Origin of the sequence: Methanoculleus sp. 10, from assembly GCF_913757945.1 — an archaeon.
GTDB lineage: Archaea > Halobacteriota > Methanomicrobia > Methanomicrobiales > Methanoculleaceae > Methanoculleus.
This window is the reverse complement of sequence record NZ_CAJYDP010000001.1, coordinates 112127-169797: the sequence shown is the minus strand read 5'-3', so window position 1 is coordinate 169797 and position 57671 is coordinate 112127. Positions and strand designations below refer to the sequence as shown.

Sequence of the window (57671 nt, the reverse complement as noted above, 5' to 3'; positions counted from 1 at the left end):
TCGCCGTGGAAGTACTCGTAGAAGAGGATGTAGTCGCGCCAGTGCGGATCCTCCTGGAACTTCGACGCCGCCCCGAAGACCGGGCGCCGGCCGTCTTCGCCGCGGAGGAAGATCCGTTCGAGCCGGTTCTTGATCTCCTCGCTCACCTCGTAGAGGTTCATCCACCTGCCGGAACCGGTGGGGCACTCGATGGTGAAACTGTTCCCGTAGAACACATACAGGTTGAGCAGGCTCCGGATGATCAGGACGTTCATCGGGAACCAGATCGGACCCCGCCAGTTCGGGTTTCCGCCGAACATATTCGAATCGGACTCCCCCGGCCGGTATTCCACCTGGAACTCCTGCCCGTCCAGGATGAAGGTGTACGGCTCCTCCGCGTGGACGCGGGAGATGGAGCGGATCCCGTAATCGCTCAGGAACTCCTTCTCATCGAGCATCCTTGAGAGGATCCGGCGCAGTTTCTCCTCGTTCACCAGGGAGAGGAGGCGGCGGCCGTGATACCCGGGCCGGCCCGGCGACGTGATGTTGGCGGTGAGGTAGGGGTGGTTGCGGGAGAACGTGCGTGCGCGTTCGAGGAAGGCGGGCAACTTTTTGGGCGCCTCCGACGGGAAGACGGTGCTCGAGCAGAGGGAGAGGAGCCCCACGAGGGTCCGGACCCTCAGGCGCGTCGCGCTCCCGTCCGGCAGGTGCAGGAGGTCGTAGAAGAACCCGTCCCACTCGTCCCACATCCCCTCCTGGTTCTCGCCCATGCGGTTCATCGCGGACGCGATCCAGAGGAAGTGCTCGTAGAACTTGATAGCGAGTTCCTCGTAGACCGGGTTGTGGACGGCAAGCGTGATCGCGATCTCGAGCATGTTCTGGCAGTAGAGCGCCATCCATGCCGTCCCGTCGGACTGCTCCAGGTAGCCCCCCGACGGGATTGTCGCGCTGCGATCGAAGACGCCGATGTTATCGAGCCCGAGGAACCCCCCTTCAAAGACGTTTCGGCCGTAGCGGTCCTTGCGGTTCACCCACCAGGTGAAGTTCATCAGGAGTTTCTGGAACACCTTCTCAAGGAACGGGATATCCTCCACGCCGAAGAGCTCATGCTCGACGTGGTAGATGAAGAGGGCCGCCCAGGCGTGTACCGGGGGGTTGACATCGCTGAAGTTCCACTCGTAGGCCGGGATCTGGCCGTTCGGGTGGAGATAGCGTTCGTGCAGGATCAGTTCCAGCTGCTGTTTGGCAAAACCCGGATCGATCAGTGTGAACGCGTCCAGGTGGAACGCGAGGTCCCAGGCTGCATACCAGGGGTACTCCCACTTGTCCGGCATCGATATGATGTCCGCGTTGTACATGTGGAACCACTGGCTGTTCCGGACGGGCCGCCGGCTGTCGAGAGCCGTACCGGACCCGTGCTGGCGGAGCCAGCGGTCCAGGTCGTAGAAGTAGTACTGCTTCGTCCAGAGCATCCCGGCGAGCGCCTGGCGCATCACGTTCGCCGCGTCCGGGCCGACCGACGGAGGGGTGATGTTGTCGTAGAATGCGTCCGCTTCCTTCCTCCGGGTACTGAACACCTCCTCAAACCGGCTCCCGAAAAGATCTCCCTCCCCCGCCTCTCCGGGCGGGTTCTCGTTCAGCCGGAGCCGTACCGTCCGGCTCTCCCCGGCGGGGACGGTCAACGTGAAGTATGCCGCAGATTTCGTCCCGGTCCGGGCGGGGTTCACCGCCGCGGTCCGGCGGGAGACGACATAGTCGTTGATGCCGTCCTTGACGAACGGCGCGGCGTTCGGGGTGCCCGATACCCGCTCTGTGTTCGTCTCGTTCCCGGTGAAGAGCAGTTCGGGGGCGCCCTCGCAGGAGAGATACCGGACGCCAAGGGCCGGGTGGGCGGCCTGAACGACGCTCGTGCCGGGAGGGCCTTCCACCTCCTTCAGGAGCGGTCTTCGGGTGCCCTTCTCGATCCACCAGGTGTTGCGGAACCAGAGTGTCGGCAGCAGGTGCAGGGAGGCCTCGTCCGGCCCCCGGTTCCATACCGTGATCCGGACCAGGATATCCTCCGGGGACGCCTTCGCGTACTCGACGAAGACGTCGAAGTAACGATCGGCGTCGAATATGCCGGTATCGATCAGTTCGTACTCCGGCTCGTCCTTGGTGCGCTTCCGGTTCGTCTCCACAAGATCGTCGTACGGGAAGGCCGCCTGCGGATACTTGTAGAGGTACTTCATGTAGGCGTGGGTCGGGGTGTTGTCCAGGTAGTAGTAGTACTCCTTCACGTCCTCGCCGTGGTTCCCCTCGGCGTTCGTAAGCCCAAAGAGCCGCTCCTTGAGGAACGGGTCGGCGCCGTTCCAGAGGCTCAAGGCAAAACAGAGGTGCTGGGAATCGTCGGAGATGCCGGCAAGCCCGTCCTCCCCCCAGAGGTAGGCGCGGGAGCGTGCGTGGTTGTGGGGGAAAGACGCCCAGGCATCACCGTCATCGCTGTAGTCCTCTCTCACCGTCCCCCATTGCCGCTCACTCAGGTAGGGGCCCCACCGGCGCCAGGGCACGTCCTGCTCGTAGACCTGCCGGAGCCGCTCTCCCTCCTCCGTCGCGGGGGTAACATCTGCGGGTGGCATGTGGGGTCAGACGGAAAGGGAGCGGATATACTTTTCGACAACCCCGCGGGGATTGCATCATCTACTGCATCGGTTCCAAACGAACAGACCCTATCTGGCCTTCGTCCCATCCCCCACAGAGCGCTCCCTCCGTCCCCCACCCGCCCGCGCTGCGCGCAGGTGGCATACCCATACACTTCACCGGCACCCCCGCCCGCCCGCGCCTCCACTCTCCCCTGCCCTCCCGGGGGCGAGGGCAGTGCGTGGGGATACCCGGTGGGAAGCCGTGCCAGGGGATGGTGCTGACGGCGGTTTCTTAGAAAAAGTGGTGAAGAGCGAGCCTGGACCCAGCTCTTCTCCGGGATCTCCGGCCATTGGACCGTGGTGGCTATCGCCATGGAGGGAGGGGACCGGAGAGAGGCAGTCAGGGCGATGTCCGGGGAAAAGCCATCCCCCAGGATGCAAACTCCCGGACAGTGTGAAAAAAATCGATACTCTCCTCCGTTGAGAGTGACGGCGATTGGGAATCGTTGCACTACCCGGTCGGCTTTCCGTCAGCGTTTCTTGGGGGCGTTGAGGCCAAGGGTGACTACCGACCCCTCGATGAGGCAGTTCCGGCGGGGTTGCCCGTACCGAGTCTGGAGCAGGGCGTTGATCGGAGCAACGGACTGGTCTTCGGTGATGCGGTTGAGGGAACCGGGTCGATCTGCGCGGTGACCGATGGAGACCGGCCGGCCCGATCTCCCTGTGGGATCCGCAGTCCATTCTGCCGGCAATGGTCTTTGAAGCCTCCGGTTGCGGCCCGGTTACCCGGACTGCCGCCCCGGCGTCATCAGGCGCGGCGGCCGGGCGCCCTTGCCGGCGTCCCGCCGGCCCTCCGGCTACCGGACGACAGAGGGCTGATCGGCGCAGTGCAACAGGAGGGCTTCCGGGGTAAGGTTCATATACCGCGGTGCGTATCGTATGGCCTGTTGGGGTTGTAAGAATTCCGGGGTGCATCCCTCTCCCGGTATTCGGGTGGAACGATGGATAGATCCGGGGTAATTGACGGGATCCGGCGGGGGGCCAGGGCAATCGCCATCGCTTTCGTCGCCTCGACCCTCATTCCCGTAGTCCTTGGCCTCCTCCTCTCCGTTCCGATCGGACGCGTCTTTTCCCTGATCATCTCCACCCTCCTTCTCCAGGCAAATGCCGCCTTCGCCGGCGTGGGGCTCGGGCTGAACCCCGTGTTCATCCTCGCCGTCATGATATCCGTGGAGCTTGGGATCGTTCTTGCCATCTACGAGATCCTGGATGCGTTCGCCGAGCAGTCGGAGAGAGTCGGGCGTTTCACGAAGAGCACGGAAGAGAAGATGAAGAGGTACCCGATCTTACATAAGTACGGCGCAGTCACCCTCATCATCCTCCCCATGCTCCCGGTGATCGGCCTCTACTCCAGCGTCGTCATCGGGTGGCTTCTGCGCTGGAACAGGATCCAGTCGATCTTCTTCGTCACGCTGGGATGGGTCCTTGTCACCGGCTTCCTCCTGCTCGTGGCTCTCGGGTTCGTCCAGCTGATATTTTGACGCATATGGTGAAGACCTCCCGGAGAGGCACAGGTCTCATCCCCCGGGCGGGGCACAGGTACCGGGGATGCCGTGCGGCAGGTTGATTTATATACTCTCTCTCCCATCACGCCGCGGCGTGGGAGCCCCGACCTCGTGTCTCCTTTCACCACACCACTTCCAGGCGGATCGTCCCTTTTGAGTACGGTCTACAGGATATGCGCATGCACCCGGTGCAGCCGGTATCCGTTGAACAACAACCGCACCGTTCACCGGAGCCTGCACGGGACCGCGGTCCATGCACTGGGCTCTCCCCCTGCAGGGAGGGCCGGCAACAGTCGAATGAGGTGAAATGGATGAATACCGTAGCACTCAGGGCGATGGCCGCCTTCATCGCCATCGTCGCCATTGTTGCAGCGGGGGCTGTTTCGGCACAGGTGTTCCCGTCGCCGCATCAGCATGCCGCCGCTGAAAAGAACACTAGCCAGCCGGAGACCGGTCAACAGGGAGGAGGGGATGGCATGTTCCCCGATAAGCAGCCGGTAGAGGGTGACACCACCGGTGGTGTCGTTACGGGCAACAACCGTTTTGCCTGCGACCTCTACCGGCACCTCGCGAACGACTCAGGGGCGGATAACCTCTTCCTCTCGCCCTACAGCATCTCCTCGGCCCTCGCGATCACCTGCGAGGGCGCCCGCGGCACGACCGCCGACGAGATCCAGGCGGTTCTCCATCTCCCGGCGAACGCTACCCTCCGGCGAGAGGAGTTTGCCCGGATCGACGCTGCCCTGAAGAGCGGGGACGCCAACTGCACGCTGCAGACGGCGAACGCACTCTGGGCGGAGAAGGCGTATCCCTTCCTCCCGGAGTACATCGCTCTCGCGGAGCGCTGGTATTCCGCGAACGCGACGAACCTTGACTTCGTGGGTGCCCCCGATGCTTCCCGGCAGACGATCAACCGGTGGGTCGAAGAGCGGACCGGAGGGAAGATCCGCGACCTCCTGCCGCCCGGTGCGGTCGGCCCGCTGACCCGGCTCGTCGTCACGAATGCGATCTACTTCAAGGGTGCCTGGGCGGACCCGTTCGATGCGAACAAGACGCGGGAAGAGGAGTTCCGGGTTGCAGAGAACGAGACCGTGACGGTCCCGATGATGCAGCGGACCGGCGAGGACGCTGTCTACCCGTATGCAGAGACCGCGGCCCTCCAGGTGCTTGAGTTGCCGTATGCGCACGAGAAGAACCGGCGAGGACTCTCGATGCTGGTCCTGCTCCCGAAGAACGGGAGCCTTGCGGCCGCCGGGGAGGTTCTCGACGCACAGAACCTCTCAACATTGCGCCGCTCGCTCGCCCGCGAGCGTGTCGACGTCTATCTCCCGAAGTTCACGCTTGAGGGCGAGTACTACCTCCGCTCGACGCTTGCGGCGATGGGGATGCCGGCGGCGTTCTCCCCCGGTGCCGACCTCTCGGGGATGGACGGCACAAAGGACCTCGTCATCAGCGACATCGTCCATAAGGCGTTTGTGGACGTGAACGAGGAGGGCACCGAGGCCTCGGCTGCGACCGGGGTCGTCGTGGCGCCGGGTGCTGCACCCCCGGATGAGGGCATCCCCGTATTCAGGGCCGACCATCCGTTCGTCTTCCTCATCCTGGACAACGATACCGGGAACATCCTCTTTATGGGACGGGTTGTACGGCCGGTAACGGCCTGACCCTCCCCCTCCTTCTCCGGAAGCGGGGAGCCCGTGCTACGGGGCGTTCCGCACCCGGATATTGTGACCGGGGCAGTCATGTACAGGTGCCCCACGTCCGCGGCGCTGGAGCGTTGATGCCGTGGATACGCTCACGATTGTCAGGACCGGATGCGCAGAGCCTGAATCCAAAAGAGGCTCCTCCGGGTAGATGCCCGGTCCCCGGGATCAGGGGAGAATGGCAAACGCTATAACGTTCCCCCGTGCATGAAACCTATGTTACTGCCTCAGGTGGCGCCTGATGAAAAAATCCGACCTTCCTACTCCAGATGGGCCTGATCCCGGGGAAGGAGGTGCTATTTTTCTTGGATGGTTAAAGAAACGTGGCGGCATGAGGAAGATGCAGGATTGTCAGCGAAAATGCAGAGAAAGCGGCTTTGAGGCGAGAGATTTTATCTCTGCGGGGTTGAAGGGGCAGAGCGGGAAGACCCCCTGCGCAAGCTGGGGGATGGGAGCGGAGCCCCTTCGTTTTGTTTCGTCGAATAGGGAGAGGGTGTTACCACCCTCCCCCCTTCCAGGAACCGTACGTGCCCCTTTCAGGGCATACGGCTCGCGCATTCCGCTACCCTGTTAAGGGCGGCAACGTCAGGAACGTTGTTCTGGTCTCGTTTCGGGGTGTTGGTTGCCTCATGCGATCCCTTCTCTCCAGGAAATACTTCCTGTCCAGATATGGGTTCGCGTCGAGTTTGGGGCATGAGTGTCTTCGGATTTTGGTGTCCGAGAACTCGCGGAGTTTGTTCTCCTCCGTCCGGAACACCCATCTTCTGGTTCCCTCTGGCTTCCAGTACCTGCGCGCAATCCATGTGCGTCCTTTGTCGGGATGTCTGCGTCTGCCCCAGCGCCACGTCACCCTCCAGATGTGATCATCCAGTTTCTTGAATGTCTCTGTGGCGACATTGTGGCGGTGGTAGTTTGTCCAGCCCCGGATGATCGGGTTGAGTGTTTTGATGAGAGCATCCTGTGTCCAGGCCTGCGCTTTCTTCATCGTCCTGCCGATCTTTTCGGTGACAGTCTCAATCGACTTCCGGGATGGCTTGATGAGCAGTTTCCCGTTATATTTCCGGAAATTATAGCCCAGAAAGTCAAATCCTTCGTCGATATGAGTGATCACCGTCTTCTCCCTCGACAGTTCAAGGCCGCGTTCAGCAAGGAATTCCTGGATGCTATCTCTGGCTTCTTCTGCGATCTCCTTTGTGGAAGCCGTGACGAGGAAGTCATCCGCGTATCGGATGAAATGGACTTTCATCCGGGGGAACCTTGCCGCAAGCCGCCCCTCGATCCCATCCAGCGTCATGTTGGCGAGGAGGGGCGAGATGATGCCTCCCTGGGGCGTGCCCTGATCTGTCGGGAAGAGTCGTTCCTCAAAGATATATCCCGCTTTGAGGAACTGGGCAAGTACCGATCGGTCCATGGGAATATGCCCCATGAGCCAATCGTGGGCGATGTTGTCGAAACAGCCCCGGATATCTCCTTCCAGGATCCATTGGGCTGAGTTCTTTTGTGCCAGGCAAGTGAATGCATATTCAGATGCATCCTGTGCCGATCGGAAGAGTCGGAACCCAAATGACCGGGTGTCAGCCGTTGTCTCCGCGATCGGCTGGAGGGCCAGAGCGTAGAGGGCCTGCATCGCGCGGTCATGCATGGTTGGAATAGAGATCGGGCGCTTCGTCGTTTTTCCCGGTTTCGGGATGTAGATACGGCGGAGCGGTTGCGCGCGGTACTGACGGTCGGTAAGACTCAGGGCTGCTCGCATCTTGTCGGCAGCGGAGGTCCAGAGCACCCCATCAACACCCGGGGTTCGTTTTCCCCTATTCTGCGTAACGATTCGTACCGCGAGAAGTTTCGCGGAGAACGAATGGGTCACGAGATACCTGAGACGTTTGACCAGATTCCATTTTCCTTCTTGCGTTGCCTTTGCAATCCGGGTCTGTAGCCTGTTGACAATGGATTCTGTTTTCTCCCAGTCAATGGTTTTCCATTGGTTGGCAAGATCCTTGTCAGTACGCTTCTCGCTCCTTGGCGTCGGTGAATGACGTACTTTCACGGGTTTACCTCCTTTCAATGCTTTGGAATACCTGTCCCCCGTGGGCGCCCTTTCAGGCTGAGGTATACACCTCTATCCCGCCGATTACGGGCGGGCGTTGGCTTTTGGGGACATCCTGTTCCGTCTCCACCATCTGTCGGCCTCACGACCTTCATACCTCGTTCGAGGGGTGGATACGGGTTACCATGTTCCGCATTATGGATACTATCGATGTTTTAGGAGCCATCTGTAGGCCGGGAACTGTTTGTTCGTTCGCTGCACCGTGAAAGTTACCAGTGCAGCCCGGTTCCTTACCATTTTGGTTCAAGCGTATCAGTCTGGTTTCGCTTGTCGCGGATTACGACCCATACGATTGGTTCAGCGTTTGCTTCTCCATGACATCGTTTCCCTGGCAGATTGACCGGCTCAGACTTCCGGTGTTCTCCACGTTGTCCCGCAAGCTTCACACAACCCCGTTACCAGGGATGCATGTTGCGGTAGGGATATCCCGAACGAATGGGATAGCATTATGCAATCCATAGTGCAGCTTCATGTCGCACACTTTCACCCCGCATGGCTCTTCTTTATGACAAAGAACAAGAGATTACTCATGTGGCAACCGACAGGAGAGGTTCTGATGCACATCACCACGAAGATCAAGATTCAGGTGACACCCGTTCAGGCCGACGTGCTCTGGCACCTCTCCGAGAAGTGCCGGTTACTCTACAACTTCGCTCTTGCCGAGCGAAACCAGAACTATCAGGAGAACAAGGATCGGCCCGATAAGCAGTACATCGGGTATGTGCAGCAAGCCAATGCCCTTCCCGACCTGAAGAAGCGGTTTCCTGAGTACCGGTGGGTCTACTCCAAAGTTCTGCAGACCACCCTCAAATCGCTGGACGACAACTTCAAGTCGTTCTTTGCCCTGCGACAGAACGGCGATGAAGATGCTAACCCCCCGGGGTTCAAGGGCAAAAACCACTTCTGCACACTGCGCTACAACCAGAGCGGGTTTGCGATCACCGACGGGCGTATCCGGTTCTCGCACTTCTACAACGACGTCCCGCTGGCGTTCGATCTGCCCGAAGGGCAGGCGTTCGTCAACGTCAAGCAGGTGGATCTCTTCTACGACGATCTGCAGGAAGCGTACTACGTCTCCATCGTCCACGAGGTTCAGCCGGAACGGGAGTACGCTGACAACGGCCTCTACCAGGCCTGGGATCTCGGGGTCACGCAGCATGTCGCAGTCAACAGCCACGGGAAGTTCCTTGAAGTCAGGAATGCCCGGCCGGACAGGTATTGGAACCCGAAGATCGATGCCGTGCAGGCCCGGAGGGACCACTGCAAGAAGAAGAGCCGGCAGTGGAAGAGACTCAACCGTGCCAAGCGGACGATGGAGCGGAAGCGGAGCAACCAGCTCAGAGACTTCCAGCACAAACTGAGCAGGAAGCTCATCGAAAACACCCGGGCCGCCACAATCCTGGTTGGCGACCTCTCCGTCAAGCAGATGCCGAAGTCGAAGCAGGCCACGCCCGGGCTCAACCGAGCCACCCAGAACGCGGGACACCTCTCACGGTTCATCGGATTGTTGACCTACAAGGCAGCCCTTGCAGGTAAGAGAGTAATAACGATCGATGAACGGTACACGACGAAGACCTGCTGTGTCTGCGGAGCGGTTCACGAGATGCCGCTCGGGAAACGCGTTATGGACTGTGCATGCGGGAACTGTATTGATCGTGACCACAACAGTGCGGTCAACATCATGGTACGGTTCCTATCACAGAATGCCCTGTGGACGGGCTACCGGCAGTTCGCCGGTAATCTGCGACAAACAGGCCCGAGGATCCCAGAGAACCTCGGACACTCGCAGGAAGCCCCCTGCGCAAGCGGGGGGTAGTTCACCAACACAACGGGACAGGAATACATTTGTTTATACCGGGCCGGTGGAGGCGATAAAGTCATTAAACTTGAGGATCTGGTATGGGCGGATCAATGGATGATACATTATGACCTCGAAGTGCCCCACCACCGACACTGGACCAGGCTGAAAAAATAGATCCTGAAACAGAAGATTTTTTTACTGTCTGTGCTACTAGTTAGTAGTGGACCATTGCACCTCATAGTTCACACCCCTTCGCGTGCTCCGCGGCAACGCGCGAGGCCGTGTCAACATCTACATGCCCTTGTTTCACGCGAAGATGTGAAGGCGTGAAAACCCTGGGGTGGCGATCCGCTTCCCGCACCAGGACCCACAAGATAAGGTGAAACGGCCCGGTAGTATTTCTGATAGCAGCACTACCTGGTGTAACTGCAAAAAGGAGGAATGTTAATGTCCGGAAAGGAACTGCCGAAACTTCCTGAAGGGTTCGAAGAATACCTGGACAAACCATATGGTGGCCTGTTCGGAAACACGGTGCTCGCTCAGGTCGTTGAGGAGATCATCGCCGATCCGACGATGGACTACAGGCCCGGATACCTTGAGGAGATGACGGGCAAAAAGCCCCCCAGCATCAGAGAGGCACTCAGGGTGCTCGTCAAACTCGGGCTGATCGAAAACATATCAAGCGACGTACAACATCCGGTCTATCGGGTCATCGTCGAGTCGAAGAAGTTCATTGCGCTCTCTCTGCTGGCATATGCCGTAATCGATGATCGGGACGGGACGGACTGCATGAATACAGCAATCCTGGACTACTATAACCAATCGCTCAGAGCAAAGGTAGAGCCGCTTGCAGTCGCGACGAACTATGCCGGCGAATGGACAATTGGAGAAGAATACTCCGAACAGGATGCAGGTTCGGGGTACGTAACCTTTGCAGCGGGGGCGTGACGATGGGGGAGGAGAAGAAGGGGAAGGATGGAGCAACCGTCATCGATCTCAGGGAGCTCTATAAATTTGAGCCGGGGGAACTGCAACCGGATATCACACACAGTTCCTACTCAAACCTTGCATACGTTCAGGTAACGCACAGAGATGTCTTCATAGACTTTCTGGAGATGCCCGGGATCCGCCGGGACAACAAGATGCGCGTAAACGGAACGCGCGTCTATATGTCGCACGCCGCCGCGCAGAAACTCGCTGAAGCATTGAGCGGGGTTCTTGAGATGGTGCACAGAGAGGAAGGCATGGAGAAGTATGTGCCCGAGAGCCTGAAGGAGACAACGCTTTCAACAAAAATTAAGCGGAAGCAGGAAGATAGGACCATATAGTTGCCGTACGCCATCGACTGAGTTTCCCCTGCAGGTGCGCAGGCGGCGAGCCTCATGGGAGTTGCCCAGGGAGCATCGCAACCTTCTACATAGCATCAGCTGCACTCACCGCAAATTCCGCTTCGGCCGCAGATATTACACCTACGGCGTCGTAGACCGGACTATGTCGTTTGTGGCGCATCCGGTCGAAGATACTGCAGTTCCTTTTGCAAATGATCCGTAGATGAGGATGCACTCGATATTCTGCAGGGAAGAGAGGTTCTCCTGGATAATCCATGCAACCCCTTCGGTCTTAAGCACCGGTTGCTGGAGGTCGTTGTAGAGGAAGAAATCATGGTTGCCCGTGAAATACTGCTGATTCTCCCGCCTTCTCCCGATGAGAAGCCCAAAGAATTCCAGGGGTGCAGGGCCGACACGATCCGGGGCAGTCGGGGAGCGGGTCGTGGACAGGATCGGGGATCGCGGTCGGACGTGGACGGGCGGGAAACCGATGACCGTGGAAACGCTCCATCACCTCACTGTTCCCCCGGCATTGAGCACATTTGAGCGGGCCGGGAGCTACCCGGCGGTTCACGCTGCCTCGACACCTGCGAGGTCGTAGACGGAGAACCCCTCCCCCGCGGAGCCGGTCGTTCTCCTCGACACCGCTCGCGATAAGGCAGGAGCGCTCGTGGGGGTGGTGGTCGGCGCGGATGCGCTCCGCTTTCTGCGAGATGATAGGTACGTCCGGTCTCGCGAACGGTACTGCCCGATCACGATCAGTACCGGGCTTCGTCCCCCGGTACGGGATCAGGGGGGCACGCTACGGCATGGGACAACCTCAGGGTTCCGGGCCACCTTTAACCTGTGAAGGTGAAAGGGGCGGCCCCGGCCGATAGGTGCGGGCCCGGGGTCAGCCCGCAACGTATCAGAACGTCCGGGTTGTTGAGGTAGATAGGGGCCTGTAGGACCCGTCAATAATGTTGGTACCGTCTATTCTCTTCATAACCTATCCAGGCTTTTCTCTTTCCTGCCTGTTCGTTTCACCTGCGGATCTCTGCAGTCACCAGAAAATTCCCGTATATCTCTCATCGCATCGGGCAGCCAACACCGGGAGAGCGCACCACGCCCGGGCGGTTTGGTCAGAAGAAATAGACATCAGTATAAGGAAGAAAATGAAAGTCTCTCTGAAGACGATGAAAGAGGAGACCCGGACGCCTGACCTGCCCGAACATGGACAAGAAGACGTAAAGACGGGATTTTTCACCCTCAGTCCGCGAGCATTCAGGATCACCCGGGCCACCGACGCGTTCTCCGGCATGCTCGGCTACCCGCCGGAAGAACTCGCGTCCCTCACCCTCGCCGACATATGGCCGGACGAGACGGAGCGGGAGCGGTTTGTCCGGTCGATCGACGGGCAGAAGGCGATCGCAGACTATCCCGCCGACCTGGTCCACCGCGGCGGTGCGTGCCTGCCCGTGACGATTGCCGCAGCCTCCTTCCCGGACACGGATATCACCTGCATCGTCTCCTCCCGCCGCCCCGATACGCAGGAGTCCCGAAAACCGGAGGAGCACCTGCAGGTCTTTGACTCCCTCGCGGATGCCGTCCTCATCCTCGACTGGGACGGCACCGCCCTGTTTGCCAATTCCGCGGCCGCAACGCTCGTCGGCGTCCCCTCGCCGGTCGAGCTCCTCGGCCGAAACCCGCTGCAGTTCGTCCATCCCGACTATGCGGAGGCCGTCGCCTCTGACCCCAAGAACGTGCGTTCCGGGCGCGACGGCTACCTCGCCCACTACCTGATGCGGGATCTGCACGGAAACGAGAAGTGGGTCGAAGGGCTCGGCACGAAGGTCCTCTTCAAAGGGCGGGAAGCAGACATCGTCGCGCTCCGCGACATCACGGGGAGGAAGAGCGTGGAGGGCGAACTCGCCCGGACCAACCAGCAGTTCCGCGACCTCTACCGCCTCGTCCGGATGATGTGCGACAACGTTCCCGATCTCATATGGGCAAAAGACATGGAGGGGCGATACCTCTTCGCGAACAAGACCCTCTGCGAGAAACTCCTCAACGCTGCCGACACCGACGAACCGGAGGGGAAGACGGATATGTTCTTTGCCGGGCGCGAACGGCAGGCCCATCCCGACAACCCTGCCTGGCATACCTTCGGCGAGATCTGCCGTGACTCCGATGCGGTCGTCATAGAGAGCGGCGAGGCGGCGCGGTTCGACGAGTTCGGGAACGTCAGGGGGGAGTTCCTCTTCCTCGACGTCGTCAAGGCCCCGTTCCGGGACGAAAACGGGCAGGTTATCGGGACGGTGGGGTGCGGCCGCGACGTGACCGAGGAGCAGCGGGTGGAAGAGCGGCTCCGGTGGAACGAGGCGCTGCTCTCCCGGATGGCCCAGGCCTCCCCCCTCGCCCATCTCGTCGTCGACAACCACACGGACGATATTCACTACTTCAACAGCAGGTTCTGCGATATGTGGGGGCTCTCACACCTGGAGGACGAGATGAGGGCGGGGAACATCCGGAACAGCGATACACTCCTCCTTTGTACCCTGCTCGTCAGGGACCCGGAGGCATTTGCCGCATCCTGCATGCCGCCCCAGGACATAGAGAACCGGTCGATCGTCGAAGACGAGATCGAGTTCTTGGACGGGCGGTGTATCAGGAGGTTCTCCACCCAGATCCGAGACGCGGACGACCGCTACCTGGGGCGGCTTCACCTCTTTGAGGATATCACGGAACGGAAGAATGCATCCGAGGCCCTCCGCCGGCACGACGCCATCATGAATGCGGTGAACTTTGCGGCGGACAGGTTCCTCAAGGAACCGGACTGGAAGGCGCAGATGCACGAGGTCCTCGAGAGGTTCGGCAGGGCAACCGACGTCAGCGGGGTGTACATCTTCGAGAACGGCATGGACCCCGCGACCGGCACCCTCGCCTGCAGCCGGCGGTGGGAGTGGCACACGGAGGGGGTTGCCGCCGGGGTCGATGATCCGGAGCTCTGGTTCATCCCGTACGAGAGGATACCCCGCTGGCATGAGGAACTCGCGGCCGGGAGGCCGATCGTCGGGCCGGTGCGGACGTTCCCCGATACCGAACGAGGCTACCTCGAACCCTGGCGGATCCAGTCCGTTGCGGTTGTTCCGATCTTCGTCCACCAGCGGTGGTGGGGCTTCATCGGGTTTGACGAGAACCGGAGGGAGCGGACCTGGTCGCCGGCGGAGATCGACGCGCTCCAGGCGGCGGCAAGCATCATCGGCTCAGCGATCCTCCGGACGATGAACGAGGAGGTCTACCGGAACCCGGTGGAGCGCTCCCCGGTGGGGGTCTACCTGCTGCAGGACAACCACCTGCGATACTTCAATACGCGGTTTGCCGAGATCTTCGGGTATTCGCGTGACGAACTTCTCGGTCCCGGCACACGCTCCGCCCTGATCGCCCCGGAATGCCTGGAAGATCTGCAGAGGCGGCAGCAGGCCCTCCTTTCCGGCGATACCGAATCGGAGCACCACGAGTTTTGCGGCGTGCACAAAGACGGGCGGATCATATTCCTCGAGAACTTTGCAACCCGCCTCCAGTTCGAGGGGCGGCCGGGGATCGTCGGCAGCCTGGTGGATGTGACCGACCGGAAACGGGCGGATGAGGCCCTGAGGAGTTCGGAGGAGCGGTTGAAGATCATCTTCGAGTACGCCCCGGATGCTTTCTGCCTCGCCGACATGAACGGGATTATCGTCGATGGAAACCAGGCGGCCGAAAAACTGCTGGGCTGCACGAAGGAGGAGTTCATCGGCAAGCACTTTGTTGACAGCGGATTCCTGCCGCCGGAAGACGAGTCAAAGGTTAAGGCGATGCACGACCACCTCGCGGCCGGCAACGCTACCGGCCCGACCGAGTTTGTCCTTGTCGGCAGGGGCGGCACCCGCATCCCCATAGAGGCAACGGGGTTTCCGGTGACGATCGACGGCCAGCAACTGGTGCTTGCGATCGGCCGCGACATTTCGGAGCGGCACCAGCTGGAGAACCTCAAAAAGAAGGCGCTCCTCCAGATCGAGGAGAACATCGAGCAGCTCGCCATCTTAAACGACTCCATCCGCAACCCCCTCACCGTCATCATCGCTCTTGCGGAGATGGGGGATACGGAGATCGACCGAAAGATCATCAGGGAGGCCTGGGAGATCGATGCGATCATCAGCCGGCTCGACCAGGGATGGCTGATCTCAGGGAAAGTGAAAGAGTTTTTAAAGAAGCATTACCCGTGAGGGGACGGTCACCGGAAAACCCTGCCCGCCATGAGCACAAGCCCGGCACCGTCGTCGCCGTGGAAGTACTCGTCGAAGAGGAGGCAATCCCGCCAGTGCGGGTTGTTCTGGAACTTCGCCACCTCCCCGAAGACCGGGCGCCGGCCGTTCCGCCACGATGAATTGCTCTCGCTCCGGGTCCTCCCGGGCGCCGTAACGGCCATATCCCGCCGGTCAGGCGCATCAGGGGTGGAGACGGAGCGCCCTGATGAAAATGAGAGCGGGGCCGGCCCGGCGCTCTTTCAGCGTGCCGGTGCCGCCATCGGCCTCTTCTGCTCCTCCGATGCCGCAGCCTCGAGCGCGTCATGAAGCGCCGAGCCGGCGAGCACGAGGGCTTCCGGCGTGACCATGCCCTGGGCGATGAGGTATGCGTTGGCATCGCGGAGCGCTTGCTTGAGCTCCTTCGCCCAGAGATGCTCGATGAGGAAGAGCGCGGCGGCGCTGTCGTTCGGGATGGTGTCCGCAATTGTGCGGACATTCTCCTCGGTCATACCGAAGGTCCGCTGGGCAGCCGCCGTGGCGCCGGCCTCTGCACCTCTCCGTGCCCCCTCCTCGCCGCCGGCTCCAAGGCCGATGAGCGCGCCGACGGCGGCGCCGAAGCGTTGCCGCTCCTCATCACTGAGCTGCGTGGCCTCCATGCCCTCGACGTTCCCGTCCACATCCTTCCAGACAAACCGGACGTCGATCAGCCTGACGACACCCGCTTCCATCGCCGATCCAAGCGCCTGCCGGATCTGGCCGTGGAAGTCCGGGTTCTTGAACCCGATGACCAGGAGCTGCATCGGCCCATACATAACTTCAGCCATTTTCCCATTCCTCCTATGACAGATGCATAGATTGTCTGCCCGCACCCGTGATCCATTGCCATCGTGCCAGAATACGAATGCAGCGACAGAGCAACTCTGCCTGCGAACGTCTCGTCTCTCTGGAAGTGCGCACACCTGAGGCGGGTCGAAATCAGGATACTCAATCAAATATAAAAAGGTAATTATAAATCAGATACCCTCAAACCTTCAAATAAGCACCGGATTCAGTGCCCCGCCTCCTCGAACCAGCCCCGCCCATAGCTCTCTTCTTCTCCCATCACGGCCCGGATCAATGCGCCATCTGGTCGATCGCCGCCGTCACGGCAAGGACGAGCGCATCGTCGTGGCCCGGCTCCACCTCCACGCCGTAGGTATCCCGGACCCGGAACCACTTCTTCGAGACCTCGGCAACCCGCTCCCGCCGCCCGGCCTCGATCCGGTACTCGTGGTCGAGGATGTTCCCCTGAACCTCCCAGTCCTCCTGCCCGGGGATGCTGACCGTCCACCGGTCCCGGAGCGGCGCGATCAGCGCCTTCTTGATCGTCGCCGCCGTGCCGCCTTCGCCCCCCTCGATCTCCATCGTATCCTTGATCCGGAGCATCCGCTCCTGGATCGTGTAGAGGTCCTTCCCCTCCTTGCTCTGGATGATCAGGGTGTTCCTCACCCGGAGCGCTTTTCCGTCCACCTTGAACGCCCGCTCTCCCGCCGCGTCCTCGATCCAGTAGTCGTCCCCGATGGAGACGAGTTTCTCGCGCATCTTATACCGGTGTGTCCCGCCGGCCTCTTCGCGCCCCTTAAGGCCGCCTTCAGTTCTTCTTCGCATCATGGTTCTCATCTCCCCTGCCGATACCCGCAAGGTCGCTCTTCACGTTTTCTGCTGCAAACCAACTCTCGCGGCGCCCACTACCCCGTGCAGTTCAGGTCTGCGTAAAGGTTCCGCTGTTCGTCCCGGACGGCCTGCACATACGGGCGGATTGTCTGGATGGCCTCCGGGACGGTCGCATCGTCGGGGAGGTCCTGCACGGCCCGGTCGAGGTCTTCATACGCCGCGTTGAGCCTGTCGAGCCGGATGTTGGCGACCTCTGCTGCGGAATCCCTGACCTTCTCCATGGCCGACTTGACCTGGTCCCGCCCATCCCGGATATCTCCGACAGAAGATCTCAGGGTGGTGTTCTCCATATTCTCAAGCGCTGCTCCGAGCTCTCCGAGGTCCTGGCAGAGCTGCGCCTCCGCCTCCTTTTCAGACGGCTGGACGCATCCGGCACCGGCACAGGCCAGGATGAGGACCAGCGCAACGAACAGTATCCCCGTTTTCTTCATACCCATCTCCAGGGCAGAGTGGCTGCCCTGTGCCGGGTGATAACAGGAATTATATATAATTATCCCGATGCATTGCGGCGAACCAGGTATCACGCAACGGCGCCCCCGCACGCCCCCATACGGGAGAAAATAGTAGCAGGATACGCTTCTTTACGGGCAAAGAGGGGAGAGGTCGTGCCTGCAGGCCGGGGTCACCGATCCGGCCCCCCTCTCCGGTCACCCCGGCAGCCGGAACGCAAATATGATGGCCGCGATGCCGCCGACGATGGCGAGCCCCGCAAGCAGCAGCACCAGGCCGACAGCGGCGACGAACGGGTTTACGATCAGGATCAGGCCGAAGATGATGCTCAGGATGCCGAGGACCCCGGTCCCCCACCCGGCACCGGAGAACCCCTGCGCCATATAGACAGCCCCGATGATAAGCCCCTCCACGCCGATGACGATGGCAAAGACGGTCGGGATGAGAACGGCGCTGTAGAGCGGATAGGCGAGCACGAGGATTCCTGCAACGACGCCGAGGATACCGACCAGCAGTTTCCAGCCCCGGCCGGTTTTATCCGTAAAGAGGCCGATGAACGCGACGATACCGTTGAATAACCAGTATAGGCCGAGGAACGTGACGAGGAGCGTCAGCGTCGGGATGGGGTAGATGAAGAAGAGAACGCCAAAGATGACCGCGATAACGCCGAGCAGCAGCACGAGCCAGCGTGACGGGGCCAGAGCAGAGCCGGACTCATAGGTGCCGGCACCGAACTGCGTGTTAACCATAACAACACCATGCGGAGGGATCACTGCCACCATATATACGTATCTCCACCATCCCGGAACACCGGCTCCGCCGGGAACGAACCGATGCGGGGGAGATGTGAGTCGCGAACCGTGCGTCCACGGTCCGCGGCACCTCCCGGGCAGGCCGTAACCACCTTCACTACCGGGCAGCAGGCCTCTCTACCGGTTGGGGGGCGGAACCCTCCTTCCTGTAGACGAGCTTGCGGGCTTCTTCCCCGAGTACCTGTTCGGGGGTCATATACCCGAACAACTGGATGATCCGGGCGACGAGCCCCGTCCACCCGGTCTGGTGGCTGGCGCCGATCCCGGCCCCGTTGTCGCCGTGGAAGTACTCGTAGAAGAGGAGGTAGTCGCGCCAGTGGGGGTCGTCCTGGAACTTTTGGGCGTAGCCGAAGACCGGGCGCCGGCCGCTCTCGTCGCGGAGGAAGACCCGGGTCAGGCGCCGTGCAATCTCCTCGCTCACCTGGTAGAGGTTCATCTGGTTTCCCGACCCTGTCGGGCATTCTACCGTAAAATCATTCCCGTAATACGCATAGAGGTTTAACAGCGCCCGGATCAGCATGACATTCATCGGGAACCATATCGGCCCTCGCCAGTTGGAGTTCCCGCCGAACATGCCTGTATCGGAATCCGCCGGCAGGTACTGCACCCGGTGCTCCTGCCCGTCCTGGTAAAAGACATAGGGGTTGTGCAGGTGTGCGCGGGAAAGGGACCGGATCCCGTAGTCGCTCAGGAATTCGTTCTCGTCCAGCATCCGTGAGAGAACCTTCTGGAGCCTCTCTTCGGTGAGCAGCGAGAGGTGGAGCCGTCCTCCGACGCCGGGCCGGCCGATGCTGGAGATGGTGGACGCCATGCGCGTATGGTACCGGTTGAACCATTGAGCCCGCTCCACGAAACCCGGCATCTGCTCGATCATCTCCCGGGTAAAGACCGTGCTTGCAGCGAGAGGCAGCAGCCCCACCAGGGACCGCACCTTGAGACGGGTTGCGCTCCCGTCGGGCAGGCGGAGGAGGTCGTAGTAGAACCCGTCCTCTTCGTCCCACATGCCCTCCTGGTTCTCACCCATGGTGTTCATCGCCGATGCGATCCAGACAAAGTGTTCGTAGAATTTGGTTGCCATCTCTTCATAGACTGGATCGTGAACGGCGAGCTCGGCGGCAATATCCAGCATGGTCTGGGCAAAGAGGGCCATCCACGCCGTCCCGTCGGCCTGCTCCAGGTAGCCTCCCGTGGGCAGAGGCGCGCTGCGGTCAAAGACCCCGATGTTGTCGAGGCCGAGGAACCCGCCCTCGAAGACGTTCTGGCCGGCGCGGTCCTTGCGGTTCACCCACCAGGTGAAGTTCATCAGCAGTTTCTGAAACATCCTCCCCAGGAACCGGGCGTCCCCCGCGCCAAGAAGTTCCTTCTCCGTGCGGTAGATGAACAGGGCGGCCCAGGCATGCACGGGAGGATTGACATCGCTGAAGTTCCATTCGTAAGCCGGGATCTGGCCGTTCGGGTGCAGGTATCGTTCGCGCAGCATCAGGTCGAGCTGATTTTTGGCAAATTCCGGGTCCACCATGGCAAGGGCAACGGTATGGAATGCCAGGTCCCATGCCGCATACCAGGGATACTCCCACTTGTCGGGCATGGATATGATGTCGGCGTTCACCATGTGGAACCAGGAGGTGTTCCGGATTGAGATCTGCCGGCCTGCGGCGGCATCTGAGCCGTGCTCCCGGAGCCAGCGGTCGACCTCGTAGAGGTAGTACTGCTTCGTCCAGAGCATCCCGGCAAGCGCCTGGCGCATCACGTTCGCTGCATCCGGGCCGACCGACGGGGGGGTGATGTTGCCGTAGAATGCGTCCGCCTCCCGCTTTCGCTGCGAGAGCACGTTCTCAAAGAAGTTCCCGAAAGGTGCCTCCTCCCCGGAGGCCGGGGTCTGGTTCAGCCGCAGCCGTATCCTCTGCACTTCGCCCGGACCGAGGGCCAACCGGTAATGCGCAGAAACCCTGGTCCCGGAACCCTCCGGGTTCACGGCACCGGTGCGCCCCTCGACGACGTAGTTGTTGATGCCGTCCTTCACGTAGGGGCTCGCGTTCGGGGTGCCGAAGAGGCGTTCCGTGTTCGTCTCGTTCTCGGTGAAGAGGAGGTCGGGGGCGCCCTCACAGTAGAGGTAACACTGCCCGAGATCTGGATGGCCGGCCGCGATCACGCTGGTCCCCGGCGGACCCTCCGTCTTTTCGAGGGAAGGCCTCTCCGCACTCCCTCCGGGTCCCCAGGTGTTGCGGAACCAGAGGGTGGGCAGCAGATGGAGGGATGCCTCGCCCGGGCCGCGGTTATGCACGGTGATCTGCACCAGGATATCCTCCGGGGACGCCTTCGCGTACTCCACGAAGACGTCGAAGTAGCGGTCGCCGTCGAATATCCCGGTATCGATGAGCTCGTACTCCAGGTCATACCGGTTGCGCTGCCGGTTCGTCTCCACAAGGTCGTTGTACGGGAACGCGGCCTGCGGATACTTGTAGAGGTACTTCATGTAGGAATGCGTCGGGGTGTTGTCCAGGTAGTAGTAATACTCCTTCACGTCCTCCCCGTGGTTCCCCTCGCCATTGGTCAGGCCGAAGAGCCGTTCTTTGAGGATGGGATCGGCACCGTTCCAGAGGCTCAAGGCAAAACAGAGGAGCTGGGAGTCGTCGGAGATGCCGGCGATCCCGTCTTCCCCCCACCGGTAGGCGCGGGACCGGGCCTGATCGTGCGTGAAGTAGGCCCAGGAATTGCCGTCCTCCCCGTAATCCTCCCTCACCGTTCCCCATTGCCGTTCGCTCAGGTAGGGCCCCCACCGGCGCCAGGGGATACCGCCGTCGCGGATCTCGAGCAGCCGTTGCCCCTCCGACGTACCGGGCACAAACGTTGCAGGTGTCATGCGCGAGCCAGACTATCTAGTGTGTAATATATTTTTCGATGAATTGAATTCCGGGTTGCCCCGATGGCACTATGCAGCGTCTGATCTCTCGCTCCTGTGAGAACAGGGGCACACGTTGACCGGTACGGCAAACGGAACGGGGGGTGGCCTCGTCGCTGCCGCCGGATCGGTCCTCTGTTCTCCCGTACGAAGGGTATACTAGCCGGCAAAATACCGGACAATTACATTAATATACACCGGGTCCGTCTGACGCATTCGCATCGAGGGCTGATATGATGGATAACTCCGCAGATCCGGTTTCCCCGGCATCGGCGGCAACCCCACAGGGCGTGCTCCTGCCGCTTGCGCTGGCGCAGTTCATCTGCAGTTACGCTGCCTCGAACATGAACGTGGCCATAAGCAACATCGCCACCGACCTGGGGACGACGGTCAGCGGCGTCCAGACGACCATCGCCGTTTTTACACTCACCATGGCAGCCCTGATGATCCCCGGCAGCAAGTTGACGGATATCCTGGGCCGCACGTACCTCTTCAGGCGGGGCCTCCTCGTCTACGGCGTGGGGGCGCTGATAGCGGCAGCGGCGCCGGGGCTCGGGATCCTGATCCTCGGCTACTCGCTCCTCGAAGGCATCGGGACCGCACTGCTGATCCCGCCCGTGTATATCCTCGCAACCGTCTTCTATCCCGACCTCACCTCGCGCGCCCGCGCCTTCGGGGCGATCAGTGCAGCGGGCGGTATCGGGGCGGCAGCGGGTCCGCTGGTCGGCGGGATCATCACCACCGCGATCAGCTGGCGCGCAGCCTTTGTCGTGCAGGCCCTTGTCGTCGGCATCGTCATCATCCAGAGCCGGTCGATCGTCGATCCGGGTGTGCAGGGCCCAAAACCAGGTTTTGACATCGTCGGAACCATCCTCTCGGCGGCGGGGCTCTTCTTTATCGTGGTCGGCATCCTGCAGGCCTCGACGTACGGCTGGTTTAAGGCCAGTCAGGACTTCGTCGTCGGCAACACGGTCGTGATCCCGCAAGGCGGCATATCGCCGGTATGGGTCTTCGTGCTTGTCGGGGTGCTCTTACTGGCCTGGTTCTTCTGGCACATCCGGTCGATGGAGCGGGCGGGCAAGGAGCCCCTGCTCTCCACCAGGCTGTTTCAAAACCGCACGTCGAACCTCGGCCTCGTCACGCAGAACATCCAGTGGCTGGTCCTGCTCGGCCTCTCCTTTGTGGTGTCCGTCTACCTGCAGACGGTCCGGGGCTACAACGCTATCGAGACCGGCCTGATCCTTACGCCGGCGACGATCGGTATCCTGCTCTCCTCGATGGCCGCGGGCAGGCTGGCGCGGAGGCGTTCCCAGGCAACGCTGATCCGGGCGGGGTTCGTCGTGACGGTAGCCGGCGTGCTCCTCCTGCTGTTGCTGGTGCGGGAGACCTCGAACGTCCTTACGTTCGTGCCGGGCCTCTTTCTGGTCGGCATGGGCGTCGGGGTCATGCTGACGTCCTCGGTCAACGTCGTCCAGTCCAGTTTCCCCGAGGAGGACCAGGGGGAGATATCGGGCCTCTCGCGCAGCGTCTCGAACCTGGGCTCATCGCTCGGCGTGGCCATTGCGGGCACCGTCATCGTGTCCAATCTGGTCACGGGGAATCTGGGCTACGCCCTCGCCCTGGTTGTTCTGGTGCTGTTTGCTCTGGTAGGTCTCGCAGCCGCGTTCATGCTGCCCGCGGGTCCGGTGTCCCGGAGCCCGGAGCCCGGGCCCGATCCCGCCCGATGACGGTATGTTGGCGGTCGCAGGAATCCCCGGGTAGCCCATACCAGCGGGTCATAGAGCCATATCTGCACCATCAACCCGGAGGCCTTCGAATGCGCACCTGCCGGGGGGTCGAGAGAACCCCGGTCAGGGCTCCTCTCGTCTTTCGGGTGAAGGGCCGTGGTTGTCCGGCGGGAGTGAGTGCGGCATTCCCGCCCGGCGTATGAGGTAGTAGCCGCCGCAGAGAGCAATGATGATCAGCGCGATCCCGATGAGCTCGCCCGCGGTCGCCGAGCCGAGGAGGATGACCTTTCTTGCGATGGCGATGATCGCGACGAGGATGATGATCTCGACATGGAACTCTCTTCTTTCGAGGTAGGCCTTTATCGTCTCCAGGAGTTCCAGGCCGATGAGGATCAGCAGGAAGTACCCGAAGAGGTCGAAGAGCTTCTGGCTGGTAAGCCGGTAGAGAGGCCCCTCGAACAGCCCTGCGAACAACAGCCACCCCAGTTCGAAGAGTGCGAAGAGCAGTACCACCACCAGGAAGGCCATGAGCACGATGTAGGTAAAACGCTCAAACAACTCCAGCCAGCGGCGCATGCGCAGGTCCTCCTGCAAGCCCATATAAAAATATATCGAGAGCATCGCTGTTTTCCTTCCCCGGGATTGTCGTCGTCCTCCCGGTCTCGTGCGGTGCAGAGGGGCTTTCACCACCACGATTGCCGCAGGTGCATGGGGGCACGGCACGAAACGTTTGGGAGCAAGGTTCATATAGCAAAGTGCGCATCCTACGGCACGCTGGCATGGTAAGAACTCGGGGTTCGTCCCTCTCGCGGCATTCGGGTGGAACGATGGATGGATCGAAGGTGATCGACGGAATCAGGAAGGGGGTTATGGCAATCGCCATCGCCTTCGTCATCGCCACCCTGATCCCCGTACTCCTCGGGTTTCTCTTCTCCGTTCCGACCGGGAAGATTTTTACCCTGATCATCTCCACCCTCGTTCTCCAGGCAAACGCCGCCTTCGTCGGCATGGGACTTGGCCTGCATCCACTGTTCATCCTGGTCGTCATGACGCTCGTGGAACTCGGGATCGTCCTCGCCATCTACGAGATCTTGGACACGTTTGCCGAGCAGTCGGAGAGAGTCCAGCGTTTCACGAAGAGCACGGAAGAGAAGATGGCGAGGTACCCGATCTTACATAAGTACGGCGCAGTCACGCTCATCATCCTTCCTGCGCTCCCGGTGATCGGCCTTTACTCAAGCGTCGTCATCGGGTGGCTTCTGCGCTGGAACAAGGTCCAGTCGGTCTTCTTCGTCACGCTGGGATGGGTCATCGTCACCGGGCTCCTCCTGCTCGTGGCGCTCGGGTTCCTCCAGGTGATCTTTTAATCGGGGTGGGGAGTGCCCAGAAGAAGCGCCGGTTCCGCCGTCACGTGAGCGGTGCAGAAAGGGCAGGGGCAGCCCTGACTCCGCACAACGGATTGAGTTATATAGTCGAACCGGCATCCTGCTCCGGAGGCGCGCTATGTCTCTTGGTCCAGTCGAGTATATGGTCATCGAGTTTCCGGGAAACCAGTTCAAAGGCGAGATCATCCCGGCGTTGCGCGAGGTGGTCGATGCGGGTATCATCCGCATCATCGACCTCGTTTTCGTGAGGAAAGACGAGCAGGGCAACGTCAGCGTGATGGAGCTTGCCGACCTCCAGAAAGATGCGGCGGATGCCTTCGCCCCGCTTGCACGGGAGGCGAGCACACTCTTCGCCGAAGAGGATGTGGAGAAGGTCAGTGAGATCATGGAGAAGAACAGCTCCGTGGCGCTGCTCCTCTTCGAGCACGTATGGGCAACGAAGTTCCGCGACGCCGTTCTCGCCGCCGATGGAAGGTTGATCGCGGGCGAACGTATCCCAAAAGAGAGGGTGGACGCCGCGCTGGCATGGCGGCCAGCGGAGCAGGAAGCACTGGAGGCGGCACCATGAGAGGCGGCCGGCCGGGCCTTATCGGCACCGTGGCCCGCACCGCGGTGATCGCAGGAACAGCCACCGTGACCACCCGGGCTGTCGATAAGAGGATGCAGGAGAGGGAGATGAAGAAGGCGGCGCAGGTGCAGCAGCAGGTGCAGGCGCCTGCCCCGACAGGGATAACCCAGGAGGAGAAGATGGCTCAACTCAGGGAGCTCGCGGAGTTGAAGCAGATGGGAGCCCTGACGGAGGAGGAGTTCCAGCAGGAGAAGCAGAAGATCCTTGCGCAGTAGGACTGCAGGATTCACCATTTTTAGGCACGGAGTCCGGCGCCCGGGCTGCCCCGACCCCTCTCTGCCGCGGGCGTGTCCGACGGCCCCCTCCCCTGCGGGGCAATCTCCGCTACATCGAGGGTGGGGCGGGGTCGTCACGGGCGCGGCCATCGTCTTCTTTGCCTACATCGGGTTCGATGCGGTCTCGACGACGGCCGAGGAGGTCAGGAACCCCCGGCGAGACCTCCCCGTCGGGCTCATCGGTTCGCTCCTCATCGCCACGGCGCTGTATATCGCGGTCTCCCTGGTGCTCACCGGCATCGTCCCCTACCCTGAGCTGAACGTTCCGGCACCGGTCGCCTTTGCTCTCGACTGGATCGGCATCCCCTGGGGCGGGGCGCTCCTCGGGATCACCTCGGTGCTGCTCGTCCTCCTCTTCGGCCAGACCCGGATCATCTTCGCGATGTCCCGCGACGGGCTGCTCCCCGCGGCGTTCGGGAAGGTGCACCCCACCCTCCGGACGCCGGTGAATGTCACCCTCGTCGTCGGGCTGGTCACCGCCGCCATCGGGAGCCTCCTCCCCCTCGGTGCGGTCGCGGAGCTGGTGAACATCGGGACGCTCGCCGCCTTCATCATCGTCTCGGCCGGGGTGATCGTCATCCGGCACACCCGGCCCGATGCTCCGCTGCCGTTCCGGGTCCCGTTTGTCCCGGCAGTCCCGCTCCTCGCCATCTTCTCCTGCGTCTACCTCATCGTCGCCCTGCCGACCGTCACGCACCTCCGGTTCGTGGTCTGGCTCCTGATCGGGCTTGTCATCTATTTCGCCTACGGGAGCCGCCGGACGGGGGCGGTGGGGGAAGTGGGGTGAGGCGCGGGAGAAGATGGTGGCGGAGAGGGATGGGACGCCCTCCGGGCCGAGATGAGGTCACCCAAGGAGCATCGCAACCTTCTGCACCAGGGCCTCAGCCGCACTCACCGCAAATTCCGCTTCGGCCGCAGATATTACACCTACGGCGTCCTAGACCGAACTGTGCCGTTTACGGCGCATACGGTCGAAGATGAGAACGTCACCCTCACCAAGGAAGAGCCCGGCAAACTTTACCAGATATGCTGGTTTGCACCGTCCGGACGGTAACCCTTTGCGAACATCAGGGCCCGGCCGGCCTGGAGGACTGCGTTGTAGGCGATGTTGTATGCCCAATCGCAGTCGGTCGAAAGAAGTGTACGAGCGGTATCAATATCCCGACGGGCGAGAGCCATCGCGTCGTCTACTTTCTTCCGGTCGAGAGGGAGCCTCTTGATCAGCCCCTGCCTCTCAAGGTCTTCAATCATCGCAGGTCCCGATGATCATGATCTTTCTCTCACCCATTACATTCTTTACGAAAGGATCTCCGCCCTCCCTTCTTCGCGCAAACTCGCTAGCAAGCATGAGCGTGTAGTTGATCTCACGGTTGATCGCGCGCTCGCTCGTATTCACGAGCGGGATCAGCACCTCTTCGTTCACATCGCCCACGATGAAGAGGTCGATATCGCTCCTTCCCCCTGCGGTACCTTTTGCAAACGATCCGTAGACGAACATGCACTCGATATTCTGCAAGGAAGAGAGATTCTCCCGGATAACTCGTGCAACCCCTTCCGTCTTGAGCACGAGTTGCTGGAGGTCGGTGTAGAGGAAAAAATCACGGTTGACCGTGAAGTATTGCTGGTTCCCCCGCCGTCTCCCGACAAGAAGTCCAAACGATTCCAGGTTTGCAAGCTCGCGGCGCACTCCGTTGATGTTCTCGCCGGTCATGCGGACGATCTCGCGGACGTAGAACTCGCTCTCCGGGTTGAGGAGAAACAGGGTGAGGAGTTTCACCCGGACCTTTGAGGAAATGAGCGCCTCAAGCATGAATACATATTGTATTCATTAGGATAAATAATGTATTCATCCGGATACAAAAAGTATTCACATTTCAGACCCACAACAAACCCTGCGGGGCCCTACCGGGTGCTGCACGCCGCCTCGATATCTGCGAGGTCGTAGACGAGGAACCCCTCATCGCGGAGCCGGTCTTTCCCCTCGACGGCGCCCGCGACGAGGCAGAACCGCTCGTGGGGGTAGCGGTCGGCACGGATGTGCTCCGCTTTCTGCACGAGACGCCACCACTCATCGAGTTGGGCATGCCCGGTCTGGCGGTCGACGGGATTCTAATCGTGATTGGTACTCAGGGCTTCGCTGCCGGGGGCGGATCAGTGGGACCAGGCACACCGGTTTTAGTTTGATGATCTTGGCGCCGGTTCCTTCTCACTACGGGTCTGGCGCCGGCGATGCCCGGTAGTATCGGATGGAGTCGCGGGTTGGCCACCCGGCTTCGGTTGCCGACCGGCGATAGGTTTCGATCGAGAGATCACCTTGGTGGCGGCCTTGACCACGGAATGGCCAGAAAGCAGCACTTTTTCGCCGGCCGGGTGACGGAGCGGCTGCAGGAACCCGGGGCGCCGGTAGTGAACGTCAAAGCCAACCGCAGCAACACATTGCAGCGTATGCTAACCCGCCCGGACAGCAGTGTCCGTCGATCCCGCAGGTATGTTTATGTGGACAAATTGTAAATACCATTTACAATATGTCCACCACGAAGCAGGGGATGATCCAGCGGGATGCGGAGGTACAGATCCGGTCGCTTGCTCTCGGCTTTCCAGCAGTCGCCGTCGTCGGCCCCCGCCAGTCGGGAAAGACGACGCTCGTCCGGTCGGTATTCCCGCAGCTGCCCTACGTCTTGCTCGAAGACCCCGACACCCGCGCCTTCGCAGAGGAGGACCCCCGCAGTTTCCTTGCACAGTACGAGAAGACCGGGGCGGTCCTCGACGAGGTACAGAGGGTCCCGGAGCTCTTCTCGTACCTCCAGGGAGTCCTTGATGCGAATCAGAGGCCAGGACAGTTCATCCTCACTGGGTCCCAGAACTTCCTGATGATGGAGCGGATATCCCAGTCGCTTGCCGGCCGGGTCGGGATCGTCAAACTCCTCCCCCTCTCAATGGGGGAACTTGCCCGTGCCGGGGTAGGGATTGAACGCTACGAGGACTTCCTCTACGCCGGCCTCTTCCCCCGCCCCTATAGCAGCAGCATTCACCCGCGAGACTTCTACTCGTCGTATATCCAGACCTACATCGAGCGCGATCTCCGCCTTCTCAAGCAGGTGCAGAACCTCTCGGCGTTCCAGACATTCATGAAGATGTGCGCCTACCGGTCCGGCCAGGTGGTGAACTACTCGTCCCTCGCCCATGACTGCGGCATCACCCACAACACGGCGAAAGAGTGGCTCTCCCTCCTGGAGACGTCGATGCTGATCATCCAGGTCAGGCCCCATCACAAGAACTTCAACAAGCGGCTTGTCAAGATGCCCAAACTCTACTTCACGGACCCCGGTCTTGCTGCACACCTGGCCGGGATACAGGGTGCCGACGACCTCGGTTACCACCCCCTGAAAGGAGGGCTCTTTGAATCGCTCATCATAACGGAGTTCCTGAAGTTCCGCTTCAACCGGGGCAAAGAGTCCAACCTCTACTTCTGGCGGGACAAACTCGGGCATGAGATCGACTGCATCATCGAGTATCAAGGGTGGGATCCCATCCCAGTCGAGATCAAGTCCGGCAGAACGGCAAGTTCCGACTTCTTCAGCGAGATCGCGTATTGGAACGGGCTCTCCGGCAACGCCCCGGATCGCTCGTTCGTGGTCTACGGGGGCGACCAGTCCCAGCGCCGGGCGGCAGGGCACCTGGTCGGGTACCAGGATCTCGAGCCGATTACCCGGTACCTGGCGTGAGAGGAGCCCGGCGACCAACCCCGTGATCTCCGCTGGCTTGAGGTACTCGAGCCGGTAGATCTCAGGGCCTTTCCGAAACAGCCTGAGGGTGCCGTCCTCGGAGCCGGGCGTTACCGGCGGCGGGTCCACGGCACCCGGCGGTGCCGGCAAGGATCATCGGCAGGCCGCCCCCGCCACTCCTGCCCGGGGTATCAGCCTCTTCCCAGACGTCTCATTCCGTTCTCAGTCAGGCGGTACTTCCGTGTCGGGCTTTTCTGGGTGAGACCGACTGTATCATCTGAACAAATCCCGCCTGAATCGCCAGTCCCCTCTCGGGCTACTTACTCCCGGAGCTGGCTGCAGTAGTTCCAGTGTCTCATTGCCGTTCTTCCAGTTTCTTCAGCCACTCCCGGAGCGCAGGTATATCGGACCGCGCTGTCTCCCAGACGATCTCAAGACTGACGCCGAAATAGTGATGGATGAGTTTGTCCCGCATACCGGCGATGAACCGCCATGGAATCTCCGGATGCCGCTCCGTAAACCGGGGCGGAAGGTTTTTGATTGCTTCCCCAAGAATCTCCAGATTCCTGATAACCGCATCCTGTGTCCTGATATCGCTGATAAACTCGCTGTACGTCATCTCCGAAGTATACGACAGAATGCGTTCGATAGCCTCAGCAATATCACCGCAGAGAAGGTGGATCTTCGACCGTTCAGGCATACGCGACCTCGGCAGCCACCCGCTCCCGTATGATGGGTTTCAGGGCATCGGGTGTCACCAGATCGACAGGGGCGCCGAGATTTCGTGAAAGGAACTCTTCGAGCTCGAGGAAGGCGAAGAACCCGATCGGCCGGGAGAACTCGACGAGGATATCAATATCACTCGCTTCGGTCTGTTCGCCGCGGGCAACCGAGCCGAAGATACCGATCCGACTGACCGAAAACCGTGCGGCAATATCTCCCTTGAGGCGCTGCAGGGTCGCAAAGATCTCTTCCCGGGACTGCATAGATACTGGTGTTTTGGCAGGGATTGCTAATAGTTGCTTCGGCCCGGTGGTTGCGAGATGCGGATCGGAATACATTTCTCCGGGACATCGAGCCGGTAAATCTCAGGGCCTTTCCGAAACAGCCTGAGCGTGCCGTCCTCGGAGCCGGGCGTTACCGGCGGTGGGTCCACGGCACCCGGCGGTGCCGGCGAGGATCATCGGCAAGCCGCCCCCGCCACGATAAGGAGCAGCCCGACGAGCGGCATGAGGAAGAGACCGTATATGGGGCCGGCAAACTCCATGATGCCCGGTGCGGGCACGGGGGTGACATCCAGGAGCGCACCCAGTGCCAGGAAGAGCGAGATGATGCCGAGGGCTGCGACGACGACGGTCGGTATCCGCACCCACGCCCGGCAGCTGTCCGGGAGGGAGGAGAGGAGGAGTGCCGCGGTCGGGGGGAGGAGGAACATGATCTGGAAGGCGGGGTCCGCGAGATGATAGGGCACAGCCCATGCGAGAACTCCCGTCCAGAGCGCTAGAACAGCACAGACAGCCGCAAACGGGATGCCCCAATACCACCGGGGCGACTCCCGGCGTATCGCCCGCAGGAGCTGAACCGATCCCGCAAGCGAGATGACAGAGAGCAGGAATATGATGCTCCGGGAACGGATGAGGCCATGGGACGCAAGCGTCACCGCCATTGTCGCCCAGAGGAAGAAGAAGATCGCGCTCGCGGTGATGAGCGGTTTGGCCTTCATTCCCGCCTCACCCCCCGGCGCAGGAGCGCTATCGCGCAGGCGACCGTCGCCGCACCATCGATCTCGATCCGTTCGACGGGCGCCTCCACCGGGCTCTCGACAGCCACTGCCGGGAGGATGAACAGGGAGAAGATGAGAATGACGTGAAGATACTTCATTGGATCAATTCCGACCTTCCGGGATGCCCGGTCTCGTCAAACAACCAGCCCGGCGCGCCGGCCGGCAGAATGGAAGGCCTATTAGTGAGTGATTGTGATGAACGCCATATATCTCTTCTGTGCAGTTCGTCTCCGCCGGAGCATCGCACCCTGCGATCTTCGAATGCCGGCCCATCGCCCTTCGCGGCCTCGCGCGAGTAGATGGTGCCGGGACAGCGATGCAGTCTCGCCCGAAGGGCTTTGCTCCTCGCGTCTTCGGCCATATCAAACTCCAGCCGTCGTTTCATACACAACCCTCTCCGCCAACCTGATCTCCCGCGGGGCAAAGATGACCAGCGCCCGGGGGTTCTCATCGATGGCGGCCGGCGGCCGATCCCCCTCCGGCGGATCCCTCGGATAAATCTCGATGGTGTTCCAGACCTCCGTGGTGGCAAAGGAGATGAACTTCAGCGGCCGGAGCGTGCCGTTCTCGATGGCGTAGATGTTTTTGTAGGTGTCGTCATAGGTCCGGTTCTGCTCGTGGTAAAAGACCTTCAGGCTCATCCCTCTTTTGCCGTAGGAGATCCCATCGAACGGGATATCGTCGACGGCGACGAGGGCTCCGAGCGGGTGTGCGTGAGGAGGGTGGTAATCGAGCCGCTGGGACGAGAGGTAGGTACTCCCATTCTGGAGGACAAAGGCGGAGTGCACCCAGGACTCCCCTCTCATATCGGCGAAGAAACTGAACTGGATGTAGGTGAACGAGCCGTTCGCATCAAAATCCATGACGAGCAGCGGAGACCTCGCCGTCCGGTTGTCAAACGGGATCTGCTCTTCCATCGCCTCCCAGATCTCGGTGAACGGGAGGTTGTACCGCTCCACCGGGAGGACGGGAACGGTCTCATAGTGTATCGTCTCGTAGCCGGGCGGGACGTAAGTAGCACGCCAGAAGACGAAGATCACCACGATGGCGATGCCGAGGATAAGCCACCGATCTCTCATGCGACTACCCTCCCGGCGATGAGGTAGCCGCCGTCTGCCGTGCCGATGCCCCGGAGTGAGTAGGGATCGATCGGCCGCTCCTGTCGCGAGATCTCGCTGCCTGCAGTATCCCTGCCGGCGGCGGTGACCGAGAGATAACCACCCCGCGGCGCGACCATAACCCCGGGGACGGCCACCCCAGCAGGGAGCCCGATGCCGGCCGCGACGGCGACGATACGGTGGCGACCCGTTGCGGGCGGTTCCTCCTCCGTCATAGTGGGAGATGTGACGCGAGATTATATGCGGTTTCTGTGCCGACCGTCTACCCTGGAGCCCCGGTTTTTCTGAAACCCGACGATGGGAGACACCGGCAAAGCGCAAAGGTAATGGCTCCCTACTCCAATTCTTGGAGCATGCGACGCTGGCCGGCTGTTGTACTCCTGATCACCCTTCTCTTCGCCATCCCCACCTCTGCGGCCGTCGTCTATACGATCAGCCCGGCCAGGGATTATGTGCCCGACCGCCCGCCACAGGATATGACATCCATCGAGTGGTGGCAGGTCCCGCCCCAGAGCCTGATGAGCAGCATGCTCATCGGAGTCTCCCCCGAACTCCTGGTCGTCGTGAATGTCCTCTTTCTCCTGAACGTCTGGCTCTTCTTTGGTTATCGTCGGATCATGAAACGCACCGCCCTTGGGCACGAGACCCGGACGGCGATCTACGACCACATCCGCACTCACCCGGGCATCCGCCCCGCCACCCTCGCCGAGGACCTCGGGATAAACCGGGGAACCCTGAGGTACCACCTCGAGAAGCTCCAGGAGGTCGGGATGATTGTCACCACCGCCGTCGGGGGGCAGACGGGGTACTTCGAGAACCGGCAGAAGTATTCGGTTCTCGAAGCGAAGGTGCTCATCCCCCTCAAAAACCCGAAGACGCGGGAGCTCCTCTTTGCGCTGCTGGAGAACCCACGGATGTCGCGGCGGCAGCTTGCCGAACGGCTCGGGATCACCCCCTCATCGGTCTCATGGCACATCCGAAGGCTGGAAGGCGATAGGATCATCCTCCGGGAAAAGACAGGGGGAGAAGTCCGGTACACCCTCTCGGGAGAGGCGGCGGCGTTTGTCGGGGAGCGAGCGGGCCTGCTACGCGCCGGGGGTTGCCGCGAAGGGGTTGGTGCCGGGAGCGAGGGGTGAGGATGCCTGCGACCCCGATCGGGATCCGCCTCACTCACCCCACCGGAAGGGGTGCACATTCTTCCCCCACAACCCCCGTTGCGTAGCAGGACAGCGCCATCTCCACGTCCGCCGCGGCCCAGATGCCCTGGCTCCGGAGGCCCGCAGCGGCGAACCCCTCCGGGTGTGGGCAGCAGACCTCCTCACGGTTGAGGACGTTCGCGAGCGCGTGCAGGACCCCGGTCCAGGCCCCGTACTCCTCCGGCCACCCCGGCTGCGCGGCGGGGATCGCCCACCGGCCGCCGGACCGCTCCGCTATCAGGTCAAGCACGGGGTAGCGCTGCTTCTCCGGGTCGCCGCGGCCGAAGATCCGGACCAGCCGGGTGTCGATCGCCCCAAAGACCTGCGGGACGGCGAACCGGAGGAGTTTGCTCGCACACGCCGGCCCAAACCCCCGGATCTGCTCCTCGACGATCCTGGCGGTCTCCCCGGACTCCCGCATCAGCCAGTACGCCGGGGCGCTGCCGATGTAGAGGATGACGACGATCCGGCCGGCGCAGTCGGTCCGGTCCGGGAGGCCGGCCCGGCGGGCGATCTTCTGCACGTGGCCGAGCCCGAGCGCCTGGTCCCGCGCGGCTGCCGTCACCTCCCGCTCAAGCCCGAGGATCTCGGAAAACCCCTTCTCCCAGGTGTCGTTCTTCCACGTGTATCCCCGGTAGAGGGCCGGGAAGTCGAGATCGGCGATCAGCCGGTCGACCTCTTCCTGCCGGTGCTTCTCCATCCTCCTCACCCCCGCACCGGGCGCGCACCCGGATCGATCCTGCCGGTCTTCTCTACCCGGCGGGGAAATTTCAGGCGGTAGTCGACCGCCGGCGGCCGCGCCAGCCGGTCGTCGATCTTTGCCCCCCGGTAGCCCTTGACGTACTCGTCGACCGTGGCGGTGAACCGGACGGTATCGCCGCGGTGGAACTCTCCGGCCGCGTCGAACCCGGCGGTGTAGTTGATCCAGGCGTGGTCGGCAAGCAGCCGGCCGGAGAGGTCGCGGACCTGCCTGAGCAGGATGGACTTCCCGGAGCATCCGTTGCCCCTGTAGGTTCCGTACTGCCAGAAGACGGCGGTCAGTGTGACCCGCCGCCCGGCAAGTCCCTGAAGGTTGGTTCTCATAGTTTGATACCTCCTGTTACAGGAGAGCGTGTGCCGGATCGAAACATTAACAACTTCACGTGTATTCAGTGAATATTGTGATGAGTATGACCAACGAGAACGACCGGGTGTTGCCGGGGGGCCTGCGCGACGTCGTCCACATCATCCCCCTCGGCCACGAGATCGACCGGGCGGTGGCGCCGTTCACGAAGAACAAGGCCGACCGGGCCTACATCCTCGCGGTCCCGCCGGACGCCGGCCTCGACGCCGGGATGGTCAAAAAACAGCACTACTTCGTCGGCCGGGTGACGGAGCGGCTGCAGGAGCTCGGGATCGCCGTGACGTTCGTCCCGGTCGCGATGTTCGACATCCTCGACGTCCTGAGAGTCGTCTCGTGCCTGATCCGCACGGAGAAGGAGGCGGGCAACGCCGTCTACGTCAACATGTCCTCCTGCGGGCGCAAGACCTCGGTCGCGGTGACGCTCGCCGCGATGGTCCATGAGGCCGTGCTCTACTACGTCAGCGCCGACCGCTACGCGACGGCGGACGGCGAGGAGTGCGAGCACGGCCTCTCGATCGTCGAGGACGCCAGGACCGAGGTCTTCCAGCACTTCCGTATCATGATGCCGCGGCCCGAGAACGTCCGGCTCCTCGTCGAGCTCTTCCGGCGCCAGGAGGCCGGGGCCGGCGGGATGACGAGCGAGGAGATCATCGGGTTCTTCCACGACGCCAGCGTCCACGGCTACGAGAGGCTGCACACGGCCGAACGGGACGCGTACCTGCGGGCCGGGAAGAAACGGGCGCTCCTGAACCGGACGAACCGCGGCTACCTCAAGGAGCTCGAGGAGCAGGGCTACGTGGAGCGGCGGTGGCAGGGCCGGAACTTCTCGATCCGGATCACGAAGGCCGGGGAGCATATCGCGTGCGTGAGCGGGCTGATTCCTGGTTCGGGGGTGGGGAGGTGAAGGGGACTGAGTTTCTCCTCACTTCACGTCCGCGGCGTTGGTGAACACTATGTACCGATCGATGGTGCTCCTACGGCCATGGTCTGATCACCGTCATCATCCTGGGTAGATGGTTCCCATGATGCCCGCCTCACGCTCCCGGCCCATCAGGGGCCGGAGGAGGCCGTGCCCCTACGGAGCCTTACTCCTGACGCTGACCCTCTCCGACTCCTCATATTCGACACACTCTTCCAGAGCCTCCTTCCCGACCGCCTCTTCGGCGGCACTGATGGTGACCTTCGCGATCCTGACGAAGACATCCGGGTACCGCTCGTAAAACCGTTCCGTGACGATGTGGCGCCGCCGGCTGACCTGCGTTGTTATGGCGTAGGTCTCGTTCTCCTGGATACCCAGCGTGCGCGCCCTCGCAAGCAGCAACTTATGGAACTCTTCGGCCTCACGGAGCTCCGCGCGCAACTCCCGAATATACTCCTGCAGGGCATAGGCCTCTTTGAGGAGGGCGTCGTCGGGGATCTCGTCGGGATCCGCAGCCCCCCCAGGCGCCGCCGGGCAGCCGGAATCGCCACTGGAAATTACCGTTGCGCCACCAGCGTCCGGGGTCATGCCCTGCTCATCGTCGGTGTACTGCCGGTCCCGGTAACAGCAGATCGTCGAGACGAAGGCCTCGCCGAACTTCTGCAGCTTCGCATCCCCCACGCCGGGAATGGCTGAAAACTCATCAAGCGTCTGCGGGTACCGGCGGGCCATCTCCTTTAAGGTCCTATCGTGGAATACCGCGTAGGGCGGGATACTCATCTCATCTGCAAATCTCTTCCGGACGATTCGCAGTTCCTCAAAGAGTGCAGCGTCAAAGGGCCTCTCATCCAGGCCTTCCCTCCTGCCGCGGGTCTGGCGGCCCTCCGGTCTCGTGAGCCGCACGCTCTCACCACCGGAGAGGACGGCGCCGCTCCGCTCGTTTGTGGTGACGACCGGATACTGATCGGAACTCTGATCCAGGTAGCCGTTCGCTATGAGTTGCCGTATGAAAGAAGACCATTGTTTGCTCGAATGCTCGCTCCCAGAGGTGTATGACGGCAGATCCTGGTGGCCTCTCGCCAGAACTTTGCTGCTTTTTGAGCCGGTGAGAACATCTGCGATGTGCGTTACGCCAAATTTTCCCGGAAGCTCGGAGATGCAGTTCACGATCTTTGCGGCGATCTCCCGCCCGTCGATGAGCTCGCCCGGTAGCATGCAGATATCGCAGCCCCGGCACGGCACCGCGGTGAAGGTCTCGCCGAAGTACCTGAGCAGGTGCTGCCGGCGGCACCGGGTGGTCTCGCAGAAGGCTATCATATCGTTGAGTTTCCGCACGGCGAGCGCACGGTGCTCTGGACGCTCCCCGTAATACTTCTCCAGGGCGGCCATACACCTCTGCCGGTCCCCCGGACCGTAGAAGAGGATGCAGTCGCTTTCTTCGCCGTCGCGGCCCGCACGCCCGGTCTCCTGCGCATACGCTTCCAGGCTCTTTGGCATGTCGTAGTGGATCACAAACCGGACGTCGGGCTTGTCGATGCCCATGCCGAAGGCGTTGGTTGCGCAGACCACGTCGATCTCGTCCCTGACGAACTGCTCCTGCACCCGGTGGCGGAAGTTGTCCGGCAGGTCTGCGTGGTAGGGCAGAGCGCGGATCCCGTCATTCCGCAGCCGCTCCGCGATCTCTTCCGTCCGCTTCTTGTTTGAGAAGTAGATGATCCCTGACCGGCCCGGGTTGTTCCTCAGGTAATCGATGAGTTGAGGGTACGCATCCTTCTTGCCGGTGACGATGTACTGGAGGTTCTCGCGATTGAAACTCCCGACGTAGACCGAGGGGTCCGCAAGGTTGAGCTGCTTTATGATGTCCTGCCGGACTTCGGGGATCGCGGTCGCCGTCAGGGCGATCATGGGGACCCCCGGGAACATCTCCTTTAAGACGCTCAACTGGCGGTACTCCGGCCGGAATTGGTGGCCCCACTCGGAGATGCAGTGCGCCTCATCGACGGCAACGAGCGTCACGTCGAGCTCGCGGAGGATGGCGAGGAACCGGGGCTGGACCACCCTCTCCGGCGAGACGTAGAGTAGACGGAGCCTCCCTGCCTCGAGGTCCGCGAGGATCCGGACCATCGCGTCGTAGGAAAGCGAACTGTTCAGGGTGACCGCAGGGACCCCCTGGGTCACGAGCGTGTCGACCTGATCCTTCATCAGGGAGATCAGGGGCGAGACGACGACGGTCAGCCCGCCCGTCACGAGAGCGGGGAGCTGGTAGCAGAGGGATTTGCCCCCTCCAGTCGCAAGGACCGCGAGGACGTCTCTCTTCTGGAGGATATCGTGGATGACCTCTTCCTGGGAGGGGAGGAACGAGGAGTAGCCCTAATAGTGTTCAAGCGCTGCATACAGGGGGTCCATCAGAACAAGGGATTATATCCAGAGCGATATGGCTCTTGTGAAACGGTTCTGGAGATCTTCCACCGATCCGATGCCTCCGGAGAACTCCTCGATGCTCGTTATGGCACCAAGGATCCAGTGGAGCTACGCAAGGCCCTCCGGCGTCATAGATCACCACGGCGTCACGGTAGATTGCATCGGCAGTGTACGGGCTCATGGCTCCCGGCATGAACAGGCGATCACCCCCTCCCAGGATGAGGGCTCGAACGGCAGGATAAATGTTTTTGGACCCCGAACCACCGAGGAGGGTTTATCGGGCTGTTTCGCTGTCGAGCATCTGCCTGACCGCCGCCTGGAGTTCCGGGATCTTGTTCCGGATGACATCCCACACGATCTCATTATGGACCCCGAAGTATGCGTGAATGAGGATGTCGCGCATCCCTGCAATCTTCCTCCAGGAGATATCGGGATGTTTGCATTTCAGTGGTTCGGGGATGAGTTTCACGGCCTCGCCGATGACCATGAGGTTCCGGATCACGCCATCCTGCACCAGGTCGTTTGCGAGGAACGCCTCGTAGTCCATTCCCCGGGTGTATCGGTCGATTCTCCCGATAGCCTCCAGGATATCGCGGAGATAGAGATTATATTCCCGGGGCATACCGGACACTCCCGAGGATATGTGGTGCGAGGGCCGGTTTTATGGCATCGCGGTCGACGAGGTCGACTCTCCTCCCGAAGAGGTCTTCGAGGAAGAACTTGAGGTCCATGTAGGTGTCAAAGGAGCGCCCTCCTTCCTCGAACTCGATGAGAATATCGATATCGCTCTCCTCGCGCTCCTCACCGCGGGCAAACGACCCAAAGACCCCGATCCGCCGGACGCCAAGGCTCCTGATCCGTTCCCGGTGCTCCGCAAGCGTCCCGAGGATGCCGTCAGCCGTAAGCATGCCGTATCATACCCCTGTTACCCGCCCATCCGGATAACGCTTTTCCCCGGGTGCCGGTTGTGACCGGGGCAGGTACGATACCTTCTGATCTTCCATACCGGGGCAATTGGGCTTCAGGTGACGGGTCACACGACCCCCGCGATCTTCTCCTTCAGCCCGGACGCAAACTCTGCCATCGTCCCCGGGTCTTTAAACCCGGCAAGGATCACCTTCCCCGATGAGAATATGAGGGCAGTCCCGTTATCCCCGCGGTAGATCAGGCCCGGGAACTGTTCGGGTTCGTACTCGACGTGCTCCATCCGGAGAGCGACGACGAGCCGTGACAGCGGGATCGTGATCCGGAGATCATCCATCCCGACGATGTTTCTGATCGCCGGCGGCGATGCGAGCGCCGGTTCGATGATGGGCGAGAGGATGGCAAGGAACTCCTTATAGGCGGGGGTGAGGTCGTCGGGGGATGCGAGGCCGTAGATGATGTATTTTCCGCTCCGGTATATGGTGGCCTTCCCCCGGGAGAGGAGGATGTATGCGCCGTGGTAGATTTCGGGATCATACCTGCAGGCTGTGTCGGGGAGTTCCGGCAACCGGGGGAACGGGACCGGCTGGTGGAGGTCGCCGGAAGCGACGACGTTTGTGATCTGCATGCCCGATGAGCATGAGACTTACTCCCGGAGATACCTTCCCCCGACCGGGACGAATCGTTCGGGTTTCTTCATCGTTCTGTTCTCCTGACTATCGGCCACCGAGGGTCCTGAGCTCCGAACATTTGCCGGGGGAGCTCCGAACATCTGGATACATTATGTGAGGCTGGAGATCCGCCCAGATCTCTGCGGGAGGGGCTGTGGGGGTGATGTTCCTCCACTTCTGCGGCGTATGAGAAGCCTGGCACTCCATGGGTGCACTATGGAGGAAGCCAGTTGTGCGTGGGCCGGATCGCCGTCTCCACGTCCGGGAGGGCCGAGGTGCATACCCGCCGATACGAAGAAGAGAATGCCGGCGGCCGAGGCGCCCGGGGCGCTGTGTGCGGCGTGAGCCGGGGTATGCAGGATCTTGCCCCCCTGATGGCACTGCGGCGCATCCGGGATAGGTAGCAGTGCGGTCGCCGGGCTGATACGATACGGGGTTGCGTTCAGCGCGAGGCTTTCGCCCGGGTGCCTCCGGCCGGAAGGGGGAGCCTGCCGGGCGCTATGGCCGGTTGGTGCAGGAGATGTATCGCGCTCATCCGAAAGAGATAATGCTTCCCGGACGATAATACCATCATAGGGGGAGTCAGATGCACGCAGTCATCCGCAAGAAGATATCCGAGATCGCCCACATTGCTGCACGCCGCCGTGTAAGGAGGCTCGGGGTATTTGGCTCGGCAACGAGCGACCGGTTCGACCCGGAGAGAAGCGACATCGATTTTGTCGTCGAGTTCGAACCGATGGCTCCGGTTGAACATGCGGAGGCGTACTTTGGCCTCATCGAAGACCTGACCCGGCTCTTTTGCCGTAAGATCGACCTCGTGGAGCGATCAGCGATCAGAAACCCGATCTTTTTGGAATCCGTAGAAGAGACCTGCAGGGAGATCTATGCCGTCGCGTGAGGGCAGGAAATATCTCTATGATATTGCAGAGGCTGCAGACTATATCGCGCAGTTCACCGCCGGCAGAACTTACGAGGAGTATCACGCCAACCCCATGCTCCGGTCCGCGGTGGAGCGGCAGTTTGAGATCATCGGTGAAGCGCTTAACCAGCTGTTGCAGCGGGAGCCGGGCATCAGAGAGAAGATCTCTGATGCCCCTCTGATCATTGCCTTCAGGAATCGCCTGATTCATGGGTATGCAAGTGTATCCGATGAGGTTGTCTGGGGTGTCGTCGAGAGGTATCTGCCGGTTCTCTCTGGCGAGGTGCAGGTTCTCCTGAGCGAAGATGAGTAGAACCCGGCCTCAGAAAGACGCTCGCCGGAAGTTGTTACGCATCATGATCCTGCGTTGCCTATACCCCATCCGCGATGCAGAGTTCTCCCTCAGTCCCGAACATTCTGATCTTTACTCCCGGAGATACCCTCCCCCGACCGGGACGAACGGATCAGGTACCCGTCAAGTGAGGAATGCCGGCAGATATCCGGGATATATGCAGATTGCAGGCAATATGGTTGACGTTAACCTCCAGGGGTAGGCGCTCCGAATACAGTCCGTCAAGTACCCCTCCCGTCTGGTGCCGCCCACTACGGCGTGTATTTCACATGGATGATCGTCTCAGGTATCGGTTACGCCTCCGCCCCGGCGCGCCTGAGGATGAGCCGGTACTTCTCTTTGCCCCAATTGTCGTAGGAGAGCACATCACGCGAATGATGCTTTAACGTTCAATGATCGGCTATCAGAAGGTATCGGGAAGTTGGGGGAGAATAGCCCCTCTACTCTTGCAAGATACCTTCCTCAGCCTCTGAAAGGAAAGAGGGAGAGACCCCTCTCACCGCAGCGCGGGCACCGCGTCGGCCCAGGTCTCGACCGCGGTCTTGATCGCCTCATCCTGGTAGGACGAGATCCGGACGGTCTTCCGGGTGAAGGTGACGTAGTAGTCGTCGCCCGAGGGGTCGTGGCACCTGAGCTGGCAGTAGTAGGACTCGCCGGCGAAGTTGCGCTCGGCCACGCCGCCCATCGCGGTTGCGAGGGGGGTGTTCGCCATGACCGCCGCGATGTTTGCGTCGAACGCGGCGATCGAGGGGGACTGGATCGAGACGGTCCCAAGCCGTTTGCCGGTGTTCTCGTCGATGAAGTTCACCTTGCCGGTGTAGTGCTCGCGGTTCCGGACGACCGGCGCGACCGCGACGCCGTCGCGACGGGTGTAGCCGATGCACTCGAAGGGGTTGTCGGCGATGACCATCTCGATGAGGCTGTCAAATTCCGATACGTCAGCGATCGGGGTCGTGAGATCCCGGAGCGCTGATCTGGTTATGGTCGTCGGCACGAAGTCTGCCATGGGTCTGTTCTCCTGCCTGTATCTTCCCGGGAATATGACAGACAATTATAGAGTCGGCGCGGGAGGATATCAGTCTGACTTTATCGGGGAGCCTGAATTGGGCTTTGATTCTGGAATATAATCGTTACGGTCAGGCTTTTTGTCATCGACCTCCTATAGTCCTCCAGGAGGATTATGGGAATGACCGGGGAAAAGACCACCCGGGAGCTCGTCTACGAGACGAACCGGGATGTGAAGTGGATCTGTAAAACCCTGCAGAGAATGGAGGCGCAGGACGAGGCGTTTGAGAGCCGGCTCCGGGCGCTGGAGGGCTGGCGAGCGGAGAAGGCAGGCGAGGAGCGGAGGGTTTCGACGCTCGGCGCCGGGGCCGGCGGGGTGGTTGGCGGGGTGGTGGCGGTGATTGTGCGGGTGCTCGGCGGCTGAGCGGCCACGCTGAACGCTCGCGTACAGTGCCCTCTGCCGGGCGCAGCAAAGGCAGTATGGGCGCAGAGGGCTTCCGGCACAATGCCGCTTTCACTTTCACCATGCGCACGGCTCGTGCTTAAATAGCCACGCTCCGACAATCCCTGTATGAGAAAACGGCTCCTCATGTCCTACCAGACGCTCTTTCGGAACATCGATGCCTTCGAGATCGACTATGTTCCAGAGTTCTTCAACTACCGCGAAAGTCAGCTCGATGACCTAGCCTACCAGGTCCGCCCCGCGCTCGAAGGCGGGCGGGCGCTCTCCGCCGTCTGCAGGGGTCTGCCCGGGACCGGGAAAACGACCAGCGTGCTCCGGATCTTTGCCGAGCTCGAACAGACCACAAAGAAGATCCTGCCGGTTTACGTCAACTGCCAGAACGACCGGACGAAGTATATGGTCTACTCCCGGATCTATGCCGCGATCTTCGGGCACGCCCCGGCCCGGACCGGGGTCTCGATCAAGTCGGTGATGGACGCGATCGGCGGCGCCCTGCAGCAGCAGGAAAGAAGCCTGATCGTCTGCCTGGACGACGCGAACCTGCTCCACTACAACAACACGCTCGGGGACGTCATCAACTCCCTGCTCCGGCTGCACCAGGATTATCCCGGCGCCCGGGCCGCGGTCTTTGCGACGGTGAGCGACATGGACCTCGATCTCGTCACAGAACTGAACAGGTGGGTTATCTCGCCGTTCCGCCCGTCGGATATCTACTTCCCGCCCTATGACGCCGACGAGATCCGGGGCATCCTCCGGGACCGGATCCGGATCGGGCTTTATCCAGGGGTAATCTCGGGACCGATGCTTGATTGCATCGTCGAGCAGACGATGGAGTCGGGCGACGTGCGGGTGGGGCTGGACCTCGTGAAGCGGGCGGTGTTGAACGCGGAGTGTGCCGCCCGCACTGAAGTTGTCGAGGAGGATATCACAGCCGCCTATGAGCAGTCAAAGCATGTTCACCTCGCCTGCACCATCCGGGCACTCTCCGCAGATGAGCGACGGCTGCTCCGGCGGATCGCGGAGCTGTCGCAGGAGCAATCAGGACCGCTCGTCTCCGGCGCGATCTACGGCCGGGTAGAGGAGACGCCGAAGGTCGGCTACACGATCTTCTCCCGGCAACTGCGGAAGCTTGACTCTCTGCGATTGGTCGACCTGATCCGGGTGCAGGCCGGCGGGAGGACGAGCGAGGTTGCGTTGCGCTATGAGCCGGAGAAGGTACGGGAGGTGTGTGAGTGAGGGGGGTGCCGGCGGTTATGATGGGTCTGAGGCCGGGGGTACCCGTCTGTCCCGCGGGCCGGACGGTGTGGTCTGGTTGAGCGGCGGCCCTGCGCCATCCCTCTGTGCGGGAGCACGGAGCGACGAGCACTTCCCGGCAGACGATGACCGGCGAGGTTCGAGCCGGTCGTGGTCGTCAGAGGCCCCGGACTGGAAGAGAGGATCAGGCAGACGCCACGACCGGAAGGAGCGTGATCTGCCGGTTTGAGGGGGTCTAAACTGACGAGTTTTCCTTTGGATACAAGTTTACTCTGGTCATTGAGCGTCTACGTACAATCCGGATCGTATATCGCGGGCGCCTGCGCCGTGATGGAGAGAAGCATGAAGATCCGTAACATGGATTTCAACGAACCAAAAATGGTTTTAATCTGCCCCTTTTCTCTCAGAGCATCGAAGAGCAAATCGGTTATTTCCCATTTGCGATACTTCAAACTCACGGGATCTCAAAATATCCGGGATTGAGAGGGAGCATGAGAACGGAAAGAGCTCAGGAATCGTATGGATCCGGTCCACGGGAAAAGAATCATGGGGGGTTGCACACAGCGCCGCCTTCAGCAGCCAGATCTCCACGTCCTTGTTCGATGTAGAGAGAGGCACAGCACACCGATACCTGCCCTTCTGTTCACATCCGGTAATAACGCCCCAATTGTTCAGAGATTCGACCACCCGCTGTACCGCTCTTGGCATGGTGGCCCTCTCTCCCCAGGTTTCGCTCATCCGCTGGATAACTTCCTGTTTTGAAAAACTGCCATAATACCGGAGAGAGTGACCCACCGTCCGCACCACATCACGGAAAAAGGGGTACGCCAGGAGACACATGCCCCAATGGAGCCAGATCCGGTCGTCCTGGTTCAGTGTCGGCAGCAGCACGAAGGCCCTGTCTCTTGCGGGGCGATCCGAATCCGGGATGCGGGCCCACACCCGCGTCAACACGGTGATGGTCTTTCGTCGCGCTGTGTAGTGGGGATAACTCTCTGCAAGGTAGGCATGAAGGTAGTTTCGGATCTGCTCGATATCCCCGGTTTCCCTGGAGACGCCAGCGGCGGCGTCGAGCCAGTCCAGCCTGAGGGACCGGTCAAATCCAATCATCTGTGACATTGTTGTGTGCTCCTGATCTGGATGAAGGGGACAAAGACCTCTTCCAGCGCAATGCTGCCGTGCGAGAGGACCTCGGTGCCGGGGGGAGAGAACGCCGAGAGCCCGCTGGCAAGCAGGACTGCATGGCCTGTACCAAGGTACTGTGGCGGCCACACACAGGAATCTTTTGGAAATGCCGCACGTGCCTCCTCTGCAAACGATGCGTGGTGGTAGATGCGGGCCCGGAGACTGGTCTCTTCGACGAGGTCGCCCTGCCGCGGGACGCCGATGCCGCAGGCGCAGACGTTCCCATGATCGGCGGTGACGTAGACCCGATATCCCCGATCAAGGAGGCGGGTGATGAATCGCCGGAGGGTTCCGGTCTCCATCCAGCGCCGGATGCCGTCATGCATCTGGGGCATGCCCATTGTGGTAGTGTGGATGAGGTTGTCGACGGTGTTGATGACAAAACCCGCGACCGCCGGGGTGGCGTCGTGGACGAGTTCATCCACTTCCGCGAGGGATGTAAGGGTGTTGCCGCGAGAATAACCGACAGACCTCTTCGCCCCCTCCTGGTTGTGCCAGAACGTGCGCCAGAGGATCTCTTCACTCCGGGCGGTTCCGTTCACCCCTGATATGAGCGACGGCTTCTCGCCGGCAAAGAGGGACCGGCGCGAGATCGAGGTGAGGGTCGGGACCCAGGCACAGGCGAGATCGTCGGTATAGGTGAAGTCGTCGCCGAGCATCTCCTTGATGATAAGCCATTGATCGAGGGCCATGCCGTCGATGACGATGAGGGCGATGCGGTCACCTCCCCGGTGGGCGAGGTAGTGAGGGATCTGGTGCACCATGACCGGGGCCGGGAGGTAGGGGCGGTCGGGGAGGGTCGGGAAGGTGGCGAGGATCCATTCCCCGAAGGCGGTCTCGATCTCCTGGTGGAGAGCATAATATCGCGGCCTGACCTCGTTGAGCGCCGACGATGAGGACCCGGAGAAGAGCGTCACCGCCTCGGCCCAGAGCCGTGTGCACTGTTTCCAATCGTCAAGCCTGGCGTCCGGGCCGGGGATTTTTCCATCGATCCGGTCGAGGAGGCATGTCAGACGGTAGACCTGCTCGGTGTCATGGTCGCGGATGATGCCACAATGCGCCCAATCCGGGACCTGGACGGAAGGAGGCGCGTGGAGCGGTTTTAGCGCGCCTTCGAGGAAGAAGGTATCGATATAGAGCCTGATCCGGTCGTCGTCGAAAGGAACGGTCGGTGCCGGATCGCCGCCGCTGACGTATCTGGCCCATCCGTCCTGGAGATACGCCATGAAGGCCCCGTGCTCAAAGAGGTTCCTGATATCCGGGAGCCCAGCACCGTGTCGGTCGCCCCAGGTTTCCAGACAGTGGTCGACGAGGACGTCGGGAACGGTCTGGCGGGCATAGTGGACCCTGCAGAGGAGGGCGATGAGGTCGACGGATGTTCTGATCTCGTCCGGCCGTATTGAAAAGATCTCTTCGAGGATGAACCGGGCGGTCTGGTTCCGGCCGAGTCGTCTGCCGCGGAGGGTTTGCGCTGCCTTGTAGAGGGCATCGTAGTGCCGGGAACCGAGAGCCTGGACCGTCCAGTAGTCAAGGCCCGGGAAGAGATCCGCAAGGGTGATCCGGATGCACTCACCCCTCTGGAGGAGGTCGTAGGGGACTGATTCCCGGCGGGTATGGGTAAACCTGACTATGAGGCGCGGCGTCTCTTCGCCGTTGTCCCGGGGTGCGCGATAGCCGGGTTCGTAGGCGTGCCTGAAGGCGATAGGGTCGGTGTAGGTGAGCAGGTCGAACCCGTCGGCCCGAAGTGCCTGGACGATCCGCTCTTCAAGGAGGATCCGGTCGGGGTCGAGCACCACGACGAGGGGGGTGCCTGCGAGGCGGATCCGGGTGAGGATCTGGTCCTGCCATTCAGTCATGGCCGCCCTCCACCCGGAGGAAGAGGACCGGATAGATTGCCGGGGTTCCGCTTAGTCCTGTCTCCCGGCCGGTATCGGCGGCACCGCTCCTGCTCCGGTCGCAGAGTGCCGGTTCGGCGGCCGATGTGCCGGTGATCGAGTAGGCGCCCCGGGCAAGGGCATCCCAGATCTGTCGTGCGGCGATCGAGAAGGGCCGGCCGGTCTCGGCGATGAAGTAGGGGACGGCAACGAGGGAGTGGCCCGATGTGCCGGAGACGGAGAGCTTCCAGAGCGACCAGAGTCCCCTGACCTCGCGGGGGAGGTCGGGGATCCGGACGGGAGGGTTGGTCGGGTGAGGCTGCGGATCCGGTGAGGGAGGGCGCCGACGGCGGGTCGGTGACGGTGAGCAGGAGTGGTCGGTCCCCGTCTTCGCCGGGAGCAAAGATGGCGCCAGTCTGATGGCGGGCCGTCCGGCCATCTGGAGGTCAAACCCTGGATGCCGGTGCCCGCCTCGCCGCCCAGGCCTGAGAGCCGAGACGACGAGGTGTTCGGTGAGGGCGGGAGGGGCGAGGGAGTAGTCCTGACGTCGCCGGCGGAGAGGAGGGGTTGGTCGAGGAGGGACGAGAGCGTCTGCCGTTCCTGCCGTGCCTGCTCCTGGATTGTTGCGACGAAGGTGTCAAGGTAGTCGTCGGTGCTCGTGGGGTCGAGGATCGCACGGATGAAGAGGTCCTCGAATCCCCGTCCTGCCTCGCTGGAGTCGAGGACGTCGCTGAACTTGTCGAAACCGAGGTCGTTTAAGATGACAAGGAGCTTTTCCAGGAGGACCTCGTGGACCCGTTGTTCGATGGTGCCGGAGAAGACCATATTGTAGACCATGACGTCGTGGGTCTGGCCAATACGGTCGACCCGGCCGATACGCTGCTCAATCCGCATGGGGTTCCAGGGCAGGTCGTAGTTGATGGCGGTGTGGCAGAACTGGAGGTTGAGGCCTTCGCCCCCGGCCTCGGTGGAGATCATGACCTGGGCGTGGGTTGCGAAGGCCTGCTGGGTCCTGCGGCGCTCGTCCATGTCCATTGAGCCGTTGAGGCAGACGACGGAGAATCCCCGTGCGGTGAGGTATTCGGTGAGCATCTGCTGGGTCGGGACGAACTCGGTGAAGATGAGGAATTTGAGGTCGGGGTCGTTCTCTTCGCCACGGCGGGAGTAGATGAGGTCGACGAGGCGTTCGGCCTTGGCGTCGGGCCGGGCGGCCTCGCACCGGCGGGCGAGGTCGAGGAGGAGGCGGACCTGTGCCGTCTCCGTCGGTGTGAGGAGTGTCGGCACGGGATGGCCTCGTCGATCTGCTCTCCGGCTCAGGTCCCCACCAATCGTCGTTAGGGGAGCAGGCGGGGACATCTGGGGAGGCTGTCTTCGAGGCGGCGCGAGGCGTCTCGAGGGTGGTGCGGATGGAGCGGGTGCTGCTGGAGACGAGGCGCTGCATGAGGACCATGAGAAAGCCGATGTAGTTCCTCTTCTCGGTAAGGGCGCGGTTGTAGCCGGTCCGGACGTAGTCGGTGACGGCGTCGTAGAGGTCGGCCTGGAGGCTGTGCTCGCTGCTCCATTCGACCCTGACGATCCGGGTCTGCCGGGGCTTAAAGAGGGGGGCGCCGTCGGTGCCGATGGCGCTCCGTTTCTCGGTCCTGATGATGTAGGGCTGGAGGTCGTCGCGGTTGATCTGACCATCTTCCCGGAAGGTTGTCGGGTCGAGGAGGCTCATGAGCCGCATGAAAGCGTCGGTCTTGCCCTGGTGAGGGGTGGCAGAGAGGAGGAGGAGGTGCCTGGCCGACCGGGCGAGGGCGCGGCCGAGGGTGTGGCGGGCGACCTGCCGGTTGGTGCCGGCGAGTTTGTGGGCTTCGTCGACGATGATGAGATCCCATCCGGCCTTCGTGACGGCGTGGAACCGGTCCTGGTTGTGCTGATGTAGTCGTGCCGGGGTCCAGCCTCGCCGCTGTTTGAGGGGTTTAATGGCATCGATGGAGACGATGGCCCGGTCGATCCGTCGCCAGAGGGAGGGGTCGGTGCTCGCGGGGTCGAGGAGGGTGAAGGTCTCGCTGAAGTGAGTCTCCATCTCGGCGACCCACTGGGTGACGAGCCCCCTGGGGGCGACGATGAGGATGCGGGCGGCCCGGTTCCGGAGCGTGAGTTCTTTGATGATGAGACCGGCCTCGATGGTCTTGCCGTCCGACCTCGTCGGCGAGGAGAGCAGACAGGGTCGCGGCTGCAGGCCCGGGCGAGGGCGGCGACCTGGGGGGAGCGGGTGACGGGGGAGAAGGGGGGCGAGGAGCGGCGTTTTCACGAGGTGGTCGAGGATCCGCCCGGCTGCTGCGCGTGCGGTCACCTCGTCTTTCTCCAGGGGCAACGCCCGGTCGAGGGGGGTGCAGGAGGATGCATCTCCGACGGCCACGGTGTTCGCGCTCGGGACCCAGAACCGGCAGGTGGTCGTGCCCCAGATCTGCTGGGCCTCGATCACCTGGACGGGTTCTCTGTACTCACTGCTCCAGAGCCACCTGCCGACCTGTACCTCTTCCATGTTCGGTCTGCCCCTGCCGCGTTCGGGCGTTGTCGTAGTACATCAGGAGGACGTCGTCTTCCTGAAGGATGCTCGCGGGGAGGCGGTCGCCGGTCCTGAGGATGGTGGCGTAGTCACGCTCCGACCAGCATCTCTTGAAACCGGCCCTGACGGCCTCGGTCCTGAAGGTCTTGAGTTTGCCGGAGGTGGTGAGATATGCGGCGAACTCCTTGAGGAGGGCCTTCTCCCGGATCTTTTCGAGGTCCGACTCCTTGTTGGGGTCGGGGACGTACCACCGGCCCTCTTTGTCCTTGAGGAAGTTCTGTTCGAGGAGGTCGCCGAGTTCGGGGAGGGATTCGTGTTTATCGGGATCCTTGCTCTCGATCATGAAGGCGGGCTGAATCTCCTGGTAGGTCTTCGAGGCCCCGTTGAGTTGCTGCCTGAGCCACTGGATGGCGCTTTTCTCGTCGTGGACGAAGAGGCTCATCTGCTCGACGCGGTCGGCAACGAGGCGTTTCTGCTCGTAGCGGGGGACCTGGTCGGGGAGGAAGTACATGCCGTCGCGTTCGGGGAAGCGCTGGTAGAGCCCGAAGTAGAAGTCCGGAGCCGATATCGGGACGATGATCCCGCGCTGGACGTGGAAGGCGACCATCCGGTCGTAGAGGAGGTGCTTCTGCCGCTCCGGGACGTGCTGGAGGACGCCGTCCTTATCGGGCGCGACCGGGAGGTGCTTCAAGTGCTGGCGGACGAAATCCCAGACCCCTTCCTCGGTCCCGGCGGTGAGTTTGAACCGATCCTCGAGCCCGCCGTTGGGCTTGTAGGCGGAGATGATGAGGTCCTGTTTGACCGACTGGTTGGAACTTGATACCTGGTTGAAGGTGCCCTGCTTCTTGTCGAGAGTGCGGACGTCGGCGATGACGAATCCGGCCCGCGTCAGCGCCTGCTGGATCGCCATCCAGACCTTGTTCTGGGAATTATGGAACTCCACGGTCATCCAGCGCCCCGGTTTCAGGATCCGGTAGTTTTCGGCGAAGCACTGCTCCATCAGCTCCTGGTAATCCGGGAGTTTCTTACGTTGCACTCTGTTGACGATCGCCTCAGATTGGTTATTCGTGAAGACCCGGAGCCACGCTTCCCAGAGGAAGTTCAGCTCGGAGTACATCAGGTTGCCGCCGAAGGGGGGATCGGTGAAGATGTAGTCGATTGAATTTGATGGTACTGATGATAATCTTGATGAAGATGAGGTAAATGTCAGAACATTGCCACGAACTGTGTTTACCGACCTTTTTGCCTTCGCAAATCTTTTGATTCTGTTGCCAAGGATCGTCAACGAGTCCAGTGGCATCGTGGTGGATGATATGTAGAGTGTGCCTGAAAGCGGACCGCTCCTATTACCCAGACGCCAGCGACACAACTTTGAGTCGTAAATAAGGAGGCTTGTTAATGTTAGTAATAACAAATTGGGCTCACTTACAGATTTATCCCGAATTTTATCATATAATGAGGATAAAACCCATAAGTTGCGTTTAGGGTAGAACTGATGCACATGGGTGACACCAGAGTTCTTCGGGTCTGACATCTTCTCCCCGGCAGGCAACTCATCCGTCGGGTACCAGTACGGAATCGGCTTCATCTCGATCCGGTCGAGCAGGTCAAGATCCCCCTCATCCGGCGCCTTCTCAAACCGCTTCTTCCCGACCGAATAATTGATCTGCACTGGCACCTGCTTTGCCCGGCGGACCGTCTCGCGGAGGGCCTCGTCATGGACGTACTCCCATGCCCGCTCGAGGGAGCGCTTCGTCGTCGTCGCGCCGCAGTGCGGGCAGGGGAACTCATCGCGAACCTTCCCCTCGGCATGGTCCACCGCCACCTCCCAGAAGATGATCTCCTCCGAACAGTGCGGGCAGACGAAGATGTCGCTCCAGACCGTGTAGTTGATCCTTCCTTTCACCGGCGTCGTGGTGCCGTTCACGTCCCGCTTCACCTGCACCCGCCCGTCCACCACGTGGGCGGTCTCGTACATCCAGCCGCACTCTTTCTCCACCTCGGCAAGGATCCGCTTTGCCTCCCGCTCGAAGGCCGCCGGGTCCACCGGGTTGTTGTAGTTGTAAGCGATGAAGGTCGCCGCCGGCGAAAGATCGCAGAGGATCGCCCGCCGGGGCCCCCACGCCACGTCGGGCGTCTCCCGCTCGACCTTCTCCTTGAACTCCGGGTCCGGGTTGCCGCACATCTGCGCCGCCACCCCCGTCATCCCGGTCCCGCAGAACCCGTCGAAGACGATGTCGCCGGGTTTCGTGTAGTGGAGGATGTAGCGCATGATTGCCTTGTGCGGCACCTTCGTGTGGTAGGAATGAGCGTTGTAGATCGGATCGTTCTTCCCCTCGCTCACGTCCGCCGCAAACGGCTCGCAGTCGTACTTCTCCTCGGGATCGAACGGCCGGCCGTGCTTCTCGATGAACTCCCCGATCCAGGGGTTCGGGCAGGCCGTGTAATACGGCGGATCAGAGAGCGCAATGATGTCCTTATCCTTCCCGCGGGGGAACCCCTCGACCTTGCGAACGGCGTCGAGCCGCTCCTCTGTCAGTTTATAGTCAGTCATATTACTCCACCACCAGGCGCACCTTTCTCTCGTCTTTGTCCTTCACCAGACTCGCAACGTAATCCTCAAACCGCTTCTCGATCTCCTCCACGGAGCACGCGGACCCACTCGCCATCAGGGCACACCGCAGATCCTCGACCTGAATCGTCACCTTCACAAGACCCGAGAGCGCCTCCTGGAGCGCCCGCACCAACTGCGCCGGGACTGGCTCCGGGAGCGTCCCCTGCTCACGGAACTCCGCCACAAGCGCCCGGTCCTTCGGTTTGAGGAGTTCAAGATTCGCCTGCACCGTCGGATCGTCCAGGTTCTCGACCAGCATGCCGGTCCACGCCGTATGGATCCCATCAAGAAGATCATCCAGTTGTTCGAGCACGGTGCCGGGAGAGGGCGCCCCCTCATCGTCCCTCGGCCTGAACGAGCAGTGCGGGCAGACCGGCTCCTTCTCCAGGTCCTTCTCCGTGAGCGCAAAACACGGTTGCAGTTTCAGCAGGGCCGTATCAAGCGTGGTCAGGGCCTGTTTCGGCATGATCTCGATGCTTGAGAGCGCACGGAGAGCGATAAGCCGCGGATCGGCCTTCAACTTCTTCTTCCGCTCGTCCCCCTCACGGCTCAGGCGGGCCTGCCGGTGGAGACGGAAGTACTCTTCGATGTAGCGCTTCTTCATGCTCTCAAGCTCCCGCCTGAGATCGCTCTGGAAGGAGCGCGTGATCTCCTCCCCGGCCTCAAGCTGCATAAAAATCGAGCGCTTCGACTCGCAAAGCGCCTCCTTACACTCGTTCTCATCGGGGAGCGCCATCTCGGCCTGGGACAGGTACCCCGTCAACGGCGCAAGGTCCGAGCAGAACCGGGCAAGACCGTCGATCTCTTTCATCAGCGCCAGTTCGTTCGCATGCCCCCGCACGTCGGCCTTCGTCCCGCTGTAGTTCTTCAACCTCCCCTCGGTGTTGAACCGCTGCAGCGACTCCAAAAACACCTTCAGGTTACTGAAATCTCGCTTCTTCTGCTCTTTCGTCTGCTCGTCGTAGAGGTCGCGTCCCCAGAGCAGGAGCGACCCGTCCAGCCGCTGCTGCGCCTCCACCACCTCCGGGATAAGCGCATGCAGACGTTCCTGGAGCTGCCTAACCGCCTCACGGTGAGTTGCCGAATTCCTCACCAGACCCGGGGTAAGGCCGAGCGTCGTGAAGAGCTCGGCAAGCACCTCGACGGGTGGATCTTTCGGCAGTTCCACGTGCTTGAACCCGGCCAGATCCGATCCACTCTTCTTCGCCATCTCATCGAGGTTTGCCGCCGTGATCTTCGCGCCCGGGTAGGCCGCCACCGCATCGCCGTGATAGACCAGCGCCGCGAGCAGCACACCGACATACTCCGGCTCAAGCCTGAACCGGCGCTCGTACTCGACACCGTGCTCCCCGACGATGAGTTCGCTCCTGTTCAGCACCTGCCCGAACGCCTTCTCCCGGAGAAGCGTCACAATATGCTGTGCATACACCGACCCCTCCGGGTTGACATGCTCCCCTTCCAGCAGCCCAAGAGCGTCGAGCACCGCCGCTCCCCGCTGCGTCTTCAGGCCGCCACGGAGATACGTCAGGGCGTCCTTCACCGCATCGCCGCGGTCGCTGCCCCGGATCGTCTGAGAAAACTGCGGATAGTCAGGCGCCAGATCCTCGAAATGTGGGGCAAGACAATACGCGGCGATACCATTGATCGTCGCCGCCACATCGCCGCCCGTCGAGACCGCTCCTTCCTTTGCCCATTCGAGCAGGTTCTTCTCGACGCCACCGTAGGCGACCCGATAGGCCGTCATCATATTGTCCCGCATCCACCGCAGGATGACGGCAAGGTGCTCGTCCCCCTTCTTTTCGTATACCCCGCGGTTTGTCGCCGACGCGGTGCTCGCCATCTCACGCGCCCCCGCATACCGTTTCAGCGCCGTGTAGAAGTCGTCGTCCCACTTCGCCAGTTTCAGGAAGACCTCGTCCGGCCGGTGCTCGTCGTCGTACTCCGGTGGCTCAAACGGCTGGATGAAATAGATGTAGAAGTCTCGCGGCGGCTGCGCCGTCGACCGCTCGTTCGGCGCGCCGAAGAAGAGGTACCCCGGCCGTCCCGCCTTCCTGTCCGCCCAGATGATCTCGTGCTCCCAGATCCGGTAACCACTCACGTAGGTGGCATCAGGGGTCTTCATCACCCGGGCCAGAGCGTCGAAATAATAGTGGTCCAGTCTCCACTCGTTCAGGGTCGCCGCCCTCTCCTCGATCTTCGCGTCATAATCGATGTCCTTCCTGACATCGAGATAGTACATGTCGTTCTCCGGGTTGTGGGAGATGAACTGCCCGCTCACCGTCCTGGTGATCTCGCGTAGCACCGTCTCGATGGTCGTGAGCAGGAACTCCGAATCAGGTTCAGGGAGATCCAGATAGAGGCAGAGATCATCTCTGAGATCCTCGGGTTTCAGACCGATCGGAGAACTTACATCCCCCGTCGTCAGGCGGTGAACACAGAGGGCGTGGATGATCCTGACCGCCGCATCGAGGTACTGTTTCTTCTCAAACGAGCGTTCCAGAATACTCTGGAGGATATGGCCTTTTTCAAGGATAGCCCTGATATCCTGGTCTGTCCGAACCGACATATCCTCAGAGAGGGTATCCCAGTACCCGTCGAAGGAGAGGAGGCCCGGGCGATCGGCAGGCACCTCGACATCGATCAGGCGTTTCACGTCGCGGCTGACGGACTTGAGCACCTCCCGCTTCTCCACCATATACAGCCTCTCAAAGATCTCCAGGTACCGGGGGTGCACCGGGAAGAGCGCCACGTACTCATCGAGACGCTCGTTCATATCCCCATAGAGCGGTGTGAACCGTTCCAGGTGAGCACGGATCTTTGCCTCCTGTTCAGGCGTCTTCTTAAGAAGGCGCTCCGAGACGACGTAGGCGATGTCCTCGCCGTAGATCCTGACCGACTCAAACCGCTTCTGCACACGCCGCATCGAGGCGGCCACAGACTCAAACCTCGGGTTGTCGAAGAGAGCCTCCTGGACACCGGCCATGAACCGGAACCGGCTCAGGCTGCACGACTCCCCGATCTCGCGCATGAAGTTAAGGTCCAGCACCAGATCGGCATCCTTGCGCGACCGGAGATAATCGAGGAGTTCGTCGACGACAAGGAGCAGCCCCTTATCGGGATACTTCTCCTCGAAGGCCTGCATCATCGCGATGAACGCATCCTTGTGGTTGGCGATCTGGTCGTCGGGAGGGAAGGTGTAGGAGACGCCCAGTTTTTTGAGGTTCCTCTGGAGCTCCCCGCAGACGATATCTCGAAGCGACTGCCTGACCGCACCGATCTCTGTCCTGATAACCACGAACCGACCGGCGACACTCTGTGAGGCCTCCCGGATCGTATCGTTCCTGACACTGGCCGCGAGATCGGCGTGTTCGGCAATCGCGCTGAACACAGACATCAGGTGCGATTTGCCGGTACCGTAGTTGCCGACAACGAGGAGCCCTTTCTTGTCGAGAGCGGTATTGAGTTCAAGGATCGGGATCAGCTCGGCGGTGATCTTCTCGGCCATACCGTCTGAGATAACATAGGTCCGGACAAGCCGCTCGGCCTCACGCCTATCGTCGGCCTCCCGCAGTTGCACAACATCTTCGATAGGATCAAACTGAACAAGTTCACCATATTTCATAGGGCATTTGCCTCGCTGATGGGGAGAAGGATGACGCCCTGGACGTCGGTGTGTGAGTATGCCCAGTATTCATCGTGGCCCGGCACCGCATAGGAGAGGGTTGAACCGTCGTAGGACCCATCCCACGCGGCAACGACCGTCTTTCTGCGAGCAGCCTGCTTGAGAAGACGAAGGGGGTCGAGAGAGAGTTCAGGGGCAAACAGGAGTTCGATATTGTCGCACAGGACGACATCTCCCTCTGCGCTCTCGACCGCATCCCGAAACTCATGTTGAACGGCGTCTGACCGTTCTGCAGGTGAATATTCGATCATTCGTCGGCTCACCAGAGAACCGATATTGAGATAGGAGTAACCATGCCGACCCGCCCATTTTCTCAGTAATGCCGTCTTACCGGTTCCTGATCGACCTACAACAATACTCAGGCCGATCTTTTTCTCATTGGGAACGGAAGAAAGCCCAGATGACATAGGAGATGATAAGGTAATCCTGTTAATAAACCATCGTAGTTGAAGAGTCAAAATCTCCGATCTATCTTTAAATGGCCCTAAATTCAAAAAGAAAGTTTTTTTAATCAAACTTACCGCAACCCCCACCGAACGCGAGCAAACATAATGTGGCCCCATGCCACCCGGGTGATCGATCCTTTAATCCCAAAACTGCCGGCATTTGTTTACAGGATTCTGGGAAACGGAGCGCGTATCCTCCTCATAACTGGAAGATGACCGGTCTGCATCATGGAGCATTCGTGCCGGGGGTTCTCCCGGATCCTGTAGGCCCTGAGGGAACATTCATGCGCGGCCCTGCGGTCCAGATCCTCTACAGGGAGAATCCAGAAACCGGATAGGGTTCGTGGTTAGAGAAGAGAAATGCATGAACCCCGGCAACCCGGGGTGAACGTATCAGTGCGGCCGACCCGTTGCCTTCTCCCTCACGAGATCGCAACCTCCGGAAGTTCCTCCGCCTCCGGCAGCCCGGCCACGTCTCGGGAAAGCCTGATGTGTCGAGAGTATGCCCTGCAAGATAACGGACATTTATCGGACATATCGGACACCTTCTGTTTTTGGGGTGTCCGACATCTGACGCGGAGGGGGTTCTCTGTTTCGTCGAGGAGTGAAACACCACAAGAACCCCGCAGCCTCGCGGTGCCCATGCTCCCCGCCCTGCAGCCAGTCGCATGCCGGTAGTCGCTAATCGCACCTAACGGCGCTCAAACTTCTTCCCTGTTGGGGAAGTCGTTACTCGAAAACACCTCGCATCTTCTCGAACCCCGGTTCTACGAACCGTCGTTCACCGCACCCCCGCCCTCGCGTTCCCCTCCCGCACCAGCCGGGCGTAACACCCTTCACAGAGGCTCGTCTGCGCCTCCTGCGAGCGATAGACCGCTTTTCCCGTATCGCAGAGATCGCACCGGCCGAGCTCGACCTTCACCCGGAGAAACTCCCGGTGGTCGAGGACCCCCGAGAGGGGCTCTTGCGGCACGGACCCTCGCCTTACACTTCCTTTCAGCGTATTACAGCCGGCGATGCCAGCCGGAGGGCGGCTAAACGGCGTTTGATTGAGGTTTCCGCCCCGTGACGCCAGTATCCCGGGATCGGTTCCGGCATTCTGGGTTTCACACACACACGCACACTCACTCACCCAGGAACCGGTACCGGGGACTGTGTGTATGTTCTGCTGTACTTCATTACTGAGAGGGAGATGCCTCTCTCTGTCTGTACAAACATCGGCCAATTCAACGTCGTTTTGAACCGCTTGATCGTTGCACCCGGTGCTGGAACCCTGCGGTAAACCTGCTGCAACCCTGCAACCTTCAGTGCTCCCGCTCCGGTCTGGTGGCCGGCCCGGGTTACCGGGACCACCATCCCGGTCCCCATCCAGCCAGACCCCGCCGCCATGGGCCCAGCGCCGGTAGACAGCGCCGTCGAAGGAGAAGAGGTGCTCCCGCCGCCGCACCGCGTACCCTTCCACATCCCCCGAGACCATCGTATCGAAGAAACTGACCGCCGGGCACTTCTCCAGGAGACCGGAGTAGGCCGTCCCCCGGCTCGTGTAGCCGTGGAGGATACGGTAGGTCTGGTGATACGAGAGCCCGAGCGCCTCCTGGAGCATCTTGATCGTGAACTGCTCCCAGCCCATCGTTGCCACCGTCGCAAGCGCTGCGGCCTCGTTCTTCGTCATCTTCGTCTCCTGCCCCCCGGTCTCGCCGTTGATCGCCGCATAAACCCGGGCAGCCGCCGCGAAATCGTCCAGGTTTGCCCTGATGCCGCCGTCGTACGCCTCTCTCTGGAAGCGGTGGATGAGGGCGGAGGCCTTGATCAGGTCAAAGAGGATGCCCGGGTTGCGACGGTTCGTGGTCGCTGAGAACTGCACCCTCCGGGCATAGGGGATGGAGACGTGGAGGCGCTTCTCTCTGAGGAGCCGCCAGATCGCCCGGCAGACCACGATATCGGGGTCCTCTCCGTCGCTATGGTCCTCACTTGTCTCCCGCTCCTTCATGTACTGGAGCACCCGCTCGTCCTGTTCGAGGGAATCATCGATCCAGACCGTGAGCATCCGGTTCGCCACCTGATCATCGCCGGCATCCTCGACCTTCGCGAGCCACCAGATACATCGCTCCGGGATGCGGCAGATCTGGAGTTTCCGGTCGGTGGTCACCGTCTGGTGCTCGATGCTCACCCGGAAGTTCGCGGTTGC

The 57671-nt window shown here is 61.3% G+C and carries 52 protein-coding genes and 1 pseudogene (2 of these 53 running past the window's edge); 19 read left to right on the top strand and 34 right to left on the bottom strand.

Annotation, left to right across the window (positions count from 1 at the left end; genetic code table 11):
* Window positions 1-2594: the 5' portion of a glucosidase gene (locus QZ408_RS00825; RefSeq protein WP_292488871.1), read on the bottom strand. It extends 184 nt beyond the left edge of the window; the window shows 2594 of its 2778 coding nt (coding positions 1-2594); its start codon is at window positions 2592-2594; its stop codon lies beyond the left edge, outside the window.
* A gap of 1004 nt (window positions 2595-3598) precedes the next feature.
* On the opposite strand from QZ408_RS00825, the gene QZ408_RS00820 reads away from it, so the two are divergent.
* Complete coding sequence (locus QZ408_RS00820; protein WP_292488870.1) at window positions 3599-4138, top strand: small multi-drug export protein; 540 nt, start codon at window positions 3599-3601, stop codon at window positions 4136-4138.
* 335 nt (window positions 4139-4473) lie between these two features.
* Window positions 4474-5826 (top strand): serpin family protein, encoded by a 1353-nt coding sequence (locus QZ408_RS00815; protein ID WP_292488868.1) that lies wholly within the window; start codon window positions 4474-4476, stop codon window positions 5824-5826.
* A 601-nt stretch (window positions 5827-6427) separates the two neighbouring features.
* Here QZ408_RS00815 and ltrA read toward each other — a convergent pair.
* A complete protein-coding gene (gene ltrA / locus QZ408_RS00810; protein ID WP_292488867.1) occupies window positions 6428-7909 on the bottom strand; it encodes a group II intron reverse transcriptase/maturase in 1482 nt (493 codons plus the stop codon).
* 616 nt (window positions 7910-8525) lie between these two features.
* Here ltrA and QZ408_RS00805 point away from each other — a divergent pair.
* From QZ408_RS00805 to QZ408_RS00795, 3 genes are all read left to right on the top strand, one after another.
* Window positions 8526-9785: a transposase gene (locus QZ408_RS00805; protein ID WP_292488864.1), complete on the top strand. Its 1260-nt coding sequence runs from the start codon at window positions 8526-8528 to the stop codon at window positions 9783-9785.
* 432 nt (window positions 9786-10217) lie between these two features.
* Window positions 10218-10718: a hypothetical protein gene (locus QZ408_RS00800; protein WP_292488863.1), complete on the top strand. Its 501-nt coding sequence runs from the start codon at window positions 10218-10220 to the stop codon at window positions 10716-10718.
* A 2-nt stretch (window positions 10719-10720) separates the two neighbouring features.
* Entirely contained in the window at window positions 10721-11098 is a 378-nt protein-coding gene (locus tag QZ408_RS00795; RefSeq protein ID WP_292488862.1) for a DUF3467 domain-containing protein, read from the top strand.
* Between the two features lie 141 nt (window positions 11099-11239).
* On the opposite strand, the gene QZ408_RS00790 is transcribed toward QZ408_RS00795, so the two are convergent.
* On the bottom strand, window positions 11240-11398 hold the full coding sequence (locus QZ408_RS00790) for a hypothetical protein (RefSeq protein WP_292488861.1): 159 nt from the start codon (window positions 11396-11398) through the stop codon (window positions 11240-11242).
* Window positions 11399-12252: 854 nt separating this feature from the next.
* Between QZ408_RS00790 and QZ408_RS00785 the strand changes: the two genes are divergently transcribed.
* Window positions 12253-15342, top strand: coding sequence for a PAS domain S-box protein (locus QZ408_RS00785; protein ID WP_292488860.1), 3090 nt, complete (start codon window positions 12253-12255; stop codon window positions 15340-15342).
* An 8-nt stretch (window positions 15343-15350) separates the two neighbouring features.
* Here QZ408_RS00785 and QZ408_RS00780 read toward each other — a convergent pair whose 3' ends face one another.
* The 6 genes from QZ408_RS00780 to QZ408_RS00755 all read right to left on the bottom strand — a co-directional run bounded on the left by QZ408_RS00780 (window position 15351) and on the right by QZ408_RS00755 (window position 21201).
* Entirely contained in the window at window positions 15351-15545 is a 195-nt protein-coding gene (locus QZ408_RS00780; protein WP_292488858.1) for a hypothetical protein, read from the bottom strand.
* Window positions 15546-15623: 78 nt separating this feature from the next.
* Window positions 15624-16187, bottom strand: coding sequence for a DUF1269 domain-containing protein (locus QZ408_RS00775; RefSeq protein ID WP_292488856.1), 564 nt, complete (start codon window positions 16185-16187; stop codon window positions 15624-15626).
* Between the two features lie 289 nt (window positions 16188-16476).
* Complete coding sequence (locus QZ408_RS00770; RefSeq protein ID WP_292488854.1) at window positions 16477-17013, bottom strand: LURP-one-related family protein; 537 nt, start codon at window positions 17011-17013, stop codon at window positions 16477-16479.
* Between the two features lie 77 nt (window positions 17014-17090).
* Window positions 17091-17507 (bottom strand): hypothetical protein, encoded by a 417-nt coding sequence (locus tag QZ408_RS00765; RefSeq protein WP_292488853.1) that lies wholly within the window; start codon window positions 17505-17507, stop codon window positions 17091-17093.
* Window positions 17508-17723: 216 nt separating this feature from the next.
* Window positions 17724-18275: a DUF308 domain-containing protein gene (locus tag QZ408_RS00760; protein WP_292488850.1), complete on the bottom strand. Its 552-nt coding sequence runs from the start codon at window positions 18273-18275 to the stop codon at window positions 17724-17726.
* A 160-nt stretch (window positions 18276-18435) separates the two neighbouring features.
* A complete protein-coding gene (locus QZ408_RS00755) occupies window positions 18436-21201 on the bottom strand; it encodes a glucosidase (protein ID WP_292488849.1) in 2766 nt (921 codons plus the stop codon).
* Between the two features lie 272 nt (window positions 21202-21473).
* On the opposite strand from QZ408_RS00755, the gene QZ408_RS00750 reads away from it, so the two are divergent.
* Window positions 21474-22967, top strand: a complete 1494-nt coding sequence (locus QZ408_RS00750) for an MFS transporter (RefSeq protein ID WP_292488847.1) — start codon at window positions 21474-21476, stop codon at window positions 22965-22967.
* 123 nt (window positions 22968-23090) lie between these two features.
* Here the strand turns inward: QZ408_RS00750 and QZ408_RS00745 are convergent, their stop codons facing one another.
* Window positions 23091-23543, bottom strand: a complete 453-nt coding sequence (locus QZ408_RS00745; RefSeq protein WP_292392580.1) for a phosphate-starvation-inducible PsiE family protein — start codon at window positions 23541-23543, stop codon at window positions 23091-23093.
* Between the two features lie 251 nt (window positions 23544-23794).
* Here QZ408_RS00745 and QZ408_RS00740 point away from each other — a divergent pair, with 251 nt between their 5' ends.
* From QZ408_RS00740 to QZ408_RS00725, 4 genes are all read left to right on the top strand, one after another.
* Window positions 23795-24334 (top strand): small multi-drug export protein, encoded by a 540-nt coding sequence (locus tag QZ408_RS00740; protein ID WP_292488846.1) that lies wholly within the window; start codon window positions 23795-23797, stop codon window positions 24332-24334.
* 136 nt (window positions 24335-24470) lie between these two features.
* Entirely contained in the window at window positions 24471-24920 is a 450-nt protein-coding gene (locus QZ408_RS00735) for a DUF6325 family protein (RefSeq protein ID WP_292488844.1), read from the top strand.
* Window positions 24917-25195, top strand: a complete 279-nt coding sequence (locus QZ408_RS00730; RefSeq protein WP_292488842.1) for an SHOCT domain-containing protein — start codon at window positions 24917-24919, stop codon at window positions 25193-25195. Before QZ408_RS00735 ends, QZ408_RS00730 begins: the two co-directional genes overlap by 4 nt.
* Window positions 25185-26042, top strand: coding sequence for an amino acid permease (locus tag QZ408_RS00725; RefSeq protein WP_292488840.1), 858 nt, complete (start codon window positions 25185-25187; stop codon window positions 26040-26042). The genes QZ408_RS00730 and QZ408_RS00725 overlap by 11 nt, the downstream gene beginning before the upstream one ends.
* 230 nt (window positions 26043-26272) lie before the next feature.
* Here the strand turns inward: QZ408_RS00725 and QZ408_RS00720 are convergent, their stop codons facing one another.
* The 3 genes from QZ408_RS00720 to QZ408_RS00710 form a co-directional block, all read right to left on the bottom strand.
* On the bottom strand, window positions 26273-26506 hold the full coding sequence (locus QZ408_RS00720) for a hypothetical protein (RefSeq protein WP_292488838.1): 234 nt from the start codon (window positions 26504-26506) through the stop codon (window positions 26273-26275).
* Complete coding sequence (locus QZ408_RS00715; protein ID WP_292488836.1) at window positions 26499-27065, bottom strand: nucleotidyltransferase domain-containing protein; 567 nt, start codon at window positions 27063-27065, stop codon at window positions 26499-26501. Before QZ408_RS00715 ends, QZ408_RS00720 begins: the two co-directional genes overlap by 8 nt.
* A 92-nt stretch (window positions 27066-27157) precedes the next feature.
* Window positions 27158-27310, bottom strand: a complete 153-nt coding sequence (locus QZ408_RS00710; RefSeq protein WP_292488834.1) for a hypothetical protein — start codon at window positions 27308-27310, stop codon at window positions 27158-27160.
* Between the two features lie 470 nt (window positions 27311-27780).
* Here QZ408_RS00710 and QZ408_RS00705 point away from each other — a divergent pair, with 470 nt between their 5' ends.
* The gene (locus tag QZ408_RS00705) at window positions 27781-28980 is read left to right on the top strand and encodes an ATP-binding protein (protein WP_292488832.1); all 1200 of its coding nucleotides are present in this window, start codon (window positions 27781-27783) and stop codon (window positions 28978-28980) included.
* Window positions 28981-29335: 355 nt separating this feature from the next.
* On the opposite strand, the gene QZ408_RS00700 is transcribed toward QZ408_RS00705, so the two are convergent.
* The 6 genes from QZ408_RS00700 to QZ408_RS00675 all read right to left on the bottom strand — a co-directional run bounded on the left by QZ408_RS00700 (window position 29336) and on the right by QZ408_RS00675 (window position 32096).
* Window positions 29336-29680 (bottom strand): DUF86 domain-containing protein, encoded by a 345-nt coding sequence (locus QZ408_RS00700; RefSeq protein WP_292488831.1) that lies wholly within the window; start codon window positions 29678-29680, stop codon window positions 29336-29338.
* On the bottom strand, window positions 29673-29966 hold the full coding sequence (locus QZ408_RS00695; protein WP_292488829.1) for a nucleotidyltransferase family protein: 294 nt from the start codon (window positions 29964-29966) through the stop codon (window positions 29673-29675). Before QZ408_RS00695 ends, QZ408_RS00700 begins: the two co-directional genes overlap by 8 nt.
* 194 nt (window positions 29967-30160) lie before the next feature.
* Window positions 30161-30703 (bottom strand): hypothetical protein, encoded by a 543-nt coding sequence (locus QZ408_RS00690; RefSeq protein WP_292488826.1) that lies wholly within the window; start codon window positions 30701-30703, stop codon window positions 30161-30163.
* Window positions 30700-30861: a hypothetical protein gene (locus QZ408_RS00685; protein ID WP_292488825.1), complete on the bottom strand. Its 162-nt coding sequence runs from the start codon at window positions 30859-30861 to the stop codon at window positions 30700-30702. The genes QZ408_RS00690 and QZ408_RS00685 overlap by 4 nt, the downstream gene beginning before the upstream one ends.
* 264 nt (window positions 30862-31125) lie before the next feature.
* A complete protein-coding gene (locus tag QZ408_RS00680; RefSeq protein ID WP_292488822.1) occupies window positions 31126-31842 on the bottom strand; it encodes a hypothetical protein in 717 nt (238 codons plus the stop codon).
* Window positions 31839-32096 (bottom strand): hypothetical protein, encoded by a 258-nt coding sequence (locus QZ408_RS00675; RefSeq protein WP_292488820.1) that lies wholly within the window; start codon window positions 32094-32096, stop codon window positions 31839-31841. Before QZ408_RS00675 ends, QZ408_RS00680 begins: the two co-directional genes overlap by 4 nt.
* Before the next feature lie 138 nt (window positions 32097-32234).
* Between QZ408_RS00675 and QZ408_RS00670 the strand changes: the two genes are divergently transcribed.
* Window positions 32235-33017, top strand: a complete 783-nt coding sequence (locus QZ408_RS00670; RefSeq protein ID WP_292488818.1) for a winged helix-turn-helix transcriptional regulator — start codon at window positions 32235-32237, stop codon at window positions 33015-33017.
* A gap of 34 nt (window positions 33018-33051) precedes the next feature.
* On the opposite strand, the gene QZ408_RS00665 is transcribed toward QZ408_RS00670, so the two are convergent.
* Window positions 33052-33777: a hypothetical protein gene (locus tag QZ408_RS00665; protein ID WP_292488816.1), complete on the bottom strand. Its 726-nt coding sequence runs from the start codon at window positions 33775-33777 to the stop codon at window positions 33052-33054.
* A 5-nt stretch (window positions 33778-33782) separates the two neighbouring features.
* Window positions 33783-34160: a hypothetical protein gene (locus tag QZ408_RS00660; RefSeq protein ID WP_292488815.1), complete on the bottom strand. Its 378-nt coding sequence runs from the start codon at window positions 34158-34160 to the stop codon at window positions 33783-33785.
* 80 nt (window positions 34161-34240) lie between these two features.
* On the opposite strand from QZ408_RS00660, the gene QZ408_RS00655 reads away from it, so the two are divergent.
* On the top strand, window positions 34241-35104 hold the full coding sequence (locus QZ408_RS00655; protein WP_292489227.1) for a DUF6293 family protein: 864 nt from the start codon (window positions 34241-34243) through the stop codon (window positions 35102-35104).
* A 171-nt stretch (window positions 35105-35275) separates the two neighbouring features.
* Here QZ408_RS00655 and recQ read toward each other — a convergent pair whose 3' ends face one another.
* The 4 genes from recQ to QZ408_RS00635 form a co-directional block, all read right to left on the bottom strand.
* Complete coding sequence (gene recQ, locus QZ408_RS00650) at window positions 35276-37444, bottom strand: DNA helicase RecQ (protein WP_292489225.1); 2169 nt, start codon at window positions 37442-37444, stop codon at window positions 35276-35278.
* A gap of 370 nt (window positions 37445-37814) precedes the next feature.
* On the bottom strand, window positions 37815-38162 hold the full coding sequence (locus QZ408_RS00645; RefSeq protein ID WP_292488813.1) for a DUF86 domain-containing protein: 348 nt from the start codon (window positions 38160-38162) through the stop codon (window positions 37815-37817).
* Entirely contained in the window at window positions 38146-38448 is a 303-nt protein-coding gene (locus QZ408_RS00640) for a nucleotidyltransferase family protein (protein ID WP_292488811.1), read from the bottom strand. The genes QZ408_RS00645 and QZ408_RS00640 overlap by 17 nt, the downstream gene beginning before the upstream one ends.
* Before the next feature lie 125 nt (window positions 38449-38573).
* Entirely contained in the window at window positions 38574-39092 is a 519-nt protein-coding gene (locus QZ408_RS00635; protein ID WP_292488809.1) for a hypothetical protein, read from the bottom strand.
* Between the two features lie 629 nt (window positions 39093-39721).
* Between QZ408_RS00635 and QZ408_RS00630 the strand changes: the two genes are divergently transcribed.
* Both QZ408_RS00630 and QZ408_RS00625 read left to right on the top strand, forming a co-directional pair.
* Window positions 39722-40033 carry a nucleotidyltransferase domain-containing protein gene (locus QZ408_RS00630; protein WP_292488807.1) on the top strand — a complete coding sequence of 104 codons (312 nt, stop codon included), beginning with the start codon at window positions 39722-39724 and terminating at the stop codon, window positions 40031-40033.
* On the top strand, window positions 40020-40367 hold the full coding sequence (locus tag QZ408_RS00625) for a HepT-like ribonuclease domain-containing protein (protein ID WP_292488803.1): 348 nt from the start codon (window positions 40020-40022) through the stop codon (window positions 40365-40367). The genes QZ408_RS00630 and QZ408_RS00625 overlap by 14 nt, the downstream gene beginning before the upstream one ends.
* Before the next feature lie 535 nt (window positions 40368-40902).
* Here the strand turns inward: QZ408_RS00625 and QZ408_RS00620 are convergent.
* Window positions 40903-41412, bottom strand: coding sequence for a hypothetical protein (locus QZ408_RS00620; protein ID WP_292488802.1), 510 nt, complete (start codon window positions 41410-41412; stop codon window positions 40903-40905).
* A 180-nt stretch (window positions 41413-41592) separates the two neighbouring features.
* Here QZ408_RS00620 and QZ408_RS00615 point away from each other — a divergent pair, with 180 nt between their 5' ends.
* Together QZ408_RS00615 and QZ408_RS00610 are read left to right on the top strand one after the other, a co-directional pair.
* The gene (locus QZ408_RS00615) at window positions 41593-41835 is read left to right on the top strand and encodes a hypothetical protein (RefSeq protein ID WP_292488800.1); all 243 of its coding nucleotides are present in this window, start codon (window positions 41593-41595) and stop codon (window positions 41833-41835) included.
* Between the two features lie 147 nt (window positions 41836-41982).
* Complete coding sequence (locus QZ408_RS00610; RefSeq protein ID WP_292488798.1) at window positions 41983-43110, top strand: ORC1-type DNA replication protein; 1128 nt, start codon at window positions 41983-41985, stop codon at window positions 43108-43110.
* Between the two features lie 402 nt (window positions 43111-43512).
* Here the strand turns inward: QZ408_RS00610 and QZ408_RS00605 are convergent, their stop codons facing one another.
* From QZ408_RS00605 to QZ408_RS00595, 3 genes are read right to left on the bottom strand one after another with little or no spacing between them, the layout of a single operon-like run.
* Window positions 43513-44247 carry a hypothetical protein gene (locus QZ408_RS00605; protein WP_292488796.1) on the bottom strand — a complete coding sequence of 245 codons (735 nt, stop codon included), beginning with the start codon at window positions 44245-44247 and terminating at the stop codon, window positions 43513-43515.
* On the bottom strand, window positions 44235-46169 hold the full coding sequence (pglZ, locus tag QZ408_RS00600) for a BREX-3 system phosphatase PglZ (RefSeq protein ID WP_292488795.1): 1935 nt from the start codon (window positions 46167-46169) through the stop codon (window positions 44235-44237). Before pglZ ends, QZ408_RS00605 begins: the two co-directional genes overlap by 13 nt.
* A 51-nt stretch (window positions 46170-46220) precedes the next feature.
* Window positions 46221-47471, bottom strand: a complete 1251-nt coding sequence (locus tag QZ408_RS00595; protein WP_292488793.1) for a helicase-related protein — start codon at window positions 47469-47471, stop codon at window positions 46221-46223.
* Here QZ408_RS00595 and QZ408_RS00590 point away from each other — a divergent pair.
* Window positions 47462-47653 carry a hypothetical protein gene (locus QZ408_RS00590; protein ID WP_292488790.1) on the top strand — a complete coding sequence of 64 codons (192 nt, stop codon included), beginning with the start codon at window positions 47462-47464 and terminating at the stop codon, window positions 47651-47653. The genes QZ408_RS00595 and QZ408_RS00590 overlap by 10 nt on opposite strands.
* Before the next feature lie 278 nt (window positions 47654-47931).
* Here QZ408_RS00590 and QZ408_RS14790 read toward each other — a convergent pair.
* From QZ408_RS14790 to QZ408_RS00565, 5 genes and pseudogenes are all read right to left on the bottom strand, one after another.
* A pseudogene (locus QZ408_RS14790) lies at window positions 47932-48717 on the bottom strand (SNF2-related protein); the annotation flags it as partial.
* On the bottom strand, window positions 48677-51295 hold the full coding sequence (locus QZ408_RS00580) for a DNA methyltransferase (RefSeq protein ID WP_292488786.1): 2619 nt from the start codon (window positions 51293-51295) through the stop codon (window positions 48677-48679). The gene QZ408_RS00580 and the pseudogene QZ408_RS14790, both read right to left, overlap by 41 nt.
* A gap of 1 nt (window position 51296) precedes the next feature.
* Entirely contained in the window at window positions 51297-54932 is a 3636-nt protein-coding gene (locus QZ408_RS00575; protein WP_292488784.1) for a DUF6079 family protein, read from the bottom strand.
* 41 nt (window positions 54933-54973) lie between these two features.
* A complete protein-coding gene (gene brxF, locus QZ408_RS00570) occupies window positions 54974-55444 on the bottom strand; it encodes a BREX-3 system P-loop-containing protein BrxF (RefSeq protein WP_292488782.1) in 471 nt (156 codons plus the stop codon).
* Between the two features lie 820 nt (window positions 55445-56264).
* A protein-coding gene (locus QZ408_RS00565) for a hypothetical protein (protein ID WP_292488781.1) crosses the window boundary here: on the bottom strand, window positions 56265-57671 show its 3' portion. Its footprint extends 1410 nt past the window's final position; the window shows 1407 of its 2817 coding nt (coding positions 1411-2817); its start codon lies off the right edge, out of view; the stop codon is at window positions 56265-56267.

Coding starts and splice junctions, on each gene's coding strand:
- QZ408_RS00780 (WP_292488858.1), bottom strand. CDS start 15,545: ATGGCCGTTACGGCGCCCGGGAGGACCCGGAGCGAGAGCAATTCATCG.
- QZ408_RS00695 (WP_292488829.1), bottom strand. CDS start 29,966: ATGCAGTCCCGGGAAGAGATCTTTGCGACCCTGCAGCGCCTCAAGGGA.
- QZ408_RS00610 (WP_292488798.1), top strand. CDS start 41,983: ATGAGAAAACGGCTCCTCATGTCCTACCAGACGCTCTTTCGGAACATC.
- QZ408_RS00615 (WP_292488800.1), top strand. CDS start 41,593: ATGACCGGGGAAAAGACCACCCGGGAGCTCGTCTACGAGACGAACCGG.
- QZ408_RS00750 (WP_292488847.1), top strand. CDS start 21,474: ATGATGGATAACTCCGCAGATCCGGTTTCCCCGGCATCGGCGGCAACC.
- QZ408_RS00680 (WP_292488822.1), bottom strand. CDS start 31,842: ATGAGAGATCGGTGGCTTATCCTCGGCATCGCCATCGTGGTGATCTTC.
- QZ408_RS00620 (WP_292488802.1), bottom strand. CDS start 41,412: ATGGCAGACTTCGTGCCGACGACCATAACCAGATCAGCGCTCCGGGAT.
- QZ408_RS00665 (WP_292488816.1), bottom strand. CDS start 33,777: ATGGAGAAGCACCGGCAGGAAGAGGTCGACCGGCTGATCGCCGATCTC.
- QZ408_RS00820 (WP_292488870.1), top strand. CDS start 3,599: ATGGATAGATCCGGGGTAATTGACGGGATCCGGCGGGGGGCCAGGGCA.
- QZ408_RS00660 (WP_292488815.1), bottom strand. CDS start 34,160: ATGAGAACCAACCTTCAGGGACTTGCCGGGCGGCGGGTCACACTGACC.
- QZ408_RS00740 (WP_292488846.1), top strand. CDS start 23,795: ATGGATGGATCGAAGGTGATCGACGGAATCAGGAAGGGGGTTATGGCA.
- QZ408_RS00775 (WP_292488856.1), bottom strand. CDS start 16,187: ATGGCTGAAGTTATGTATGGGCCGATGCAGCTCCTGGTCATCGGGTTC.
- QZ408_RS00625 (WP_292488803.1), top strand. CDS start 40,020: ATGCCGTCGCGTGAGGGCAGGAAATATCTCTATGATATTGCAGAGGCT.
- QZ408_RS00755 (WP_292488849.1), bottom strand. CDS start 21,201: ATGACACCTGCAACGTTTGTGCCCGGTACGTCGGAGGGGCAACGGCTG.
- QZ408_RS00785 (WP_292488860.1), top strand. CDS start 12,253: ATGAAAGTCTCTCTGAAGACGATGAAAGAGGAGACCCGGACGCCTGAC.
- QZ408_RS00640 (WP_292488811.1), bottom strand. CDS start 38,448: ATGCTTACGGCTGACGGCATCCTCGGGACGCTTGCGGAGCACCGGGAA.
- QZ408_RS00630 (WP_292488807.1), top strand. CDS start 39,722: ATGCACGCAGTCATCCGCAAGAAGATATCCGAGATCGCCCACATTGCT.
- QZ408_RS00675 (WP_292488820.1), bottom strand. CDS start 32,096: ATGACGGAGGAGGAACCGCCCGCAACGGGTCGCCACCGTATCGTCGCC.
- QZ408_RS00765 (WP_292488853.1), bottom strand. CDS start 17,507: ATGAAGAAAACGGGGATACTGTTCGTTGCGCTGGTCCTCATCCTGGCC.
- pglZ (WP_292488795.1), bottom strand. CDS start 46,169: ATGACTGAATGGCAGGACCAGATCCTCACCCGGATCCGCCTCGCAGGC.
- QZ408_RS00690 (WP_292488826.1), bottom strand. CDS start 30,703: ATGAAGGCCAAACCGCTCATCACCGCGAGCGCGATCTTCTTCTTCCTC.
- QZ408_RS00815 (WP_292488868.1), top strand. CDS start 4,474: ATGAATACCGTAGCACTCAGGGCGATGGCCGCCTTCATCGCCATCGTC.
- QZ408_RS00685 (WP_292488825.1), bottom strand. CDS start 30,861: ATGAAGTATCTTCACGTCATTCTCATCTTCTCCCTGTTCATCCTCCCG.
- QZ408_RS00760 (WP_292488850.1), bottom strand. CDS start 18,275: ATGGTTAACACGCAGTTCGGTGCCGGCACCTATGAGTCCGGCTCTGCT.
- QZ408_RS00720 (WP_292488838.1), bottom strand. CDS start 26,506: ATGATTGAAGACCTTGAGAGGCAGGGGCTGATCAAGAGGCTCCCTCTC.
- QZ408_RS00635 (WP_292488809.1), bottom strand. CDS start 39,092: ATGCAGATCACAAACGTCGTCGCTTCCGGCGACCTCCACCAGCCGGTC.
- QZ408_RS00645 (WP_292488813.1), bottom strand. CDS start 38,162: ATGCCCCGGGAATATAATCTCTATCTCCGCGATATCCTGGAGGCTATC.
- QZ408_RS00605 (WP_292488796.1), bottom strand. CDS start 44,247: ATGTCACAGATGATTGGATTTGACCGGTCCCTCAGGCTGGACTGGCTC.
- QZ408_RS00730 (WP_292488842.1), top strand. CDS start 24,917: ATGAGAGGCGGCCGGCCGGGCCTTATCGGCACCGTGGCCCGCACCGCG.
- QZ408_RS00770 (WP_292488854.1), bottom strand. CDS start 17,013: ATGATGCGAAGAAGAACTGAAGGCGGCCTTAAGGGGCGCGAAGAGGCC.
- QZ408_RS00795 (WP_292488862.1), top strand. CDS start 10,721: ATGGGGGAGGAGAAGAAGGGGAAGGATGGAGCAACCGTCATCGATCTC.
- QZ408_RS00670 (WP_292488818.1), top strand. CDS start 32,235: ATGCGACGCTGGCCGGCTGTTGTACTCCTGATCACCCTTCTCTTCGCC.
- QZ408_RS00735 (WP_292488844.1), top strand. CDS start 24,471: ATGTCTCTTGGTCCAGTCGAGTATATGGTCATCGAGTTTCCGGGAAAC.
- QZ408_RS00580 (WP_292488786.1), bottom strand. CDS start 51,295: ATGACTGACTATAAACTGACAGAGGAGCGGCTCGACGCCGTTCGCAAG.
- QZ408_RS00800 (WP_292488863.1), top strand. CDS start 10,218: ATGTCCGGAAAGGAACTGCCGAAACTTCCTGAAGGGTTCGAAGAATAC.
- QZ408_RS00655 (WP_292489227.1), top strand. CDS start 34,241: ATGAGTATGACCAACGAGAACGACCGGGTGTTGCCGGGGGGCCTGCGC.
- QZ408_RS00705 (WP_292488832.1), top strand. CDS start 27,781: ATGTCCACCACGAAGCAGGGGATGATCCAGCGGGATGCGGAGGTACAG.
- QZ408_RS00715 (WP_292488836.1), bottom strand. CDS start 27,065: ATGCTTGAGGCGCTCATTTCCTCAAAGGTCCGGGTGAAACTCCTCACC.
- brxF (WP_292488782.1), bottom strand. CDS start 55,444: ATGTCATCTGGGCTTTCTTCCGTTCCCAATGAGAAAAAGATCGGCCTG.
- QZ408_RS00745 (WP_292392580.1), bottom strand. CDS start 23,543: ATGCGCCGCTGGCTGGAGTTGTTTGAGCGTTTTACCTACATCGTGCTC.
- QZ408_RS00805 (WP_292488864.1), top strand. CDS start 8,526: ATGCACATCACCACGAAGATCAAGATTCAGGTGACACCCGTTCAGGCC.
- QZ408_RS00700 (WP_292488831.1), bottom strand. CDS start 29,680: ATGCCTGAACGGTCGAAGATCCACCTTCTCTGCGGTGATATTGCTGAG.